The 40,596-nt window shown below is 41.7% G+C and carries 30 protein-coding genes; 22 read left to right on the top strand and 8 right to left on the bottom strand.

Going from position 1 to position 40,596, the window contains the following annotated elements; all coding sequences use genetic code 11:
* The 10 genes from L990_RS11980 to L990_RS11935 all read left to right on the top strand — a co-directional run.
* The coding region (locus L990_RS11980; RefSeq protein WP_047449518.1) for a LysM peptidoglycan-binding domain-containing protein at positions 1-314 on the top strand (314 nt) is incomplete at its 5' end.
* A 93-nt stretch (positions 315-407) separates the two neighbouring features.
* Entirely contained in the window at positions 408-1,280 is an 873-nt protein-coding gene (locus L990_RS11975) for a diacylglycerol/lipid kinase family protein (protein WP_047449515.1), read from the top strand.
* Between the two features lie 3 nt (positions 1,281-1,283).
* Positions 1,284-2,180: a DMT family transporter gene (locus L990_RS11970; RefSeq protein WP_047449513.1), complete on the top strand. Its 897-nt coding sequence runs from the start codon at positions 1,284-1,286 to the stop codon at positions 2,178-2,180.
* Positions 2,181-2,241: 61 nt separating this feature from the next.
* Entirely contained in the window at positions 2,242-2,913 is a 672-nt protein-coding gene (gene aat, locus L990_RS11965) for a leucyl/phenylalanyl-tRNA--protein transferase (protein ID WP_197057278.1), read from the top strand.
* 53 nt (positions 2,914-2,966) lie between these two features.
* Positions 2,967-4,064 carry a glycosyltransferase gene (locus L990_RS11960; protein WP_047449508.1) on the top strand — a complete coding sequence of 366 codons (1,098 nt, stop codon included), beginning with the start codon at positions 2,967-2,969 and terminating at the stop codon, positions 4,062-4,064.
* The gene (locus L990_RS11955) at positions 4,040-5,275 is read left to right on the top strand and encodes an ABC transporter permease (RefSeq protein WP_052180961.1); all 1,236 of its coding nucleotides are present in this window, start codon (positions 4,040-4,042) and stop codon (positions 5,273-5,275) included. The genes L990_RS11960 and L990_RS11955 overlap by 25 nt, the downstream gene beginning before the upstream one ends.
* Positions 5,276-5,514: 239 nt before the next feature.
* Positions 5,515-6,462, top strand: a complete 948-nt coding sequence (locus L990_RS11950; protein ID WP_047449505.1) for an ABC transporter ATP-binding protein — start codon at positions 5,515-5,517, stop codon at positions 6,460-6,462.
* 11 nt (positions 6,463-6,473) lie between these two features.
* Positions 6,474-7,826: an ABC transporter permease gene (locus L990_RS11945; RefSeq protein WP_047449502.1), complete on the top strand. Its 1,353-nt coding sequence runs from the start codon at positions 6,474-6,476 to the stop codon at positions 7,824-7,826.
* A 222-nt stretch (positions 7,827-8,048) separates the two neighbouring features.
* Complete coding sequence (locus tag L990_RS11940) at positions 8,049-8,918, top strand: hypothetical protein (RefSeq protein WP_052180959.1); 870 nt, start codon at positions 8,049-8,051, stop codon at positions 8,916-8,918.
* A gap of 54 nt (positions 8,919-8,972) precedes the next feature.
* Positions 8,973-11,411 (top strand): ATP-binding protein, encoded by a 2,439-nt coding sequence (locus L990_RS11935; protein WP_047449495.1) that lies wholly within the window; start codon positions 8,973-8,975, stop codon positions 11,409-11,411.
* Here the strand turns inward: L990_RS11935 and L990_RS11930 are convergent.
* Positions 11,408-12,754, bottom strand: a complete 1,347-nt coding sequence (locus L990_RS11930; protein WP_047449492.1) for a sigma-54-dependent transcriptional regulator — start codon at positions 12,752-12,754, stop codon at positions 11,408-11,410. The two genes, L990_RS11935 and L990_RS11930, sit on opposite strands and share 4 nt — an antisense overlap.
* Before the next feature lie 445 nt (positions 12,755-13,199).
* Here L990_RS11930 and L990_RS11925 point away from each other — a divergent pair, with 445 nt between their 5' ends.
* Both L990_RS11925 and L990_RS11920 read left to right on the top strand, forming a co-directional pair.
* Complete coding sequence (locus L990_RS11925) at positions 13,200-14,123, top strand: hypothetical protein (protein WP_047449489.1); 924 nt, start codon at positions 13,200-13,202, stop codon at positions 14,121-14,123.
* A gap of 6 nt (positions 14,124-14,129) precedes the next feature.
* On the top strand, positions 14,130-15,296 hold the full coding sequence (locus tag L990_RS11920) for a sigma-54-dependent transcriptional regulator (RefSeq protein ID WP_047449485.1): 1,167 nt from the start codon (positions 14,130-14,132) through the stop codon (positions 15,294-15,296).
* A 62-nt stretch (positions 15,297-15,358) separates the two neighbouring features.
* On the opposite strand, the gene L990_RS11915 is transcribed toward L990_RS11920, so the two are convergent.
* Entirely contained in the window at positions 15,359-18,625 is a 3,267-nt protein-coding gene (locus L990_RS11915) for a S41 family peptidase (protein WP_047449482.1), read from the bottom strand.
* Positions 18,626-18,795: 170 nt separating this feature from the next.
* Positions 18,796-19,011, bottom strand: a complete 216-nt coding sequence (locus L990_RS11910) for a VF530 family DNA-binding protein (protein WP_047449479.1) — start codon at positions 19,009-19,011, stop codon at positions 18,796-18,798.
* Positions 19,012-19,805: 794 nt separating this feature from the next.
* Here L990_RS11910 and L990_RS11905 point away from each other — a divergent pair.
* Positions 19,806-20,762, top strand: coding sequence for a carboxypeptidase-like regulatory domain-containing protein (locus L990_RS11905; RefSeq protein WP_047449477.1), 957 nt, complete (start codon positions 19,806-19,808; stop codon positions 20,760-20,762).
* A gap of 139 nt (positions 20,763-20,901) precedes the next feature.
* On the opposite strand, the gene L990_RS11900 is transcribed toward L990_RS11905, so the two are convergent.
* From L990_RS11900 to L990_RS11890, 3 genes are all read right to left on the bottom strand, one after another.
* Entirely contained in the window at positions 20,902-22,782 is a 1,881-nt protein-coding gene (locus tag L990_RS11900) for a SusD/RagB family nutrient-binding outer membrane lipoprotein (RefSeq protein WP_047449474.1), read from the bottom strand.
* A 24-nt stretch (positions 22,783-22,806) separates the two neighbouring features.
* A complete protein-coding gene (locus L990_RS11895; protein WP_047449471.1) occupies positions 22,807-26,184 on the bottom strand; it encodes a SusC/RagA family TonB-linked outer membrane protein in 3,378 nt (1,125 codons plus the stop codon).
* A gap of 203 nt (positions 26,185-26,387) precedes the next feature.
* Positions 26,388-26,612, bottom strand: a complete 225-nt coding sequence (locus L990_RS11890) for a hypothetical protein (RefSeq protein WP_047449469.1) — start codon at positions 26,610-26,612, stop codon at positions 26,388-26,390.
* A gap of 422 nt (positions 26,613-27,034) precedes the next feature.
* Here L990_RS11890 and L990_RS11880 point away from each other — a divergent pair, with 422 nt between their 5' ends.
* The 6 genes from L990_RS11880 (at position 27,035) to L990_RS11855 (ending at position 31,055) form a co-directional block, all read left to right on the top strand.
* Entirely contained in the window at positions 27,035-27,685 is a 651-nt protein-coding gene (locus L990_RS11880) for a Crp/Fnr family transcriptional regulator (RefSeq protein WP_197057277.1), read from the top strand.
* A 61-nt stretch (positions 27,686-27,746) separates the two neighbouring features.
* Positions 27,747-27,965, top strand: a complete 219-nt coding sequence (locus L990_RS11875; protein ID WP_047449463.1) for a DUF6132 family protein — start codon at positions 27,747-27,749, stop codon at positions 27,963-27,965.
* A gap of 4 nt (positions 27,966-27,969) precedes the next feature.
* On the top strand, positions 27,970-28,461 hold the full coding sequence (gene trxA, locus L990_RS11870; RefSeq protein WP_047449460.1) for a thioredoxin: 492 nt from the start codon (positions 27,970-27,972) through the stop codon (positions 28,459-28,461).
* A gap of 140 nt (positions 28,462-28,601) precedes the next feature.
* On the top strand, positions 28,602-29,357 hold the full coding sequence (locus L990_RS11865; RefSeq protein WP_047449458.1) for a hypothetical protein: 756 nt from the start codon (positions 28,602-28,604) through the stop codon (positions 29,355-29,357).
* Positions 29,358-29,421: 64 nt separating this feature from the next.
* A complete protein-coding gene (locus tag L990_RS11860) occupies positions 29,422-30,387 on the top strand; it encodes a sensor histidine kinase (protein ID WP_231562276.1) in 966 nt (321 codons plus the stop codon).
* Positions 30,384-31,055 (top strand): LytR/AlgR family response regulator transcription factor, encoded by a 672-nt coding sequence (locus L990_RS11855; protein ID WP_047449452.1) that lies wholly within the window; start codon positions 30,384-30,386, stop codon positions 31,053-31,055. Before L990_RS11860 ends, L990_RS11855 begins: the two co-directional genes overlap by 4 nt.
* A 77-nt stretch (positions 31,056-31,132) precedes the next feature.
* On the opposite strand, the gene L990_RS11850 is transcribed toward L990_RS11855, so the two are convergent.
* Both L990_RS11850 and recQ read right to left on the bottom strand, forming a co-directional pair.
* A complete protein-coding gene (locus L990_RS11850; RefSeq protein WP_047449450.1) occupies positions 31,133-33,427 on the bottom strand; it encodes an ATP-dependent helicase in 2,295 nt (764 codons plus the stop codon).
* A gap of 254 nt (positions 33,428-33,681) precedes the next feature.
* Positions 33,682-35,880, bottom strand: a complete 2,199-nt coding sequence (gene recQ, locus L990_RS11845) for a DNA helicase RecQ (protein WP_047449448.1) — start codon at positions 35,878-35,880, stop codon at positions 33,682-33,684.
* Between the two features lie 224 nt (positions 35,881-36,104).
* Between recQ and L990_RS11840 the strand changes: the two genes are divergently transcribed.
* The 3 genes from L990_RS11840 (at position 36,105) to lptB (ending at position 40,448) form a co-directional block, all read left to right on the top strand.
* Entirely contained in the window at positions 36,105-37,070 is a 966-nt protein-coding gene (locus L990_RS11840) for an SIS domain-containing protein (RefSeq protein WP_047449445.1), read from the top strand.
* Between the two features lie 166 nt (positions 37,071-37,236).
* Positions 37,237-39,696 (top strand): DUF5686 and carboxypeptidase-like regulatory domain-containing protein, encoded by a 2,460-nt coding sequence (locus L990_RS11835; protein ID WP_052180957.1) that lies wholly within the window; start codon positions 37,237-37,239, stop codon positions 39,694-39,696.
* A 26-nt stretch (positions 39,697-39,722) separates the two neighbouring features.
* Entirely contained in the window at positions 39,723-40,448 is a 726-nt protein-coding gene (gene lptB, locus L990_RS11830) for an LPS export ABC transporter ATP-binding protein (protein ID WP_047449442.1), read from the top strand.
* Positions 40,449-40,596: the final 148 nt, after the last annotated feature.

Raw genomic sequence — 40,596 nt, 5'->3', positions numbered from 1 at the left:
TAGCAGCGAGTAGCAAGCCCAACTCTGCAATAGCACAAAATGCCAATAAAAAAGTTCCTGCCGATTCTGTAAAAATTGAAACGGTAAAGGCTTTAGACCAAAGTGCAACCACGGTTGCCCACAAAGTGGAGCCAGCACAAGAAACTAAAGAAAATGGAAAAGTTGTTTTCTACACTGTAAAAAAGAATGATAGTCTTTGGAAAATAGCTCAAAAATACGAAGGTGTTTCGGCCAAAGATATCCAAACCGAAAACAACATTGAATCGAACAGAGGATTGAAAGTCGGACAAAAATTAAAAATTACAATAAACTAAAAAGCGGGGATTCCCCGCTTTTTTATTTTCAGCCAACAAACTGCATATATCAGAAATGAATGCTAATTTAGCGCCCAATAAAATCAGTTACAGGTGGAGCTAAAAGTAGCGTTTATAATAAACCCAATATCGGGAGCCAAGAATAAAAATTATCTCCCTGCCCTTATCAAAGAAACAGCAGAATCTCTGAATGTAAGCGCAGATATTTACTTTACAGAGTATGCCAACCATGCGGCAATACTAACACAAGAACTAGTTAATAAAGGCTACAACAGAATTGTTGCCGTTGGAGGAGACGGAACTATAAATGAAGTTGGAAAAGAGCTTATAAATTCTACAGCCGAGCTTGCAATTATCCCTCAAGGCTCAGGAAATGGGCTTGCCCGGCACCTCTTAATCCCATTATCAGCCGAAAAAGCAGTAAAGCTAGCACTATCGAATCAATCAGAAGCAATTGATACTGCATTTATCAACAACAAGCCATTCTTTTGTACCGCAGGAGTCGGATTTGATGCCCTAATTGGAAATAAGTTTGCCGAATCAAAAAGCCGAGGTTTTAGCACATACGCTACCATTGCAACTAAAGAATTCATTAGATACAAGCCTCAAACCTATAAAATTACCGTCGATGGGATTGAATATACACGCGAAGCATTTTTAATTACCATTGCCAATGCCTCCCAGTATGGGAACAACGCCTTCATAGCACCGCAAGCTCAGCTACAAGATGGAATTCTCGATGTTGCCATTGTTTCGGAGATCCCTGTAATTGCAGGCCCCTTCTTTGCCGCTAAAATGTTTCTGAAAGAACTTGAGTCAAGCCGATATGTTGAATATTTTAAAGGGAAAAGCATTCAAATAGATAGAATTGCAGAAGATTACATCCACTATGACGGAGAGCCAGGAAGAATGGGAGCCCATCTAGATTTAAGAATATTACCAGCAAGCCTCAAAGTTGTTTTCTAAGTTATGAACACTAAGTTTCTTGTGTACGCTGCAATTGTTGTTGCAGTTATTTTTTGGAGTCTATCCTTTATCTGGTATAAAACAGCACTACAATACTTCAGCCCTGTTGGAATTATTACATTTCGCTTAACCATATCATCAATAATTCTCCTTGTTGTAGGTACGGCCTTACGGCAGCTGCAAAAGTTTAGACTTAAAGATTTCAAGCCGTTATTTATAATGACTCTATTCGAGCCATTCATCTACAGCCTATGCGAAGCAAATGGGCTTACCATGGTTTCCTCTACGCTAGCGGCAGTTATTATTGCAACGATTCCTTTGTTTACACCAATTGGCGCATTCCTTTTCTTTAAAGAAAAAATTAGCATGCAAAATACGCTAGGAATACTCCTTTCTGTAATTGGAGTAACCTTGGTAGCCTATCAAACTGGAAATCATGCACAAGGTTCCTTTATGGGAATATTGCTAATGTTTGGCGCTGTAATTGCAGCTATTGGCTATGCTATTGGCTTAAAAAAGATGACACAGCGCTACAACTCATTTAGCATTGTAGCATACCAAAATTTGCTCGGAGCAATAATGATTATCCCCGTATTTCTAATTACAGATAGAATAACGCCTGTAATGTTTTCCTACGAAGCACTGCTGCCCATTTTCAAGTTAACCATATTTGCATCTACCATCGCTTTTGTGCTTTATGCCTATACGATGAAACACCTTTCAATCGCAAAGCTCAACGTATTTTTAAACCTTATTCCTGTTTTTACTGCAATAGCAGCCTACTATTTGCTGAACGACAAATTTAGCACAACCAACTTAATTGGAATTGCTGTAACTTTGGCTGGGCTTTACGTTTCTCAGATAACCCTGAAATCCAAGACTGAAAGCATTAATGCGTAACACTGTTTGAATTGACATGCCTGTTTATATTCTAGATAACGAATACCTCAATTTCCCCCCAGTGGAAGACGCAGAGGAAGATGGAATGATTGCCGTTGGCGGAGATATATCGCCCGAACGCATGCTTGTTGCCTACTCGGAAGGTATTTTTCCATGGTACGACCCTTCAGATATTCCTGTATGGTACTGCCCAGATCCCCGATTCGTGCTCTATCCGTCCGATCTTAAAATCTCAAAAAGCATGCGCCAGCTGTTAAGAGCAAAAAAATACAAGGTAACCTTTGACACGTCCTTCGAACAGGTCGTTAGAGGCTGCGGCGAAACAGCACGATCGGGTCAAGACGATCCCTACAACACATGGATTTCAGAAGAAATGATAGCCACATGCGTGGAACTACATGAGATTGGCTTCATGCACTCGGTGGAAGTGTGGGATGCAGAAAACAACCTTGTTGGAGGACTTTATGGAGGTTGCTTGGGGAAATGTTTCTTCGGAGAATCGATGTTTGCTAAAGCAAGCAATGCATCCAAGTACGGCTTCATCATGCTCGGAAAGAACCTACAAGAGCAGAATTTTGCAATGATAGATTGTCAGATATACTCCGATCACCTTCTAAGTTTAGGCGCTCAAGAGATCCCAAGAATAGAATTTTTATCGCAGCTAAAATCCAATATCGGCCCTGCAAAGAAAGAACCTTGGACCGATAAATTCAGAACCGACTTCGATTTTTAAAAATCGGCTACACCGTAACTTTATAATAGCTACCTTTAGGAAAAACCAACCAAATGGCTCTTATAATACTTATACTGCTAACTTATTTGGGGATATTAGCCGCATTTACCATTGGTTACTACCGAGTTATTGAAAGAAAACCAATCCCTTCCAGCAACAATTTATTTATATCAATCGTTGTCTGCTTTAGGAATGAAGCACCAAACATAGCACAACTCGTAGCCGCACTAAAAAATCTGAACTACCCAAAAGAAGATTTCGAGGTGATTGCTGTAAACGATCACTCCGGTGACAAAACGCTTATCCTCCTCCAAAAAGCACAAGAAGAACTCCCCAACCTAAAAGTTCTATCGCTCGATAATGTTGAATTTGGCAAAAAAGCAGCCTTACACACAGGAGTACATGCAGCACAAGGAACTATTATTGCAGTTACCGACGCTGACTGTTGTTTGCCTAAAGAATGGCTTAAACAAATAAGCAACCTTATAGGCAATCATGTCGACCTTGTTTGTGGCCCCGTTACTTACTCTCCAGCAAACTTTTTCGAAAATATGGCTGCTATTGAATTTGGGGGGCTAGTTGCTTCGGGGATTGGCGCAGCAGGAATAGGGATGCCCATGTACTGCAATGGCGCAAATATGGCATTCAGAAAGGAACTTTACCTTGCGGCCAACCTGCACACCAACTCTACTCCTTCGGGTGACGATGTCTTTCTGCTTCATTACGCTAAACAAAACGGACGAAACATATACTTTGCATTCGGAGAAGAGAGTTGCGTAACAACAGCCCCCGACAAAAACTTGTCAGATCTCATTCACAGACGAATTCGCTGGGGATCAAAAACACCTTTTTACACAGACAATACCTCTAAGGTAGTCGCATTTATTGTTCTCACAGCAAACCTATCGCTACTATGTCTCGGTTTTTGGTGCATCGAAGATAGCAGCCTACTTCCCCGCTTTATCGCCCTGTATGGACTAAAAGCAACCATCGAATATGGACTTCTTTCCGTGCATTTTAAGGTGAACAACGTAAATCAATGGGGAAAATATTTCATTCCCACTGCACTCGTTTACCCTTTCTACATTACCTTTACAGCCTTAGCAAGTATCAGACGAAAATTTGTATGGAAAGAAAGGAGCTACAGGTAATAGAAAGCCAGTCGCCATGGGCTCAATCGTGGCGAAAGCTGAAAAAGGATAGATGGGCAATGGTTTCGCTATGGTTTATAGCCATAATTACCTTCATTTCAATGCTAGGTTACCTCGTCTCCCCAGACTCCACACCAAACTCCAACAGCCAGCATCTTGAGATAGCCCTACAAAAACCAGGCTTTTCAGTTACCATGCTGCTCGTTAAAAAGCCTAATCAAGTAGAAAAAGTTGGATTCCTCAAAAAAATATTAACAGGAGAAGAATCTCCTTACAAGGAAATTGCGATTAGCCAATATCACATCAAAGATGGGAAAATAGTAGCCAAAGAATTTTGCTCCTACTCGAATGAAGAAGCCGTAGAGCACGTTATTCCGTTGGCCGCAATCGTTTACCCAATAGAAAATGCGGATAAAATTGTAATTGCGAATGGCCACTCCAAGTTCACCACTACCAATGGGACAAAGCTTAAGGTTGACAATGTAACGCTAGAACAGGAAGTTTTGAAGAAAAACATCAGAAAAAAAACCTACCTATTCGGAACAGACCGTTACGGGCGCGACCTGCTTAGCCGCATGATTGTTGGTGCTCGGGTGTCTCTCTCTGTGGGCATTATAGCAGTTCTCATCTCCCTAATTATAGGAATAACGCTTGGTGCAATGGCCGGCTATTTTAGAGGTTGGATCGATAATGTCACCATGTGGTTTATCAACGTAATATGGAGCGTACCTACGCTACTAATGGTTATTGCCGTAACTCTCGTCTTGGGGAAAGGATTTTGGCAAATATTCATCGCTGTAGGTCTTACTATGTGGGTAGAAGTGGCACGTATCGTCCGTGGTCAGGTGTTGAGTATTCGCGAAAAGGAGTACGTTGATGCTGCTCGAGCGTTAGGGTTTGGCAATACCCGCATCATCATGCGTCACATCCTCCCCAACGTTATGGGACCAATCATCGTCATCTCGGCAGCAAACTTTGCTTCAGCCATTCTGGTTGAGTCGGGATTAAGTTTTCTCGGGGTGGGAATACAGCCACCAACCCCTTCGTGGGGTGCAATGCTTAAGGACAGCTACGCCTACATCATCTTAGATGCATCCTATCTAGCTTTTATCCCAGGTTTCGCCATCATGCTCATGGTACTTGCATTTACTCTTTTAGGCGATGGTCTTAGGGAAGCGTTTGATGTAAACAAGGGAAGTACACTTAAATAGCTGCATTTTATACGACTACCAATCAAACAAAAAATAGGGACGCACAGCCCAACGCATCCATTTCTAAAAAAAGATAGTTCTGGTGATTTTTTAAATTGCCTGTTGTGGCATTGGGGAACACCTCGTAACAACGGATTTAAAGGATTCCTCCATTTACATATCAATCCGCCAAAAATTTCAGAAACACCCTTGACAAATCGTTAAATTTATTAAGTTTGAGTGCCAAACATTATATGTATATGGGAATATTTAAAGCAGAAAATGTAGAGAAGAGGTATGCAAACCACCTCGCTCTTGATAACGTTAGCATAGAGGTACCTGAAGGAAAAGTTTACGGATTACTAGGTCCAAACGGAGCTGGAAAAACAACCCTCATCCGCATCATTAACCAAATTACGATGCCCGACAAAGGTGTTGTCTACTTTAAAGATCGCCCCATGCAGGCCAGCGACGTGCAGTACATCGGCTACCTACCCGAAGAGCGCGGCCTATACAAAAAAATGAAGGTTGGAGAACAGGCCATGTATTTTGCCCAACTAAAAGGGCTATCCCACTCCGAAGCCTTACGAAGGCTAAAGCAGTGGTTCATCCGATTCGAAATACAGGCTTGGTGGGACAAAAAGGTGGAAGAACTTTCCAAAGGGATGGCCCAAAAGGTACAGTTCATCACCACCGTGCTGCACGAACCAGAACTGATGATTTTTGACGAGCCCTTTAGCGGTTTTGACCCTATAAACGCAAACTTACTAAAGGAGGAGATACTTGCATTCAAGAAAAAGGGACATACCATCATCTTTTCCACCCACAACATGTCGTCAGTAGAGGAGCTCTGCGATAACATCACCTTGATTAACAAGTCAAAGAACGTACTCAGCGGCGATATTAACGAAATACGCCACAGCTACGGCGATAATATCTACCAAATCGAGTACAAGGGCCAAGCAAGCCTTCTCAATAATGTGCTCGACAACAGCTATGAAATTGTTGGTGAAGACGACAACAACGGAATGACAAAAGTTCGCGTGAAACTTCAACCCGACCAATCAGGAAATCCACTCATACAGGCGGTACTTCCCCACGTTGAGGTCATAAACTTCCAGAAAATCATCCCAAGCATGAACGATATCTTTATCAAGGTTGTACAGGGCGACGGAGAAACAATACAGGCATCCCACTTCACCGAATAAACCATCCGAACATGAATAAGATTTTCATAATTATAAGAAGAGAGTTTTTATCTAGGGTAAAGAAAAAAAGCTTCATCATCATGACCATTTTGACTCCCCTCCTAATGGGAGCAATCATGATCGTACCCGGACTACTTGCATCAATGGGAGATACCACCGTAAAAAAAATAGCGGTAGTCGATAATACCAAGATGTTTGTAAACAAGCTGCAAAACACCGACAACATCAACTACGAGTACATTACCGCCGACGACTTTGCCGAATACAAGGCAAACATGGAGGCCAAAGGGGTAAATGCCATTTTGCTGATAGATCCAACCATTATCAACAACCCCAAAGGTGCTAAAATCTACTCCAACGAGGATGTTAGCATAGAAACGAGCAGCAAGATCGAATCGAGCATGGAGGATATCATCAAAGGAGAGAAAATGAAAACCTTCAACATTCAAAACATTGATGTGCTTCTGGAAAAGATCAAATCTAAAGTAAACCTAACCACCATAAAACTCGACGAAAACGGCAACGAAAAGCAAACGAACACGGTTGTGATTATGGGAATTGCCTACGTATTTGGCTTTATGATGTACCTGTTCATATTTATCTTCGGAAGTCAGGTTATGAGAGGTGTGATAGAAGAGAAATCCAACCGCGTTGTCGAGGTTATCATCTCCTCTGTTAAACCAATCCAGCTTATGATGGGCAAAATTATTGGAGTAGCTGCCGTTGGCCTAGTTCAATTCCTAATCTGGATCATCCTTTCTATCGGAATATTTATTGGAGTCCAAAGTTACATGGCTGATTCTTACGCTAAAAAGTTAGGTCAAAAAACGGAAGTTACCTCTGTAATGAGTAGTCCTGGTGCAGCACAGGTAAATCCTGCCGACATGGCTAAAATTCAGGAGGAGTATGGAGATACAGCTAAAATTTTCTCCTCTATTTCTGAACGAATCGTCCCAATCATCATCTACTTTATTATATTTTTTATTGGGGGATACCTACTTTACTCCTCGCTTTTTGCAGCGGTCGGTTCAGCTGTCGATAACGAGACCGAAACCCAGCAGTTTATGCTCCCCATTACGATTCCTATCATACTGGCCTTAATGGTTATGATGCACACATTCCAGAACCCCAACAGTCCCATCTCGTTCTGGTTCTCGATCATCCCATTCACATCGCCAATTGTAATGATGGCACGTATTCCGTTCGAGATCCCTACTTGGGAGATCATCATGTCCATCGTAATTCTGTACGCCACCATATTTGGTACCATCTGGCTATCATCCAAAATATATCGCACCGGCATTTTGATGTACGGAAAGAAAACCTCCTTCAAGGAAATGATTAAGTGGATAAGGCATTCATAGATATCTAAACAAAAACAAGAAAAAGAGGGCTCCTTTGTGGTTGCCCTCTTTTTTAGTTGTGGATAATTGTAGATGTTTTTCCACAATCATCCAGATCTCTCTTAAATTTTTAAAGCATATCTAATCCTGATTTTCAAAGCATTCAATATTTTCTCACTTTTGGCATAGCAAAATGGATTGTAATTTGTTCTACATTAGTAAACCAAAAATTGAACTTGCATTATGAAGAAGTTTTTAATTGCAATCGTGGTAATCGTTTTTGCAACATCGTGCGGAAACAAACAGGAGACTGAAAAGCTTAAGCAGGAGAACCTTCGTCTTTCTGAACTAGTAAATGTGAAAGACACCACGCTTAATAATATCTTTCTCTCTTTAAGTGAAATTGAGGAGAACCTTGATGCTGTAAAGCAGAAGCAAAATATTATTAACGTTACAGCCAAGCAAGGTGAGCTAAGCAAGGATGTTAAGGATCGTATCAAGGATGATATCGCCCAAATCAACGAGCTGCTTGAGCAAAACAGGCGTACCATTGCCAACCTTCAAGGAACATCTAAGAGGTTAAAGGCTGCCAACATTAAGATTGACGCGCTAGAGAAGCTTATAGAACAGCTAAACCAGCAAATTGGCCAAAAAGATGCTGAAATAGCCTCCTTAAAGGAGCAGCTTGTTAAGCTTAACTTCCAGCTTGCCGATTTAAACACACGCGTCGACACGCTATCAGCCAGCAAAAAGAAGCTTGAAGAAAACGTCGAAGCAAAAACGGTGGAGCTAAACACTGGGTACTTCATCATTGGGTCGCAGAAAGAGCTCGCAGAGAAGGGCGTGATCAACCGTAGCGGAGGATTTATTGGTATTGGAAAAACTTCTACTGTTAACTCGAATGTAGACTTAACCAGCTTTACCAAAATAGACATCCGCACCTTCGAAGGGATGGAAATCAACCATAAAAAGGTAAAGATTCTTAGCACCCATCCTTCCGACTCTTACAAGTTAAATGTCGATGACAACAATTTCTGCAAAAGCATAGAAATCACCAACGCCAAAAAATTCTGGCAGTCATCCAAATACTTGGTTATTACCTATAAGAAGTAGATATTTCTCAAGGAGTCGGGCAACCGACTCCTTACATTAAAGCATTACTAGGACATGGTTAAGATTCCGTTTAAGAGTATTCGCCAAAAGGTGTTTATCTCTTTTTTTGTTCTTATGGCACTGGGCATTTCGGCCTTTTTTTACAGCTATCTTGGAGTTTTAAACATTTCCGAAATACTGGGAAATGCGCCTGCATCCACCCACAAACTAACTCTCATCAACCAAACCTTAATAAAGATATACGAATCGGAATCTAACGCTCGCCTATACTCGGCCACAGGCGATCCCTCCTACCTTGCCTACTACGAAAATCAAAACCAACAAATCTCAACCAACTTAAAAGAGCTCAGAAATATATCCTACAATGCCGAACAGCAGCTCCAGTTGGTAAACATTCTCGTTTTACAGACTCAGAAGAACAAAGTAATCACCGACCTCATAAATCTCAAAAAGTCAAAGATTACTAGAGAAGACTACGCCATTCTTTTTAAAAGCAGACCCGATAGCGTAGAGATAGAGATGAAGCAGAAGGTATACTCTTCATCAAACGCCTCTGCAGCAACAGAAGCACCAGCCCGCAAAAGAACTTTTTTCGAACGCTTAAAAGCCCTATTTAAGGACGAAAAGCCTGCCGTAAGCATGCAGTCAAACCTTGGCTTGCAGCGAAAGATAGACTCCGCCTCCTTTAAGCAAAAAAGAAAGGACAGCTCCATCTCCGATTTAAGGAAGAGCATCAACGATATGCAACGCAGGGAGGCAACCCTTGCAAAGCTCATGAATGAAAAGGAGGTTGAACTTATGAAAAAGGATAAGATCCTAACAGATCGGATGCTCTTTCAGATGACAAAGCTCAATGACGAGGAAATAAAGATCAACCAAAAACAGCTAAGCCAATTCGACAAGGATGCAGAAGACTATACCAACCGAATATTCTTTTTAGGCTTCTCATTCCTTTTTATCATACTCATTTTTCTTTACTCCATATTTAGGGATATAAAGAAAAGCACACAAATGCAGAAGCAGCTCGAAGATTCTAACATCAAAATTCAAGATCTGCTAAAAGTAAAAGAGCGCTTTCTGGCCAATATGAGCCACGAAATTCGAACTCCCCTTTCTGCAATCATCGGTTTCTCCGATCTTCTTCTTAAAAGACAAAAATACTCCGAAGAGGACACTCTCGCCATAAACACATCTGCAAAACACCTGCACGCCATCGTAAACGAAATACTCGACTACTCCAAAGTTGAGTCCAACAACGTAGAGTTCGAGCTTACATCCTTCTTCCTCGAAGGCTTTTTAAAAGAAATAGCGGCAGAGATGAGCGTAAAAGCAAAAGAGAAAAGCATCCATCTCCGACTCGACATTTCCACCTCGTTACGATCTATAAAGTTAGACAGGCTAAGACTAAAGCAGGTTTTGCTAAACCTCGTTAGCAACGCCATTAAGTTTACACACGAAGGTGAGGTTGTTGTTAGCGCCAAAGAACGAAATGGACATCTGCTTCTAGAAGTTGCCGATACGGGTATAGGAATCCCGGAGACCGCATTAACCAAAATTTTTGATGAGTTTACTCAAGCCGACGGTTCCGTTGCTCGCCAATTTGGTGGAACAGGACTTGGCCTAAGCATAAGCCGCAAGCTGGTGCAGCAAATGGGTGGCAATATTAGCGTTACCTCTACCGAAAATGTGGGCAGTACTTTCACCGTTGAATTCCCTATCGAAACCATAAAAGGCGAAGAAATTTTACCTGCTAACAGCCCTGTAAGTATCCCTAGGTTAGCCTCAAAGGTGCTCTTTATTGACGACGATAATTTTGTCCGCCTACTTATTGGTAAAATACTAGCCGCAAACAGTATCGAATTCGACGAAGCTAGCAGCGGTATGGAGGGTATCGAGAAATCTACAAAAGAAGACTATGGCTTAATAATTACAGATTTGCACATGCCAGGAATGAGCGGGATCGACGCTGTTAAAGCAATTCGTAAAAATAATCCGTCCGCAAAAATTCTATTCCTTTCTGCAGACATGAGTCACTCAATGGTTCAGGAGATGAAGGAAGTGGGAGCTAACGGAATTCTCCAAAAGCCTTTCTCCGAAGCAGAAATTCTAACCGCAATCTCCAACATTATTCAACTAAAGGATACAACAATGGCACCTATAGAGCCACTATGCGACATATCTAAGGTTACGGATTTTGTTGGCGATAGCAAGGAAGACCTGATGCTAATTGTAGCCACGTTTGTTGCCTCCGCCGACGAATCTATCGAATATATCATTCAGCACAATAGGGATGGGAACGAAAAGGACTTGGCTGATAGAGCACATAAGCTGCTAACAGGTTTCCGCCAGTTTGGAATTGCTAAAGGGGTCGAATACTTACGCGAAATAGAGAAGTGTAGAAATGGAGTACAACTTAAAGATGTCCAACAGGAAATTGCTGCACTCCAGACGCTTTGGATAAATGTAAAAAGATATTTAGAGGAAAACCTCTAAATATCAATACCGTATTGCTTAAGCTTATTGTAAAGCGTTTTACGATCAATCCCGAGTAGCTTAGCTGCTTGGGATTTGTTATACTTTGCCTTTATTATTGTGCTTATTATCAGCTCCTGCTCCGACTTCTCCTTCACGCTTTTAAGATCTACCGCCGCATTCTCATCTTGAGCAACAGCAGGAATAAACGATGTCTCCAGCATCTCATCCGGAAGGCAGCTCGTAGTTACCAGATTATTGGTAGCCAGCAGCACTGCTCGTCTTACAACGTTCTTCATTTCTCTAATGTTTCCCGGCCACTCGTAGCTCTGAAACACGTTAAGCACATTCTGGTCAAATTCTACGTTTTGCTTTGCAAACTCCTGCGAAGCCTTATCCTTAAAGTAGTACGCAAAATCCAGAAGGTCTTCCTTACGCTCTCTTAACGGAGGTAATCCAATACTAAACTCGTTTAGCCTATGGTACAAATCCTCTCTAAAGTCCCCATTTTTAATGGCACTCTTCAGATCTTCGTTAGTAGCAGCCAGAATTCTCACATCGATGCTCGTCTCCTTTGTCGAACCTACCCGACGAATCTTTCGCTCCTGTATCGCTCGTAAAAGGTTTACCTGAACATCGTACGAAAGGTTCCCTATCTCGTCAAGGAAAATGGTTCCTCCATTAGCCTCTTCAAAATGGCCAATTTTATCGTTAACAGCTCCCGTAAACGAACCTTTAACGTGGCCAAACAGCTCGCTCCCCGCAATGTCTTTAGGTAGCGCGCCACAGTCTACGGCTACAAACTTGGCATCCTTCCTTTTGCTAAACTGATGTATCCTTCTTGCAGCATACTCCTTTCCGGTACCACTCTCTCCTAGTATAAGTACAGACATTTCCGTCGGTCCCACCAGGTTGATATACTCCTGCATCTTTAGGGCTGCCTCGCACTTTCCTTCAATATACTCAGGACCGCTAGCTTTCGATGCGTTTCCACTATTTTTTGCAACGCTCGCAAGCCCACTCTTTATAATGTGCAGTATTTCATCTGGATTTATTGGCTTGGCTACATACTCAAACGCCCCCATCTTAACGGCATTTACTGCAATCTTAATGTCTGCGTAGCCTGTCATCAAAATAACCACCGTTTCCTGAGAGTGGCGTTTAACCGAATTCAACAGCTCTATCCCGTTGCCATCTGGCAAGCGGTAATCGGTTAGTATGATATCAAAATGCGTTTCACTCGTCGCCTTTATACCATCTCTCAGGTTAAACGCAACGGTGGCATTAAGACCATTTTTGTTAAAGAAAGATTTGAGCATCAGGCAGAATGATGCATCGTCATCTATTACAAGTATGTTGGGCATCTTTTAATGGCAATAATAAGTTCGAAGTTAATCTATTTTTTAAGTTTTACGACTGCATCATACACTATTTTACATAATAGCATGCAAATTAAAGAAACAAAAAGAAAGGGATGACCTCGCGGCGACCCCTTCTCTAAACCTTTCTTCTCTTTCTTATAACAAATTTTGTCTTGATAGAACAAAACGACTCTAAGCCTTGTCTATATATCTTATAGAAAATATTATGCCAACTCTACGTATTCCGTCAACCATTCATACAACGTTCATACAATCAGTACTAAATGAAATACGTCTTCCTACTCTATTTTTAACACTTGTAGATTTCATTCTACACATTGTTCTCGGTAAATGTAGAAAATTGTAGAAATAAATACCAAATCTTCACTAATATTTTTGATTGCAGCTTGTATTCCGTTAAAGTTGTATTTTTAAACAAAAAAAGTGTATGCGGATTGCTGTTATTGATATGGGTACAAACACCTTTAACCTGCTAATAGCCGATGCTTGTGCCAACAATTTCACGGTTGTTTTCCAAAATAAGCTGGGGGTAATGCTAGGCAAAGGGGGCATCAACAAGGGTTTGATTAACGATTCGGCCTATTCCCGTGGACTAAAAGCCATCCAAACCCACCTCGAATCCACAAGAATGCACGAGGTGGAAACAAGCAACATTAAGGCTTTTGCAACATCTGCCATTCGAAGCGCTCAAAACGGGCACAACTTCGTTCACGAAATACGGACGCAATACGGCATCGATGTAGAGATTATTGACGGCAACCGGGAGGCCGAACTAATCTACAAAGGAGTGAATGCATCCATGCATTTGGCCGATCAGAAGGCGCTAATTATGGATATAGGCGGTGGAAGCAACGAGTTTATTATATGCGATAGCCAAAAAATCTACTGGAAGCAAAGTTTTCCGCTGGGCATGTCCCGTTTGCTCGATCGGTTCTCCCCTTCCGATCCAATATCAAAAACAGAAATCGCAGCAATCGAAAGCTACCTTACCGATAACCTGTCCCTACTATGGAATGCCGTGGTGTTACATAAACCAACCGCTCTTATAGGTTCAAGTGGCTCGTTTGATACCTACCGAAATGTTCTTTACTACGGGAAAGATAACCTTCAGCATGCAAGAGAATTTACCATAGAGGAGTATCTCGACTTACATCAGCTGCTGCTAGATAGCTCGCTTCAGCAGCGCCTACAAATGAAGGGAATGGACGAATTACGAGCCGAAATGATTGTTTTAGCCTCTATTTTGACTAACTTAGTGCTTAACAGAACTGGCATACGACAAATTTTGCAGTCGAATTTTGCGCTTAAAGAGGGTGCAATTGTGGAAATGCTAGCCAACCAAATAAACTAGAAGATCATGGGAAAGGTACTTGTTATAGATGACGAGAAGGCAATCCGAAATACCTTAAAGGATATACTAGGTCTAGAGGGTTACGATGTGCTTCTTGCCGAGAATGGACCTCAAGGTATTGAGCTGTTTGCAAAAGGAGGTATTGACATTGTCTTTCTTGATATAAAGATGCCAGAAATGGACGGAATGGAGGTCTTGGATAAGCTTCAGGAGGCTGCCCCAGAGGTTCCTATCATTATGATATCGGGTCATGGTACTATAGAAACAGCCGTGGAGGCAATAAAAAAAGGCGCGTACGACTTCATTGCCAAACCTCTCGATCTTAACCGTATCCTTATCACGCTTCGTAACGCAACTGACAAGACCAGCCTTGTGCAGGAGACAAAAAAGTTGAAAAGCAAGGTTAATAAAACCTTCGATATCGTAGGCGAATCGGATGCTATCAAACGGGTTAAAGAGGTAATCGACAAGGTTGCTCCAACAGAAGCACGCGTAATGATCACCGGATCAAACGGAACAGGTAAAGAGCTCGTAGCACGCTGGTTACACGAGAAAAGCCAAAGAGCAGCAAGTTCTTTTGTAGAGGTAAACTGCGCTGCAATCCCCTCAGAACTTATCGAAAGCGAGCTGTTCGGCCACGAAAAAGGCGCTTTCACCTCCGCAGTAAAGCAGCGAAAGGGAAAATTCGAACAGGCTGATGGCGGAACGCTCTTCCTCGATGAAATCGGCGATATGAGCCTATCTGCACAGGCTAAGGTGCTCAGAGCACTTCAGGAAAACAAGGTTAGCCGTGTAGGTGGCGACAAGGATATCAACGTAAACGTCCGCGTGGTAGCGGCAACCAACAAAAATCTTTTAGAGGAGATTGCCAAAGGCACCTTTAGGGAGGACTTATACCACCGTCTAAGTGTTATCCTCATTCACGTCCCCTCCTTGGTCGATCGCCTCGAAGATATTCCATTGCTGGCCGAACATTTTCTCGATTTAATCAGCACCGAATACAGCATGCCACGCCCCAAAATATCAACCGAGGCTATTGCCGAGCTACAGAAGCTGAAATGGACAGGAAATGTCCGCGAATTTAGAAATGTAATCGAACGCTTGATGATATTAAGCGGCAAGGAAATTAAGGCAGATGATGTAAAAATGTACGCATCTCCCCAAATGAACTAAGCAAAAGCACCATAAAAAAGGCTCGGAGATCATCCGAGCCTTTTTTATTTCATATTATGTCGCTATTTAGCGCCAGCCTCTATCCACTTACTACGATCTGGTGCTGCTGGCGGAACAACCTTCTTCACAGGCTTCTCCTGCAGCTCCTTTAGAAGGGTCTCTACTGCCTTTTGGATGCAGGCATCCTCGCCTTTCACCATCTCCTCTGGCCTATCAACCACCTCGTAGTCTGGCGAAACGCCAACACCCTCAACTATCCATTCGCTATTCTCATTAAAGACTCCAAAACGGGGCACAGAAATATAGCCGCCATCAACTAGGCGTGCATTTCCGCTAATACCTACCAACCCACCCCAGGTGCGGGTTCCGATAAGCTTACCTTGACCAGTTTTGCGGAAGAAGTAAGGTAGCGCATCTCCACCCGACGAAGAGTAGCCATTAATAAGCATTGCCTTAGGCCCATCATGCGCAATTGCTGGCGACTTGGTTGGCAGCAAACCATTACGATGCCAGTAAACTAGCGTACGACGATTTAGCAGGTTAATCATACGATCAGGAATAAATCCACCACCGTTATAGCGGTCGTCAATAATCAGCGCCTCCTTATCGTGATAAGCATACATTCCTTTAAATAGCTCACGGTTGCCCTCTACGGCCGTATTAGGTAGATAAATGTAGCCAATACGTCCTCCCGAAAGCTTATCAACCATTGCCCTGCGCTCGTTCACCCAGCTTAGATGCATCAGCTCAAGCTCGCTATCTATCGGTTTTACGGTATAAGTACGTGCGTTGGCTCCGTTACCTGCAGCGCTAACTTCCAGCTCTACCTGTACATTTGCCTTATTTTCTAGAAACTCATAAGGATTATCCTTTAGGGTTACATCGTGCCCGTCAATGCTTAGAATGTAATCTCCCTCCTTTACGTTAATCCCCTGCTCTGTTAACGGCGAGCGTAGTTCTGGATTCCAGTTCTCTCCCTTGTATATCTTTGCTATCTTATATCGTCCTGCAGCGTTATCAGCAACCAGCTGTGCTCCTAGCAGTCCTGTTTCCACACGCTTCACGCGCTTAATATCTCCCCAATCTACATACGAGTGCCCTGCATTGGCCTCCGAAACAACCTCGTTAAGCAGGTAGTCTAGGTCAAAGCGAGAAGGAACGTAGGGAAGCAGCTCTCCGTACTGCTGCTTAACCTTAGCCCAGTCTACTCCGTGCATATTGTTCACGTAAAAGAAATCGCGGAAAATACGCCAGCCATCAGTATAAATCTGATTCCACTCCTGCTGCGGATAAATCTTCATCTCCAGCTTATCCAAATTCAGCATTCCGGCACCCGCTTTCTGTCCAACACCAACTTTGGCTATACTGTAGTTGTCCTGCGATTGGTAAATAAACGACTTACCATTGGCACTAAGAACAACATTCGAGGCACCATCCATTATCTCTTCGGCCTTTTCGTTGGCTATATTGTAGCACATCAGCTTACCCTTCGAAGAGTATAGAACTCCATCCTCGTTAGCTCCTACAATCGAGTAGCCTCCTGCATTTAACGGAAGAGCCATCACCCTACCATCAATACCATCAAAATCAATCTCAACATTGTTTTTAGTCTCTGGCTTAGCAGCCTCTGGGGCCTTTCCTTTGGTAGGTTTCTTTGCCTCATCAGCAGACTTTACCTCTATAGGCTCTACGTCATTCTTCACCTTAACGAGCGAAGAACCGTCATTCCTCAACGAAACCGCATATATTTTAGCCGCATTATTGTAGATGTAGTCAAACTCGAAGCTAGAAAAGGCAAGGTTGAAATCACGGTTGGATACAAAGAAGATAAACTTACCATCGCGACTAAATACCGGCTGATCGTTATCGTAAACCGAATTCAACAGCTGGGTAGATTTGCCCGATTCTACGTTGTACACCCAAATGGACGACTGACCGTTGCTAGCCTCCTTAGTATAGGTTATCCAGCGGCTATCTGGCGAAAAAGCAAACGACCTAATTTCGTTCATCGTTGCATGATCAATAGCCACCTGCTTACCCGATTCAACGTTCAAAAGCCACAAGTTAAGGGTTCTATCGCTGTACACAAGGTATTGGCTATTGGGCGACCACTCCGCCTCATACTTCCACGATTTGGAGTTGGTAGTTAGCTGCCTAGGCTTAGCGCCCTTCTTATTTTCTAGGAGATATACCTCATACTCGCCGCTTGCATCCGAATAGTACGAAATGTACTTACCGTTGGGCGACCACGAAGGATAAATTTCGCGTGCATCACGCGTTTGTGTTAGATTTTCAACAATCCCATTTTCTGCTGGAACCGAAAAAATATCCCCTCTTGCATCAAATAGCGCACGTTTTCCCGATGGGGAGATGGCGTAGCTATGTATATCATCCTTAACGTTCTTATAGTATGGAAGTAAGTTTGGATTATCGAAGCTGATATTTACCGTAAGCTTCTCCTCCTTACCCGTGCTGGTATTCAGCTTAAATAGCCGTCCTCCATTCTCGTATACTATCCAGCCATTCTTACCCGAAGGCCACATCACATCAAAATCCTTATGAAAGGTTAGCTGCTCTTCCTTTTTTGTTTGGGTATTATAGCGGTATATGTTTAGGCGTAAATCCCTGTCCGAAGCAAAGAAGATGTCGCTCCCCATCCATATTGGCCACTGATCTGAACCTGCAAAATGGGTAAGCTGCTCCGAGGTGTTGTTGGCCAAATTGTAATTCCAGAGTTCGGTTGCGCGCCCTCCTTTATAGCGTTTCCACGTACGAAACTCCCTGTCTACAGGCGTAAAGCAAACCTGCTGCCCATCTGGCGAAAGCGCAGCAAAACCACCATTTACTATTGGCAGCGGTTTTTCCAACCCACCATCCATGCTAACAAGGTAGTACATCCCGTTACGGTCTCCAAACGGGGTACGGTTTGCCCTTATCATAATCTGCTTGCTGTCCGATGTCCATCCCAGCACCACGTTGTCGTAACCTCCACGTGGGGGCATTACTCCCACCGAGTTGTAGAAGGTAAGCTGCCTAGCAGCACCACCCTCTGCGGGCATTACCCAAATCTGACGGCTACCAGAATACTCTGCCGAAAAGGCAATCCATCGTCCATCAGGAGAAATCTTTGGAAACAGCTCCAATCCTTCATGAGAGGTCAGGCGTCTTTCGTCTCCTCCGTTAGCATTCACCGACCAAATGTCTCCGGCATACACAAAAACGGCCAAGTTGCCGTTTATGTCCGGGTAGCGCATAAGCCGCGCATCATCAGTAGCCGAAGCTGCAAATGATAGCCCCACAAACGCTGCTACCAATAGTTTCTTAATCATAGCGAGTAGCTTGTTTAGTTAATATGATTAATGACGTAAAAGATTTCCCAATGTACGAAAAAGCCGTATCGTTTAACAAAATTTACGGATATAAATACATTGGGGCTGCTACTCGCCTACTCGCTACACCTCCCGACTAGCTCCAAGCTCGGAGCAGCCGCAGCATAATGCTACCGCCCTATAGTACGGATATACAGCTCCTCAACCTTAGCTCTTGCCCAAGGTGTGCGGCGCAAAAACTTCAGGCTCGATTTTATGCTCGGCTCATTCTTAAAGCAGTTTATGTTAATCCGCAACGAGAGCTCCTCCCAGCCAAATTTATCCACCAATGCGGTAACAATAGCCTCTAAGGTCAGCCCGTGCAACGGATTATTCTTTTGTTCCATAGGTAATATTTTTGTTGTCAAAGGTACTAAAGTGTTTAATCAAATTCAGCATTCCATTAGTACCTCAGCGCAATACTCTAACGCTGCTAACGACGTCATAGCACCCGCAACCCTAAAATTGATCACCACATGCTAACTTTCGAACCTCACAGCCAACACTTCGAATGCTTCTGCCTCCATCTCGAACGCCGCTGCTCGCAAATAGGATAACGCTGCATGTTAATAGAACGCATCTGACTCTAAATTGAAGCTAATTGTCACCATCTCGAATACTATTGACAGCAGTTAGACAGTAACAAACCATAAATTGATGGACACTTTCGCCATTTAGATTGCTACTGCTCCAAGTTCGAAAGGCATTCACTCAATTTCCATCTTAGCTTAAGCCCATTCTTTTAGCTATTCGCCCAACTATCTTAGCGTTCAACGCGTCTGTTACATCTACTTATAAAATACACAAAGCCGTTTTGCAGCTTAACATCAAGCAGCGCCCCCTCCATTTTTGGCACAAACATTAATACACATCCACTTTTTTACGTTTACTACATGAAGTGCATATTAAAGCATAAAGATCGAAGCATAACACCCCATCCTTCCGCCTCAATCATAGGTAAAAGCAACCTTTAATTCGCCAACAATACGTCTACTACAACGCCATCAGGCGCAGCAGATTAATGCTACATCCCACCAATATAATTCACAAAGTTAAATTTTCAAAAATCTATTGCGCCGAATATACAACCCGCCTTAACTTGAGGTTGATAATGGTCAGTCACACTAAAAAAATTAAGGAGATGAATCGAAAACAAGAAGGTAAGTACATCATGGGCCTTGGCCTGTCCGATTTAGTCAACAACAACGAAGAAACGATTGATAAGATTCCAAACTTTAAAAAATACTATGTTAAATATTTAGAAAACTTAGCCTGTATAGGAAACAACAAAGGAAAGCAACGTGTAAACAGGAGCGGAGTTAAGGATAGCAAAAAGGAGCTGCGCAATAAGCTCTCAAAAAGCAGCATAGACACTAGCAACAAACTTGCTGCCTATGCTATGGTTACCAACAATAAAATTCTCTCCAAGGAAATTCACGTCACAGAGTCCGAATTGCTAAATGCCTCCGACTCCAAGCTGCTCGACATGGCGCTAATACTCCACGCCAAAGCTACCGAACATAAGCAAGGGGCAGAAACCTACGACATCACCTCCGAATACCTCACCAACCTCTACTCCCTCATCGAACAGTTTCGTCAGGCAATCCCTTCTACAAGAGCTCAGGTAACAGAATCTAAAGCAGTAACCGATCAGCTCAGTCAGCTATCCAAAGAGAATGATGTGCTGCTCGAAAATATGGATACGCTAGTAGAGGTCATCAAGTTTTCCCATCCCGAATTCTACAGTAAGTACAAGGATACCCGTAAGGTTATCAACCTTACCGCAGGTATGATAGCCCTTACCATAAATATAACAGGCGACGACAATGGCGAAGCCATAAAGGGTGCAACAGCAACTATTCTACCTGCTTCAAAAGAGAATGTAAACATGGCTGATCTCACCTCAAAGCCGCTGGTTAAAAGGATAGCTAAGAATGGAACCATCCGTATTAAGCATCTTCCTAAAGGAACATACATCATTATAATAGAAAAACCAGGTTACGAAACCGTAACGCAAACAGTCACCATATCAAGTGGCGATAAGGTTGTTGTAGAGATAAAATTAACCAAGAGTCAGCTCGCTAAACCAGCCCTTTAAATACATCAAAGGCTACCAGCATCGGTAGCCTTTTTTATTCTCCTCCTGTAATACCTTAACATCAAGTTTCAAACTAAACAACAAAAAAGTAGGCATGGAAAGAATCCATGCCTACTAGCTTATACTATCGCTTTAACAGCTACTGAATCTTAGGTCCTTCACCAAAGTTAGGTGCAGATTTATCACTCCAAACTCTTTCCGAGTTAAGCAGGTTTGGCTTCTCTATAATTCCAAACGTAAAGCCTTGTCGTGCGGCTGCGTCTTTAATATTCTTGAACATTAAATCCGTTGGACTAGGACTCGAAATATCAAATCGTCTTGGAACATAGTTGTTGCCCTGTGGAGCAATATTGGTCCAAGCCAGAATCGTACTGCCTACCTTTGGAACCCCAGAGCGGCGTACCGCTGCAAACTGGTCATCTGGCTGATACATGAAATGTAGGTATTCTTGAATGTATACCTTTTCAAGCTGCTCAAGCGTGCTCCCGGTTAGCTTATAATCCGCATTTAGCATCATAGCCTCAACCTCACCACTCTTCAGCGCAATAACTTCCTCTTTTGGATCATAAGTGGTAAAGTAGTAAGGCACCTTATTTAAGTTGGCAAGCTTATCGTACGCCCTAACCGACAGCTCAACACCCTTGTTATAGTAGTATTCCGCCGACTGAGGAAGGGTTGCTCCATACAGCTTTAGCTCTGCCAAATACAGGTTCACCTCAGCAGCCGATAGGAATAACCCATACCAAGGAGTTGGATTCTTATCTTGAACAACAGATGATCCAGGGATATCTGGATAGGTATACTCTACACGTCCTCTAACCATTTCTTCTTGGAATGAAGCGTAAGGCGTATAGGTTTTCTCCGATCCATTCAACGAAATCTTCCATCTAGTAAAGTCAAAATAGTCAAAATACGCTGGATCATTCGCTGCGTTATACCCAGTTGGTAAACCGTAATAACGAACCCAAGGCTCGCCTAATCCTTTCCAACTCTTGAACGTCTTCTTTCCATTCCCGTCAGTTGTATACTCTACATTTTGTTCAATATAAAATGGCAGAGGGGTCCCAGCATCAAAAAAGCCTTGCACAACCTTCGAGTTAAAATCGTTCTTATTGTAGAAAAACCTTACTCGTGGATCTTTATTCTTTATGAGAAGGTCTACAACTGGTTTTGATCCGGCTCCAGATGAAACGCTATTACCAAAATGGTACGCATTATCGCCATTGTCGTCACCCACAATACCTGTAGCTCTATTGTACACAAAATCATCATCTAGACTACTAAGCAATCCAGCGCTATTATTTACCGCTTCCGCTGCTATTTCAAGAGCCTTCTGCTTATTCACGCTCAAATAGCGTACGGCCAACTTCAATTTCAAAGAGTTAGCAAACTTAGCCCATTTGGCAACATCTCCTTTGTAAACAAAATCTTGACTGCCTAACGATACCTGGTTAGTTGCTTTAAAACCTTGAAGTGCAAGATTCAACTCCGACAACCATAGATCATATAACGACTCCATGGTATCATACTTGGGTGCTAGTATTACAGGGTTAGAGTACTTAGCCATACATGCCTCCGTGTAAGGCATATCTCCATACATATCTGTATCAAACATCCCGAGGTAAACTAGCAAAGGATAGAACATGCTCTTCACACTTTCATACTTCTTTGCCTCTTGAGGATCCATCTTTGAAATAACAGATGAAACCTCTCGAAAATACTTCAATACTTTTATAGTTTGATAACCTTGGTCGCCAACCTCTCCCTGCTTATTGAAGTTATCAGCAAACCCACCTGTCGGTGTAAATGCTTGACACCACTGTTGAGTATACCTTGCATTATAAAACCAAAATAGGTACCCTGATGGTTCAAACTCTTGTAAACCTTTGGTGAATAAAGCGGGAACATTCCCTTTCGTTACTGTTGCTGGATCAATATTTATATCAGAGAAGTCCTCTTTACATCCAGAGAAGAGAGCACCCAACAGGGCAACTCCTACTATTATTGTTTTACATCTCATTGCTATACAAAATTTAAGGGTGTATTAGAATCCTACGTTAAGCGTAAACATGTAATTCGCCGTGTATGGACTAAAATTACGCACACGGAACTGAGTAGACTTCGTACCACGTACTGATTCCGGATTTTCGTTATTTGGCATTGTATTATACAAATAACCAAGATTGCGAGCACTAAAGGCTATACTCATGTTCTTTGCTCCAATTTTAGAAAAAATACTCTCAGGCATATTATATCCGACTGAAATCTCTCTCAGAGCTATGTAGCTCAACTTTTTATACCAATTGTCATTCAATGTGCCTGTACTCCATGAATTACTCCAATAGTGATAGGCAGAAGCATGTACTGGATCTACAAAACCTTTCTTGTATGCTTCTTCGTAAGTCATACCTCCCACGTTCTTACTCGAACCATCAGGCATTTTTATTACCTGTCCTTCTGCAAATACGCCATTTGGAATCATCCCGTCTGTATAAACCTTTCCATCCCAAATACTGGTAAAGGTCATACCTCCATGAGAAGGATCTCTCCATTTAAGAGACGACTCTGAGACTCCATAAGCGGTGGAATATCTTGAACCAAATGAAGCGATATACCCTCCAAATCGGGCATCAAGCGCAATTCTCATACTCAAATCTTTCCACTTCAAGCCTGTAGACACAGAACCAAGAAAATCAGGCGTAAGCTTTCCAACTTCCTGGACAACACCACTTCGAGCTGGATAAGCAACCCTAAAGTCATCCCTCCACTCAAATACAGTCCGCCCATTAGCGTCTTTTTTAGGAGCAATATCCGACATCAGTAACCCGTAAGAACCGCCCGCTTTTGCAACTGACCCAACCCTGTAGTTACCATAGTTGGTGTAACCATCCAGAGAAATAAAGTCGGCAACATACTCATGAAGCGAAATAACCTTATTCTTGTTTTTAGTATAGGTAAAATCTAAGCTCCACTCCCAATCCTTCGTCTTTATGGGTATAGTATTGAGCGATATTTCTACCCCCGAGTTCTGAATATTCCCTGCATTAATCAGCATCTTATCAACTCCAGAAACAAAAGGAACAGAAACCTCCATAATCTGATTCTTAGTATTCTCCTTATAGTAGGTTGCGTCGAGATTTAGCCTGTTAGAGAAGAACCTCCAGTCTAATCCCACCTCCCAAGCATTCTTGCGCTCTGGTTTTATATTCGGTTGAAGACCAAGGCTAGAAATAGTCAACCCATAAAAATAATCGTCCTTAAGCCAAGTATTATTGGTATAACCTTGGTTAATCTTGTATGGCTCGGTATCGTTCCCTACCTGCGCCCATGATGCACGAACCTTGGCAAAAGAAACCCATTCAGGCAATTTTAAGCTTTCAGTTATAATCCACGATCCATTTACCGATGGATAGAAGTAGGAGAAATTTCCGGTTTGATCTGCATACACAAGAGCAGACGACCAGTCATTACGTCCAGTTACGTCTACATAAATCTGATTACGCCAACTTGCGCTTGCCTGAAAAGCAACCGACATCATGCGCTTTGTTTCTCCTGGTCCACCTGAAGTTGCAATACCCTTTTTGCCATTTTTCAAGAAATATTGTCCTGGTGTTATTAGACCTTCTATGGTACTAGCACTTAATATCTGCGATTTGGTATCAAAGAATTCACCACGCAAAAATCCGCCTACAGTCCAATCTCCAAAAGTTTTATTCATCATAAACGTAGCATAAAGGTTCGCCTGTTCCTTTGTATATTGGCGTATAGAGTAAGCACCTCCATCGTTTGCATACCCTGTTCCAAGATACTTCCCTTCTCCCCTGATATAATAGTAGTTATAGTTACCTTCTACTTTAAATTTCAACCAGTTCAAAAGTTCTGCATCTAACGATAAAGTTGGCCTAACATTCGTCTCTTTTTGTTCGTTAGAATTCTCGTAAATAGAAAACCAAAGATCAGTCCCTGGATTGTAACCATTAGGGTCATTATAAGAAGTACTAGGAAGCCCACCATGAAGCCCTTTGTAATCTTTCATGTATTGCTTGGTATCATACATTCGTCCAAAAATGCCTTGCGAAAAATAGTCCCCTATATTGGGTTGCGGATTTTTAGGGACAGAATTGGCAAATGATATTGATGCTTCAACCTTTACCTTGTCGCTAATCTTTTGTGACGCTTTGGTTAGCAATGCAAACCGCTCAAAGGAATTTCGAGGAAGTGTTCCCGTTGCTTTTTTATACGAAAGCGAAGTATAGAACACGGTTCTCTCATTTCCTCCCGTAATCGCTAGATTGGTATTGGTATTATATCCTAAACTATAAGCATCTGTATAGTTATTCTTCACAGGGGCATACCTTATCATAGTCCCATTATAATCTTCAATCATAGTAGAACTATATTTCGAAAAGCTTGGACCAAAATGCCTATTTGAAGAACCATAAGCTGTAGCTGCTCTTAATGATGGAATGCTATTCGAATTCAAATAAAATTGGTTCGCATTATCATACTTATAGTAACCTCCTGTTGCTGGATTTTTCTGCCCGTAACCAACATTACCGAAGTAGTTTCCATTACCATACTCATTTTGCATATCAGGTGCCGCAAACACATGATCAATTCCAAAGGTCTGCGTTAATGTTATACCAAGCCCTTTCCTTGCTTTCCCATTTTTAGTGGTAATAACAACAGCACCATTCAGTCCTCTCGACCCATAAAGTGCAGTCGCCGCAGCCCCTTTTAGCACGGAAACCGACTCGAAATCATCTGGATTAAGATTCTTCAGTTCATTCCCAAAATCATTCGAATTTCCATCCCAGTCGGCATCGCCCGAGTTCGAAACATTGTTATCCAAAATAATCCCATCCACAACATAAATAGGCTGGTTGTTCCCTTTTAAGGTAGATGCTCCACGAATCTGTATTTTAGTCGAACCAAACATACCTCCATCAGAATTCGCAATCTCAACACCCGCAACCTTACCTTGAAGTGATGAAACAGGATTGATGCTGTTCGTCTTTAGGTCATCGCCCTTCAGCTCCGTAACAGCATAACCTAAGGCTTTCGTCTGCCTTTTGATACCTAGAGCCGTTACAACAACTTCATCCAGTTTCTTTGCATCGGGCTTGAGCTGTATGTCAAAAACATTTTTACCCGCTAAAACAACCTGCTGCGACTCATATCCAATAAATGAGAATACTAAAGTCTTCGCTCCTTCTGGAAGTTTTAGGCTGAACTTGCCATCAATGTCTGTAATGGCTCCTACACCAGTTTTTTCTTTCACCGAGACATTTACGCCTGGAAGTGATGTTCCATTCTCGGCATCCTTAACTGTACCTGTAATGGACTTCTGTGCAACCGCGCTACTAAGTAAGGCGATGCACAACCCTGTTAATAAAAAAACCTTTCGCATAAGCTTGTTCATTTAAATAGTAAGAACTGCTTGCCACTGTTGAGTTAAACTTCGCATCTGTGGCTGTACGCAAAGCTGTTTAGATTAGTTATTTAAAACTTTATACAAAGTATTCAATTCAAAAACATACGCGACAACAATCTTTTGTTGTCAGACAAGCTCCTCTTTCTTTCTTACAGTTGGCATAGATCGTAGATTTAAAAAGTTATTGGCTCTTATTTCAGGCTACCTATAGCAAGATTTAGCACAACTTCTGCATTCGCCCCAATCTCCAGCTTGTGACCTGGGCCAAATGGCATTGCTCGCGAACCAACTCTTGAAGCAACCTGTTCGGCTCTTCCTCTTAAGAGCCTTTTTAAAACAAATACAAATACAACTGGCACTGGCAAATTCCCAAAACAGGCATTTACAGCCAGCTTACTACCAATCTTAAGATTCAAAACGTTACCTATTAACCAAACGAGCGCATCTTTTCAATATAAACAGTTGCACTCATTATACATCATTAACAAAACAAACAATAAAAAGGTTAATCAAACTCATTAGTTTTTTATCAAAAAATATAACAAGCTATATTTTTAACAATAAAACAGTTATACAGACATTAAAAACATCAGACAACATCACGTTTCCCACTAAAACTATCTCGTGAAAAAGTTCATATTTAACACTAACTGCAACCTATCAACAGGAAATGACTTTCCATTGATAGTTAGGATTAGCGTTTAAATCGGCTTTCATCTCGTCAAAATCAACCTTATCATTGCAACGTCCCACCTGTCGCTTCTCTATTCCTTTCATGCTGTACTCCTCTATTTTTATCTCTATTTTTATTCCTACATTGCAGCATAAGCTCTTAAGTATGATCCAACCAAATCCGAACCTGTACTCAACATTAAGTAGCGAGCTCCGAGGCATGGTAGAACTGCACGCCACCTCCAAAAGCTACCAAGCCGGAAAGCACATTCTAAAAAAAGGAGGTCTCGTCAGTTCTGCGGTAATTATTACCTCTGGCATTGTCAAAGTTTTTCGGGTCGACGAGAACGACAACGCCCACTTCCTCTATTTTTTAACAGAGGGGGAGCTATGTGTACTCTCAACGCTATGCTGCATGCGCATCCGCCAAGCAGATATGCGAGCCATTGCCTTTACAGACTGCGAGGTGATGTACATTCCCTCCCCCAACCCTGAGAATTGGATGCAGCAATACCCTGAATGGAGCCTCTACGTCATGCAAAGCTTCAATAGACGTATGAGCGAACTTCTCGACACCTTCGACAGCGTTGTCTTTAGCCATCTCGACGAAAGGCTGATCTTTTACCTTCGCCAGCACTACAAGGTCACTGGCGAAATGCTCAGCCTCTCCCATCAGCAAATTGCCGACGAGGTAAACTCCTCCCGCGAGGTCATATCCCGCTTGCTAAAAAAGCTCGAGGATGCTGGCTACGTACAGGTCAACCGACTATACGTTAAAATACTACCAGCCATCAACAGCAGCATCCTTGGCGTGTGATAAATGTCACCTTCAAATGCAAATATTTTAGATAGATTTGCTCAAACCAACAGATCAACCTATGATAAAAATCACCAACAAGTATGCTAGATGGGCAACCGGAGCCGCCTTAGGAGTTATAGCAGGCCTTCTATACTGGCGATTTATTGGCTGTAATTCTGGAACATGCCCCATAACATCCAACCCATACAACACTATGGCATGGTTTGCTGTTATAGGCGTACTGCTGGTTCCTTCTCGGAAGGAGAATAAAGAAGAACAATCAAATAAAAACAATTAATAGGATGAAAAAAGTGCTTTTACTTCTCGGTATTGCGATGGCTATCTCCTGCAACAGCAATGGGGAAGGCAATAAATCGCAAGAAGCTACCGAAAACGTTGCTAAGAAAGTTTTACCAACTGCTAGTGTCAAGCATATAACCAAGGCGGAATACCTTCAGCTGGTATACAACTACGAAAAGAACCCAAAAACCTTCGTTTATGAAGGTAAAATTCCCGCCATTGTCGATTTTTATGCCGATTGGTGCGGACCATGCAAGCGCGTAGCTCCCATTCTCGATAAGCTAGCCGCCAAGTATGCTGGCAAAATTAACATCTATAAGGTTGATGTTGATGCAGAAAAAGATTTGGCTGGAGCTCATGGCATCCAAAGCATCCCAACCATGATCCTATTTCCAATGGGCGGACAGCCACAAGTCGTTCAAGGCGCTCTACCCGAAGATCAACTAGAAGCAGCCATCCAACAGGTGCTCTTAGCTCCACAAAAAACAAACTAACAATAAAAAAGGATGGCCCTCCTTTGAGAGGCCCATCCTTTTTCACCATCTTATCGACATTTTTATTCATCTCGTCGATATTTTTTGATTCCCAAAAAAACCTACCTTAGATTTGTTTTCATAAGCTAAAAAATCGCATTATGAGAAAAATCTATTTTTTGTTCATTGTTACTGCTGCAGTAGCAATTACCAGCTGCTCCGACTCTAAAGTAAAGTCGTTGCAACCCTTCTATACCGATAACACGCTAGTCACAAAACCTCACATTGAAGGAGATTGGTTAATCTATTATGGAGATACTTCTTCCATAATGAGAATATCGAAGTTCACCTATCGCAGAGATTCAAGCACTATTATCTACGCTTACAAAATTTCAGTATTAGACGTAAAGAGGAAGATACAAACTAGCAACACCCTTCCAAGCAATCCTTTTCAAAAAATAAACGGAGAATACTACCTTTCTAGAAAAGAATACAAATCAAGTACAAAACACCCTTCTTCTCTAGACAAAAGCAACAAAGACACCACAACTCTGTTAGCCCATCTCATTAAACTAAAAAACGGGGCATACTATTTTGACCTGACGAAATTCAGCGATTCAAATTCAGAGAACTACTCGATTCACATCCACCAAATAGCGAAGCTATCCATTAAAAAAAATATCATTATAATGCAAAATCCAAACGACAACTTCTTCACAGAAAGCATCAAAAACAATAAGGTAAAGATTCCTAGACAGAACCTGAAAAGCGTTTCAACCTCAGGAAAAGTCGATAGTTCTGTACTAATAACTGCAGAGCCCAAAAAGTTGCAAAAATTTCTACTTAAGTACGATGCGAAACTCTTTGATAAAAACGCGACCCCCATTCCTCTAAAACGAATTGTTGTTTCTAAATAGCCAAGCAATGCTAAAAAATCGCTTTTTGCTGCATACAATACTTTGTATCCTTGTTTTTTGGATAATGCTTAAGTTAACAGCTGATGAAGCCACTCCAAACTACGCTGACTATCTTTATGCTGGCATACTCATAATCCCCATAATTCTTCTAGCATATCTCAACGGGCTAGTGCTACTTCCAATATTGTTCAGCAAAAAGCGATTTGCCAGCTACTTTGCTAGCATCATATTTGCTACACTCATTTTCTCAACCCTTGTTTATACCCTATTTGAAATATTTCTAGGACTTATATACCCATCTTTTATATTCGTATCAATCTTCGGTTTTTTCGATTTGATTTTTTTAGGGACCACCACAATTACCATTTCCTCCTTGCTTTACTTCACTATATCATGGTTTAATTCCGAACAGCAACGCAAGCAGATGGCCATCCTTCTTCAACAAAAAAGTGATGCAGAACTTAAATTGCTAAAGTCACAACTCAACCCTCACTTTCTATTCAATACGCTCAACAGCATCTATGCACTAGTACTCCGCAAGTCAGACTCTGCTGCAGATGCCCTCATACAGCTATCGGATATCATCCGTTACATGGTATACGAAACAGGAAGTAGTCGCATACTCCTTAGCCGCGAACTTGAAGTTCTTCATGCGTATGTCGAATTGCAGCGAATGCGCCTAAATTCAGACACCAAAGTTCTTTACCAACAAAACGGGAATCCTGATTCAAAACAGATCGCCCCAATGTTGCTTTTTCCTTTTGTCGAAAATGCCTTCAAGCATGGAACTAAAAGCGCCATAAAAAATGCCTTTGTACATATTTCTATTGATCTAACCGAAGATTGCGTTAAGCTCTATATTCAAAATTGCAAGAGGAATATACCCAATGATGGCACAGAAGTAAGCGGGGTTGGTCTAAACAACGTAAAGCAACTACTTGAATTAACATACCCTAATAATTACAAATTAAAGATTGTTGACAAGCAAAATACATTTAGCATTAACCTTACAATAAATCTATTAGTATGAATAAAATTAGCTGTGCCATTTTAGATGACGAACCTCTAGCCCGCGACATTCTGGAACAGTTTGCGGCAGCCAACAGCAAGTTAAACCTAATCGCAACGTTTTCTAATGCCGTTGACTTAAAAGAATTTCTAAAGAAAGAAAAAATAGACCTGCTCTTTCTTGACATCAACCTACCCGAAATATCAGGGATTGAACTCCTAAAGATGCTACCAGCCCCTCCAATGGTTATATTCACAACTGCATACCCTCAATATGCCGTCGAGGGATTTGAGCTAGACGCAGTAGACTATCTTGTTAAACCAATCTCTTTTGCACGATTCCAAAAAGCAGTTGCCAAAGTTACGAACCAAAAATCCTCGACTGAAATTACCTTTATTATGCTGAAATCAGATAAAAAAATGTACCGCATAGAGCTAGATTCAATCCTATACCTCGAATCGGTAGGCGACTATGTAAAGATTTGTACCCAGAATAAAAATCTAATAGTCCACGATACCATCAAAAACATTCACCTAATGCTAGGATATAGTCTGTTTACTCGAGTTCACAAATCCTTCGTAATCGCAATCAAAAAAATCAGTTACATCGAAGGTAATATGGTAAAAATTGGAGAAACGCTTATTCCTATAAGCCAATCGTACAAAGAGAACTTCCTAAAGATGCTGTAAACAAAACAGTTTATCATCAATACTGCTAGCCTATTATAAAGAAAGGAGCACCTGTGTACTCCTTTCTTTACTCTATTTTATCGCTTTACGATCCTCAATTTAGCAAATTTTAGAAGCAACGTCTTGCTACCAGCCATCGAGAAATTGACGGTAGCCTTTATTTCAGGCAGGTTACCCTCCAGCTTTTCAACCTTCCCAAAACCAAAACGCTCGTGCTCTACCTCCATCCCAACTTCGATTTCGCTCATATCAGCAGGATCGGTAATTGCCACAGCAGGTTTATGCTGAGGGGGTGGAGCAACAGTCCGTTGTGCCGAAATGGTGTTTGTTTTTGCCTTAAAGCCCTGAATGCTGTAGCTATTCTGACTGCCGACTGATGTGCTGGCTGCTCCACCCCAACGATCATCGGGATTATCAATATAGCTGCTATCTATTTCGTTTACAAAACGACTAGGAACACAGCTGGTTATATTGCCCCATTTATAGCGCGTCTGCGCATACGAAATGGTTGCAGTTATTTCTGCTCGCGTCACAGCAACATAAAATAGCCTACGTTCCTCCTCCAAATCATCCTGAGACTGGGTCGACATTTGCCCAGGGAAAAGATTTTCCTCCAATCCAACCAAAAAGATATGCTTAAACTCCAACCCTTTGGCAGAGTGAACCGTCATCATCGAAACCTTATTTTTATCTTCAGGTTTTTCGTTATCAGCATCAGTCAAAAGGGCCACATTTTCCAAAAATCGGTCGATGGTAATCGGCAACGGCTCCCCACTTTCTTTAGCGTTTTCCTCAAACTCTCTAATACCATTGAGCAACCCTTCCAAGTTCTCGAACTTCGAAATCCCCTCGTTGGTTTTATCCTCCTTCAAATCCCTCAGAATACCCGACTGCGTAGCTACTGTAAGCGCAAAATCGTAGGCACTCTCAGTGTATACAGCCGCCTTAAGCGTGTTAACAAGTTCCGCAAACTCTCCAAGTTTTTTTATTGCGGCCCCCTTTAGTCCAACCTTATCTAATGGTGCTTGGGTAACAACTGTCCATAAGTTGGTGCTGTTGGCTGCTGCGGCTTCCTCCAAACGCGTAATTGTAGTATCTCCAATCCCGCGCGCCGGATAGTTGACTATCCGTTTAAATGCCTCATCATCATTATTATTGATAATAAGACGCAGGTAGGCAACCATGTCCTTAATCTCCTTGCGTTGATAAAAGGACAATCCACCATATATCTTATAAGGAATGTTCTTTTTCCGAAGTGCATCTTCAAAAATACGCGACTGAGCATTGGTTCGATACAAAATTGCAAAATCCTTATATTCACAATGGGTATTATATAGGATATCTGATATCGACCCTGTCACCAAAAAACCCTCTTCTTGATCGGTGTATGCCTTTAACACTTTAATTTTTTCGCCAACATCCTTCGCCGAAAATGAAGTTTTCTTCAGCTGCTTGCTATTTTTTGCAATAATACTATTGGCTGCATTCACAATCGTTTGTGTCGAACGGTAGTTCTGTTCCAACTTAAAAAGCTTATAGTTGGGATAGTCGTTTCGAAAGTTGAGGATATTCTCGATTTTTGCCCCGCGAAACGAGTAGATACTTTGAGCATCGTCACCTACCACACAAAGATTTCCGTGCTGCTCCGAAAGTTTTTTCACTATTAAGTACTGTGCCATGTTGGTATCCTGATACTCATCAACCAATATGTACTTAAAAATATCCTGGTATTTTGTCAGCACATCTGGATGATCTCTAAATAGCACATTCGTATTTAACAGCAAATCATCAAAATCCATAGCACCTGACAGGTAGCACTTTTGCATATACTTTTTGTAAATATCGGCAATCCGTGGACGGCGGTTAGCAGCATCCATAGTAACCAAACTCGACGTATTGGCATAAACGGCAGGAGTTACCAGATTATTCTTTGCTAAGGATATGCGGCTATGAACCTCATTCACTTTATACACCTGCTCGTCAAGGTTCATCTCCTTCACGATCGATTTAATCACGCTACGCGAGTCGGAAGTATCGTAAATGGTAAAAGTTGAAGGGTAGCCAAGTTTATCTGCTTCGGCCCTAAGTATACGCGCAAAGATGGAGTGAAATGTTCCCATCCAAAGATATTTGGCCTTTTCACCTACTACCGTCCGGATACGTTCTTTCATCTCAGCCGCAGCTTTATTGGTAAAGGTTAGCGCAAGTACGCTGTATGGATGAATTCCGTCGGCCAGCATATTGGCTATACGAAACGTGAGTACGCGGGTTTTCCCCGAGCCTGCTCCCGCAATTACCAGCGTTGGCCCCTTATAGTTTTCCACAGCCTGACGCTGTACATCGCTTAATCCTTCTAAAAATTCCTTCGACACGTTCTGTTCGTTTACATTTCGTCACAAAGGTACCCACCCTACAATGTTATACCAAATGATTTTGTAAAATAATAGGAAGAACTAAGAATCCCAAACCTTTCACCAATAAGCCACCTCCTTTATTCTATACTCAAGATTCACCATGACCCTCCCTCCTTCCACTTCCTCCAAAGCTAATAATTCAGAAATAGAAAAGTAGAATAAGCATAAAAAAAGCCGTAGTCTCCTACAGCTTTCTATTTTATTATTAGATTCTAGTTACCCATTTCAGACATAAATTTCACTCGAATCAACCGAATTTCTTCTTCCGAATAATCCTCCTCTCCAAGAAACTCCAACGCCTCTTTTACCGATTCAGATTTAGCTTCCGACCTGAAATAATCGAGCACCTCATCAACCTTGTCTTCATCGACATTGTCGTTAATATAGTAATCGATATTGATACGAGTCCCAGAACTTACAATTGCCTCCATTTCGGTGAGTAGTCCATTCATATCCATACCCTTCGCTTTGGCAATATCTTCAAAATCCATCCGTTTATCAATACTTTGGATAATAAAGACTTTATTAAGCGACTTGTTGGCTACCGACTTTACAATCATATCCTGAGGCCTTTCAATTTCATTCTCCTCAACATACTTTTTAATAAGTTCGACAAACTCTTTCCCGAACTTTTTCGCCTTCCCTGCACCAACACCTGCTATATTCTGCAGCTCATCCATATTAATTGGATACTGGATGGACATATCCTCCAACGAAGGATCCTGAAATATCACAAAAGGAGGTAAATCGAGTTTCTTCGACATCGAACGACGCAAGTCTTTTAGCATTACAAACAGCGCCTCATCCGCGGCACCACCACCTTTGGCAGCAGCCTGCCCTGCAACCTCTTCCTCATCCCCCTCCTCAAAATCATGATCCTTTGCCATCATTATGGTATAGGGTTCTTCTGCAAATTTCCTTCCTTTTTGCGAGATTTTAAGCAGCCCGTAGTTCTCGATATCCTTGGTTAGTAAATGATGAATTAGCATTTGACGAACAATACCATTCCAGTATTTCTCATCCTTCGATTTGCCGACACCAAATAGCTCGTTATGATGATGCTTATACGTTTTTATACCTGATGTTGGGTTGCCCACTATAAAGTTAACAACATGGTCTGCCTTAAATTTTTCTTGAAGTTCTTGTATTACCTCTATCATTTGTAGAACAGACTCCTGCCCATCAAACATTTCTTTTGGATTCAAGCAGTTATCACAACATCCACAGTTTTCTTCTTTATAATCCTCTCCAAAATATAGCAAAAGTGACTTCCTCCTGCATACCGACGATTCTGCATAGGCAACCGTATCCTGCAGCAGCTGCTTTCCTATTTCTTGCTCCGCAATTGGCTTACCGTGCATAAACTTCTCCAGCTTTTGTATATCCTTATAGCTGTAAAAAGTAATACACTTTCCTTCTCCACCATCACGTCCCGCTCTTCCCGTTTCCTGATAGTATCCTTCTAAACTTTTAGGGATATCATAATGGATGACATAACGAACATCTGGTTTGTCAATTCCCATTCCAAACGCAATGGTTGCTACCACCACATCCGTTTCCTCCATCAAAAATTTATCCTGATTTTCTGATCGCGAGTTAGAATCGAGACCAGCGTGGTAGGGCACTGCCTTTATCCCATTAACCTTTAAAGCATCGGCTAACTCTTCCACTTTTTTACGGCTCAGGCAGTAGATTATTCCCGACTTACCGCTATTAGCCCGAATAAACTTGATGATTTCTTTCGTTGCATCATTTTTCGGACGAACTTCATAGTATAGGTTTGGCCGATTAAATGAAGATTTAAAAACAGAGGCATCAAGCATTCCTAAGTTCTTCTGAATATCGTGCTGCACTTTTGGTGTTGCAGTTGCCGTTAAGGCAATCAGCGGAGCTTTCCCTATTTCTGAGATAATAGGACGAATTCGCCTATACTCAGGGCGAAAATCGTGTCCCCATTCCGAAATACAGTGAGCTTCATCTATTGCATAGAAAGAAACGTTTATTTGCTTGAGGAACAATATATTCTCCTCCTTAGTAAGAGACTCTGGAGCCACATAAAGCAACTTCGTTTTTCCGTCAAGAATGTCTTGCTTTACCTTATTAATGGCCGTTTTAGAAAGAGAAGAGTTTAAAAAGTGGGCTATCCCATCACCCTCTATAAAACTCCGCATAGCGTCTACTTGGTTCTTCATCAAGGCAATTAAAGGCGAAATAACGATTGCCGTACCATCCAGCATCAGCGCAGGAAGCTGATAGCATAGAGACTTTCCTCCACCTGTAGGCATGAGTACGAACGTATCATTCCCCATTAGCACATTACGAATAATGCCCTCCTGGTTTCCTTTAAAACTTGTAAAACCAAAGTATTTCTTCAAATACTCTAAAAGAGTAACGTCAACCTTATCTGACATAATTAACCCTCTAAAATTCTGCTTTCATTGATTTAAATACCAGCTGCCATGCACGTACTGTAACAAAGTTAACTAAAGAACAAGCGTTTAACAACGACACCGCAGCCGATTTGCAAAAGTTAACACTAAATCAATTCCTATTCCAACAGCATATAAATGATTGATTAAAACAAGTACCTTTGCATATCTAAAGTAAGCAAGAGAATCATAAAAAAGCAAGAGTTATGGAAAATAACTTCGACATAAAATTATTTGCCGCCCAAACTATCCTCGAAGAGGCAAAAGCAGTCGAAAAATTAGCCGAATACATCGATGACGAGTTTGAACAAGTCATTGATTTAATATACAATTGCAACGGACGGGTTATCGTTTCGGGCATTGGCAAAAGCGCAATTATTGCCAGCAAAATTGTAGCCACTATGAACTCCACTGGAACTCCAGCATTCTTCATGCATGCTGCAGACGCAATACATGGAGACCTTGGACTAATCCAGCCCGAGGATGTTATCATAATCCTCTCCAAAAGCGGAAACACTCCCGAAATAAAAGCGTTGGTTCCCCTTGTAAAGAACCTTGGAAATAAGCTTGTGGGAATGGTTTCGAGCACCGACTCCTATCTAGCGTTAAACTCCGATTTCGTTTTAAGAGCAACGGTAGAGAAAGAGGCATGTCCGAACAACCTTGCGCCAACCTCTTCAACAACAGCGCAGCTTGTAGTTGGAGACGCCTTAGCCATGACGCTTCTGAAATTAAAAGGATTTACGGCCGCAGATTTTGCCCGTTACCATCCAGGGGGTGCTTTAGGAAAGAAGCTCTACATGCGCGTTGGTGACGTTGTCGCAAGAGAAATCCCCCAAGTATCCATCGACGAAAGAATCAGACCTATTATTATAGAAATATCTTCCAAAAGACTTGGAGCGACAGCCGTAATCGACCATTCGGGAAACCTTGCGGGCGTAATTACAGATGGAGACCTCCGCAGAATGCTAGAAAAGGGGAACGATGTTACCAACCTCACAGCAAAAGAAATTATGACCATCAACCCTAAGACCATCAGCATAGACGAGCTTGCTATAAACGCATTCGACAAAATGGAAAAAAACAAGATAACCCAACTTGTAGTTCTACAAGATGGCAAATATGCAGGAATGGTTCACATACACGACATTCTAAGAGAAGGGATCGCTTAATAGATTATACTATTTAAAAGTAAAAGGGATGCTACTTAGCATCCCTTTTACTTTTACTAATAAAAATGAAACAAAACGGCAAACAACTTAAGCTCTATTAACGGAAAGTTGTTTACCCATCATTACAATAGTTGTAACTTTCGTTTTCATTAAGAAAAAGCTAGATATGCAAAAAAGGATTTCAACATTTTTCGCTCTTGTTTTCATACTACTTCTTACCCCGACCATATCTTTTGCCCAAACAACAAAAGTAAAAGGAAAGGTCATTGATGCTACAACAAAAGAGCCGCTCCCTTTTTGTAACGTATCCTTCATTAAGTCAACAATAGGAACCATCACTGATCAAAATGGTTTTTTCTCCATCGACACAAAAACACCGACAGATTCAATTGCTATACAATATGTTGGATACAACAAAAAGACATTTCCTGTAAAAAAAAATGGAGTAAACACCTTTACGGCAGAACTTGATCCTCTAAATTACGCCCTACAAGAAGTCATTGTTCGTCCAGGAGAAAATCCCGCTCACGCCTTTCTACGCAACATTATCGCCAACAAGGATAAAAACAACTACGCCAAACTTCCGTCCTACAGCTACAGCGCCTACACTAAAATGCAAATTGATGTCAACAATATAAAAAGCAACCTAAAGGATAAAAAAATCCTCAAACAGTTTCAATTTGTATTTGACTATATCGACACTAACAAGCTCACCGGAAAAACCTATATTCCCATATTGCTCTCAGAAACCATTTCTGACTACTACTACAGCAGCTCTCCCAAAAAGGAGAAGGAGCTTATTAAAGCAACCCAAACATCCGGAGTAAACAACCAAAGCGTAGCCCAATTTACTGGACGCATGTACCAAAATATCAACGTATATGATAATTTCATCAACTTTTTCGATCAAGGTCTAATAAGTCCACTCAATAATAACGGACTCTTTTACTACAAGTACTACCTTCAAGATAGCGCCTATATCAACGGGAAACGGTGCATTCGAATGACCTTTGTTCCAAAAAGAAAACAAGAACCTACATTCACCGGTGAGATGTGGGTACACGACTCTACCTACGCTGTTGTAAAGGTTGTCATGCAGCTAAATCGTAATGCAAATATAAATTGGGTGAAAGACATGGCCTCGGAGCAAGTTTTCGAGCCGTTAAATGACTCTTTGTGGTTCCCTAAGAAAAGTTCACTTTTTGTTGATTTCAAAATAATAAAAGGAACTGTTGGCTTTTTTGGACACAACACAAGCGTCGTCGAAAACGTAAAACTGAATGTTCCTTTTCCTGATTCGACCAAAAAGAGTTCTCCGAACATCATTTTAGACCCAAAAGCATTAGATAAACCAACCGATTTTTGGAGCCAAAACCGTCCAGTTGAACTATCAGATCAAGAAAAGGGAATCTTTAAGATGGTACAACAAGTACAAGAGGTTCCCCTATTTAAAACAGCAACCAACATCACCAACTTGCTCATAAACTACTACTACCCAATTGGATATTTCGAATATGGCCCTTACTATCAAACCATTAGCAGCAATAAAATTGAAGGAAACAGAATAAAATTAACAGGTCGAACGTCAAACAAATTCTCCAAGACAGTTATGGTTGGAGCATTTGTGGCATACGGATTTAAGGATGAAGAATTTAAATATGGAAGCGACTTGCTATACATGTTTAGCAAAGAACCACGCATAACAGGATATGCACAGTACAAAAAGGATATTGAGCAAATGGGATTAAGCCCCTTTTCGTTGGCCGAAGACAATATTCTCACATCCATACTTCGAAGAAATCCGAACTACAAGCTAAACATGATAGAACTCACAAAAGTTAGATTCGATTACGAATGGTTACCGGGTATTAGTAGTGGCATAGAGGTAGCATATCGAAACATCAAACCTTCTGATTTTGTGACATTCAAAAAATACGACGGAACAATAGACACCCACCTGCCTGATGCAACGATATCGCTCAGTACTAGAATTGCAAGAGGCGAAAAGTATGTACAAGGAGAATTTGAGAGAGTTTCTATGGGCAGCCAAAACCCAATCATAAACATCAACGCGACATTTGGACTAAAAAAGGTAGGCGGTTCTAAGTATAGCTACACCATGCTCAATGCCAACTTAGTCCACAAACTCAGTTTAAACCCATTTGGATACCTTCGCTATGCCATAGAAGGAGGAAAATTATTTGGCACCGTTCCCTACCCTCTTCTTAAGCTACACGAAGGAAATGAAACCTACGCACTCAATCGCTATGCCTTCAACATGATGAACTATTACGAATTTGCAAGCGACACATGGGGTAGCATCACTCTAGAGCACCATTTCAACGGACTATTTCTTAACCACATCCCACTCATGCGTAAGCTTAAATGGCGAGAAATAGCCTACGGGAAAGCACTTGTTGGAGCACTCTCAAACGCCAACAAAACTAAAGAGTACGCCTTTCCTATTGGATTAATGGAAGTAAACAAGCCTTACTACGAAGTGGGCGTTGGTATCGAAAATATCTTTAAGATAATTCGCATTGACGCCATTTGGAGATTAAGCCATCTCGAGAATCCTAATATTGATAAGTTCGGTATTAGAGCAGGACTTCAGATTATTTTCTAAATTTGCGAATTGCAAAATCGAAGACAATGAAGCTATATAGCAAAAATCTAGTTAAACGATACAAGGCACGCACAGTCGTAAAAGGAGTGTCAATCGAGGTCAACCAAGGTGAGATTGTTGGACTTTTAGGCCCCAACGGGGCTGGGAAGACCACCAGCTTTTACATGATTGTAGGCCTCATCCGGCCCAATGAAGGTGAAATTTTTCTGGATGACGAAAATATCACCAACATGCCAATGTTTATGCGTGCGCAAAAAGGAATCGGTTATCTAGCACAAGAAGCGTCTGTCTTTCGAACATTAAGTGTTGAAGATAACATTAAAACGATCCTTGAGCTAACGAAACTATCCGCTGAGGAGCAAAAGGAAAAGTTAGAATCGTTACTTAACGAATTCAGCCTCCAAAAAATCCGCAAGAGTCTCGGCATACAGCTTTCTGGAGGAGAACGACGCAGAACGGAAATCGCGCGCTGTCTAGCAATAGACCCAAAATTCATTCTTCTTGACGAACCATTTGCAGGTGTAGACCCTATTGCGGTAGAAGACATTCAAAGCATCGTAAAAAAGCTGGTTGAAAAAAATATCGGAATTATCATTACAGACCACAACGTGCACGAAACGCTATCTATCACAGACAGAGCATACCTTTTGTACGATGGAGAAATCCTCAGAAGCGGCACCGCAGAGGTTCTTGCAGCAGACGAAACTGTTCGAAAACTTTACCTTGGACAAAATTTCGAACTTCGAAAATAGCGCACAAACAACTAAAGTATCCAAAAGCATAAAACAAGCAGCATTTCACTCTTTGAAGTTGCAGTTTTTCCGTTACCTTTGCAGCGCAATTCCGATAACGAACGCACCTGCGGATGTGGCGTAATTGGTAGCCGCGCCAGACTTAGGA

Origin of the sequence: Alistipes sp. ZOR0009, assembly GCF_000798815.1 — a bacterium.
Taxonomy (GTDB): Bacteria; Bacteroidota; Bacteroidia; order Bacteroidales; family ZOR0009; genus Acetobacteroides.
Note: the sequence above shows the minus strand (reverse complement) of the source record. Positions and strands in the feature narration are given on the sequence as shown.

Excerpts from the sequence above, each read along its gene's own strand:
- recQ (WP_047449448.1), bottom strand. The coding sequence starts at position 35,880 with ATGTCAGATAAGGTTGACGTTACTCTTTTAGAGTATTTGAAGAAATAC.
- L990_RS11860 (WP_231562276.1), top strand. The coding sequence starts at position 29,422 with ATGCTTAAGTTAACAGCTGATGAAGCCACTCCAAACTACGCTGACTAT.
- L990_RS11970 (WP_047449513.1), top strand. The coding sequence starts at position 1,284 with ATGAACACTAAGTTTCTTGTGTACGCTGCAATTGTTGTTGCAGTTATT.
- L990_RS11925 (WP_047449489.1), top strand. The coding sequence starts at position 13,200 with ATGCGGATTGCTGTTATTGATATGGGTACAAACACCTTTAACCTGCTA.
- L990_RS11955 (WP_052180961.1), top strand. The coding sequence starts at position 4,040 with ATGGAAAGAAAGGAGCTACAGGTAATAGAAAGCCAGTCGCCATGGGCT.
- L990_RS11835 (WP_052180957.1), top strand. The coding sequence starts at position 37,237 with ATGCAAAAAAGGATTTCAACATTTTTCGCTCTTGTTTTCATACTACTT.
- L990_RS11865 (WP_047449458.1), top strand. The coding sequence starts at position 28,602 with ATGAGAAAAATCTATTTTTTGTTCATTGTTACTGCTGCAGTAGCAATT.
- L990_RS11895 (WP_047449471.1), bottom strand. The coding sequence starts at position 26,184 with ATGAACAAGCTTATGCGAAAGGTTTTTTTATTAACAGGGTTGTGCATC.
- lptB (WP_047449442.1), top strand. The coding sequence starts at position 39,723 with ATGAAGCTATATAGCAAAAATCTAGTTAAACGATACAAGGCACGCACA.
- L990_RS11840 (WP_047449445.1), top strand. The coding sequence starts at position 36,105 with ATGGAAAATAACTTCGACATAAAATTATTTGCCGCCCAAACTATCCTC.
- L990_RS11900 (WP_047449474.1), bottom strand. The coding sequence starts at position 22,782 with ATGAGATGTAAAACAATAATAGTAGGAGTTGCCCTGTTGGGTGCTCTC.
- L990_RS11930 (WP_047449492.1), bottom strand. The coding sequence starts at position 12,754 with ATGCCCAACATACTTGTAATAGATGACGATGCATCATTCTGCCTGATG.
- L990_RS11935 (WP_047449495.1), top strand. The coding sequence starts at position 8,973 with ATGGTTAAGATTCCGTTTAAGAGTATTCGCCAAAAGGTGTTTATCTCT.
- L990_RS11940 (WP_052180959.1), top strand. The coding sequence starts at position 8,049 with ATGAAGAAGTTTTTAATTGCAATCGTGGTAATCGTTTTTGCAACATCG.
- L990_RS11855 (WP_047449452.1), top strand. The coding sequence starts at position 30,384 with ATGAATAAAATTAGCTGTGCCATTTTAGATGACGAACCTCTAGCCCGC.
- L990_RS11950 (WP_047449505.1), top strand. The coding sequence starts at position 5,515 with ATGGGAATATTTAAAGCAGAAAATGTAGAGAAGAGGTATGCAAACCAC.
- L990_RS11875 (WP_047449463.1), top strand. The coding sequence starts at position 27,747 with ATGATAAAAATCACCAACAAGTATGCTAGATGGGCAACCGGAGCCGCC.
- trxA (WP_047449460.1), top strand. The coding sequence starts at position 27,970 with ATGAAAAAAGTGCTTTTACTTCTCGGTATTGCGATGGCTATCTCCTGC.
- L990_RS11910 (WP_047449479.1), bottom strand. The coding sequence starts at position 19,011 with ATGGAACAAAAGAATAATCCGTTGCACGGGCTGACCTTAGAGGCTATT.
- L990_RS11880 (WP_197057277.1), top strand. The coding sequence starts at position 27,035 with ATGATCCAACCAAATCCGAACCTGTACTCAACATTAAGTAGCGAGCTC.
- L990_RS11960 (WP_047449508.1), top strand. The coding sequence starts at position 2,967 with ATGGCTCTTATAATACTTATACTGCTAACTTATTTGGGGATATTAGCC.
- L990_RS11915 (WP_047449482.1), bottom strand. The coding sequence starts at position 18,625 with ATGATTAAGAAACTATTGGTAGCAGCGTTTGTGGGGCTATCATTTGCA.
- L990_RS11920 (WP_047449485.1), top strand. The coding sequence starts at position 14,130 with ATGGGAAAGGTACTTGTTATAGATGACGAGAAGGCAATCCGAAATACC.
- L990_RS11905 (WP_047449477.1), top strand. The coding sequence starts at position 19,806 with ATGAATCGAAAACAAGAAGGTAAGTACATCATGGGCCTTGGCCTGTCC.
- L990_RS11945 (WP_047449502.1), top strand. The coding sequence starts at position 6,474 with ATGAATAAGATTTTCATAATTATAAGAAGAGAGTTTTTATCTAGGGTA.